The sequence below is a fragment of the Daeguia caeni genome (assembly GCF_042653845.1).
GTDB lineage: Bacteria > Pseudomonadota > Alphaproteobacteria > Rhizobiales > Rhizobiaceae > Brucella > Brucella caeni.
Map to the genome: position 1 here is coordinate 1 of NZ_JBHSEL010000121.1, position 55,776 is coordinate 55,776.

Here is a 55,776-nt window from a genome sequence, read left to right on the forward strand (position 1 = left end):
ATCTGATCCTCCGTAGTTTTTGCAAACATAGAGAATCATAAACTACTGAAATCGCTCAACTTAATTTTCGGTCGGGCTCTTAAATACATCATTTCTGGCAGAACAATACATTGTTCTATGCTCGCAATTAATATTCCTGTATGTGCAGAATATATTTTGACTCATGTGGTGATTTTATATGTACGCATGTCCTGTGCATGTTGAGGTGCAACATGATGAATGAAACATAAAATATGATTTTTTTTATCATGTTTATTGGCCGCAGATATGGAAAGCAAAACTTCTTGGATAATGTTTCATTTCGGCCGCGAGGTGATTGCCGTGGGTCCTCACAACGGACAAAATCTGAAGGGCTTTATTCAGGAAGGTTTTTGATCTTGCCCATACGCCGCGCATTGAGACTGGTTTGACATATGAGTTTGAAGTACCCATGGCAAAGGCTGGCTTTTTTGCCGCGTTTTACCAAGCAGCTGATACTGGTTGTCAGTGACTGTATCCTCTTGGCCTTGAGCGCCTATTTTGCCTTTGTCGTACGTCTTGGCTTTGTCTTTACGCCAAACCGTGCGCAGTTGTTTCTCATACTTGTTGCGCCGCTTCTGGCGGTTCCGGTTTTCGTCCGTTTCGGGCTTTATCGCGCCATTATCCGCTATCTGGCCGAGCGCGCCATCTGGCCCATCTTTCAGGCGACGGCTATTGCTGCCCTGTTCTGGGTTGCCCTTGTCTTCCTGATGGAGCTTTATGGCGCATCCGGTCTGCCGCGATCCGTGCCGTTGATCTACTGGCTGTTCAGCACGGTGCTGGTTGCAGTCAGCCGTTTTGGCGCGAAATGGCTGCTCAGTACGTCCGAACGCGGCAAGACTTACACCAGCTCCGCCCTTATCATCGGCGTTGGCGATCCTGCGCGCCAACTGGCGGCAGCCCTGCGCAATCATAGCGAGACGCTGGTTGTCGGGCTGGTTGATCCAAGCGGCAAATTGTGCGGCATGGATATTGTTGGGCTGCGCGTCTATGCCATGACGCAGGTGCCGTCGCTCATTGAAAACTATGGCATCAATCAGATTGTTGTATCCGAGCAGAACCTTGACAAGGAGCAGCGGCAATATCTGGCCCGCGTACTTGGGCGTCTGCCGGTCAAGGTGCGCATTCTTCCGCCGATCACTGATCTGACGGCTGGGCGCTATCTGATCAGCGCCATTCGCAATATCGAGATTGATGACCTGCTTGGCCGCTCCCCCGTGCCGCCAGATACGGCCATGCTGCGTGAGGTCGTTGAAGGCCGGCGCATCATGGTGACGGGCGCCGGTGGCTCGATCGGCAGCCATCTGTGCCACACCATCGCGGCCTGGAACCCGGCCTGCATTGTCCTGTTTGAGGTGAGCGAATTTGCGCTCTACCAGATCGACAGGCAGCTGCGCACCTTTGCCTCCTGCCCGATCATTCCGGTTCTGGGTTCGGTGCAGGATCAGGCAAGCCTTGAAGCGGCCCTGCGCGCGCACAAGATTGATACGCTTTATCATTGTGCTGCCTATAAACATGTACCTTTGGTCGAGAAGAATGAACTTGTCGGCATCTGCAACAATGTCTTTGGCACGCTCAATGTCGCAAGAGCTGCACTTGAAAGTGATGTGCAGCGTCTGGTGCTGATTTCTTCCGACAAGGCGGTGCGTCCGGCAAATGTCATGGGCGCGACCAAGCGCTGGGCCGAGCTGATCGTGGCCTATTATGGCCAGCTTGCGGAGGAAGCAGGGCAGGACAAGCTGTTTTATGCCGTGCGTTTCGGCAATGTGCTGGGCTCGAATGGCTCGGTGGTGCCGCTGTTCCGTGAACAGATTGCCAATGGCGGCCCGATCACGCTGACGCATGAAAACATGACGCGCTATTTCATGTCGATCAAGGAAGCGGCCGAGCTGATCGTGCAATCAGGCGCCATTGCCGAGACAGGTGACACGGTTCTGCTGGAAATGGGCGAGCCGGTAAAGATTCGCGATCTGGCGGAAAACATGGTTTTGCTTGCCGGCCTCACCCTGCGCACGCCAGAAAACCCCAATGGCGATATTGCCATTGAAGTGACAGGCATCCGCGACGGTGAGAAAATGTATGAGGAACTGTTTTACGATCCTTCGCTTGCCCAGTCGACGAGCCATCCGAAAATCCTGCGTGCGCCCCGCCGCAGGGTTTCAGACCATGAACTTCCCGTGAAACTCCAGGAACTTGCAGATGCCGTCGCGGCGGGTGATGTTCAGGTGGCAAGAGCCATTCTGTTTGGTTTCATAGCTTCCGGATCCGACCACGGAAATCGAGAAGGAGAAGCAGTGTAGCGACTGTGCCAATCAGCAGGAAGGCTGCCAGCGACATTGGATGATTGAACAGGAGTGCGGCAACCACGCAGGCAACGAGCATGAGGTTGAGGACGGCCACATGCAGCACAACCTTCATCACGCTCCAGCCTGCACGCTTTGCCACCTGATAGGCATGTTTGGAATGCGCTTTCAGAATGTTTTCGCCCTCGAACAGGCGTAACAGGACCGTCGTTCCGGCATCCAGTATGTAATAAAGCGGGATGAGAAGCGCGATGATGATCGAGGTCTCTCGCGCAAGCACAAGCAGGGCTGTGCCGGCGACAAGGCCAAGTGGCAGGCTGCCGGAATCGCCCAGAAAGACGCGGGCAGGCGGGCGGTTGTGGAAGGCGAAGCCTGTGAGAGCGCCTGCTGCCGCAGCCCCCATGCCGCCGCTCGCAAGGCCGGCAAGGCCAAGTGCGCAAACAAGGGCAATACCGGCCAGCGGAATGCCAGTGCCCACCACGGTCATGAGATCAAGCCCGTCCATGAAATTGGTGACATTGATGGCAACCATCAGCACCACGACGACCAGCACCGGTTCAAGCGGGGCTGGCAGCAGATCGGGCAGAAGCCGGAAATTCCCCCCAAGCCCATAGGCGACAAGACAGGCAGCAACCAGTTGCACGGCAAGGCGAATGGTTTCAGAGAGTTCATATCTGTCATCAAGCCAGCCAATGATCCACAGACCGATCATGGCCGTGACAAGACAGAACAGGAATGGCGTATCAAGCCCCAGATCGTCCGAGAAAACCAGCAATGTCGTGATGATGACCGGCACCACGATCAGACCGCCAATCTGCCGGGCTGCAATGCTGTGATTGGAGCGCGCGGTCATCTGTGCGGCGAGAAAATCAGGTGGCAGGATCCGGGTCAGCACGACAAGACCCACCCCGCATGAAACAGCAGCAAACAGAAATGCGGCAAGGATTATCAACATAAGATTCCATCATATGCGAGCTGTTTTCGCTGCGCCTTCCGATTCTGGCGCGTGCATGATCCTGGTGAGTATAGAGCAGTTCCAGGAAAAGTGGGAACCGGTTTTCCGCCCGGGAACTGCGGGAAAACAGAGCAGTTCCAGGAAAAGTGGGAACCGGTTTGCGGCCTGGGAACCGCGAAGGAACAATATGTCAGGGCAACTCAGGGTTTTCGTGGAAATCTGGATTGCCCTGGCTGAAGGATTGTCAGTATGGGGCCTCGAACCTGCCGTTCTCCACATAGACTGTCTTGATCTGGCTATAGTGCGTGAGTGCCGCCAGACCGTTCTCGCGGCCGATACCGGATTGCTTGTAGCCGCCAAACGGCACTTCCACCGGGGTGAGATTATAGGCATTGATCCAGCATGTTCCGGCCTTGATCTGCGCGATCACACGATGGCCGCGGGCAAGATCGGCGGTAAAGACACCGGCTGCCAGTCCCATTTCCGTGTCATTGGCGCGTGCGATCACCTCGTTCTCATCGGTAAAGTCGAGAATGCTCATGACCGGCCCGAAGATTTCCTCGCGCGCAATGGTCATCGTGTCGGTGACATCGGTGAAAATGGTCGGCTCGATGAAAAAGCCCTTTTCAAAGCCCTGCAGCCTGGGTACGGAGCCGCCATAGGCCAGCGTTGCGCCTTCCCGTTTGCCCTTTTCGATATAGGCGAGCACCTTTTCGCGCTGTGCGGCATTGATCAGCGGGCCCATCTGCGTTTTTTCATCCAGCGGGTCGCCAAGGCGGATGGCACGCGTGCGCTCGATCAGCCGTTCGACAAAGCGTGCGCGAATGTTTTTGTGCACGAAGACGCGCGTGCCATTGGAACAGACCTGTCCGGTCGAATAGAAATTGCCGAGCATGGCGCCGCTGATGGCGCTTTCCAGATCCGCATCGTCAAACACGATCAGCGGCGACTTGCCGCCAAGCTCCATGGTGACATGTTTGAGATGTTCGCCTGCCTGACTCATCAGCCGTTTTCCGGTCGCTACAGAGCCGGTAAGCGAGATCTTGGCGGTCAGGCGGTGGTTGACGAGTGCCGCCCCCACATCGCCAAAGCCCTGCACGACATTGAACAGACCGTCGGGCAGACCTGCTTCCTTATAGGCCTCGGCCAAGGCAAGGGCTGAAAGCGGCGTATTTTCCGATGGCTTGAAAATGAAGGCATTGCCCATGGCAAGCGCTGGCGCCGATTTCCAGGCGGCAATCTGGATCGGATAGTTCCATGCGCCAATGCCGACACAAATGCCAAGCGGCTCCCGGCGCGTATAGGCAAAAGGCCCGCCGAGATCGACATATTCGCCGTTGAAGCCTGCAATCACACCACCGAAAAATTCCAGCGCATCGGCGGCGGATGCCGCGTCGGCAACCAGGGTTTCCTGCAGTGCCTTGCCGGTATCCATGGTCTCAAGCTTGGAAAGCTTGCGGTTTTTCGCGCGCAGGATTTCGGCCGTGCGGCGCAGGATGCGGCCGCGCTCGACCGGTTTCAGGGCTGCCCATTCGGCCTGTGCGCGTTTGGCGGCGGCAAAGGCACGCTCGATAATGTCAGGTGTTGCGGTATAAAGCCGTGCAATGACCTCGCCCGTTGCCGGATAGATCACCGGCAGGCGGTTGCCCGCCTTGTCTTCCATGAACTGGCCATCGACAAAATGCGATGCTTTGGGTTGCGCTTTCATTCCGGTATCCTTGTCGTGCGACCGTGCGCCGCAATCTTCATGTCTGTTGTGCCCACAGTCAGGCGCAATGGTCAATGTTCGGCGCTCAGCGATCCGATGTTTCCCAGCGTGGATTGATCCATGGCTGCTGGTTGGAAGGTGGCAGTGGCGTGCGGCCGAGAATATGGTCTGCGGCCTTCTCGCCGGTCATGATCGACGGCCCGTTGAGATTGCCATTGGTAATGCGCGGGAAAATCGAGGAGTCGGCCACGCGCAGCCCTTCCACGCCAATCACCCGGCATTCAGGGTCAACCACGGCCATGGGATCGTTCTCATCGCCCATCTTGCAGGTGCCGCAAGGATGGAAGGCGCTTTCGGCATGATCGCGTATGAAGGCGTCGATTTCCTCATCCGTCTGAATGTGTGGGCCGGGCTGGATTTCCCGGCCGCGATAGGGGTCAAAGGCCGCCTGCCCGAAGATCTGCCGCGTCAGGCGCACGCAATGGCGGAAATCGGCCCAGTCATCCTCATGCGACATGTAATTGAAGCGGATGACCGGCTTTTCACGCGGATTGGCCGAGCGCAGCGTCACGCTGCCGCGCGATTTTGACCGCATCGGGCCGACATGGACCTGGAAACCATGTGAATTTGCCGCTGCCTTGCCGTCATAGCGAATGGCGACCGGCAGGAAATGATATTGAATGTCGGGATATTCCACGCCGGCCCTGGATCGCACGAAGGCTGCGGATTCAAAATGGTTTGTCGCGCCATCGCCCGACTTGAACAACAGCCATTCAAGGCCGATGCGCGCCTTCGACCACAGGTTCAGCTTGGAATAGAGCGTGATGGGCTGGGTGCATTCCTGCTGGATATAGACTTCCAGGTGATCCTGCAGGTTCTGCCCGACACCCGGCCGGTCAACCACGACATCAATGCCATGTTGTCTGAGATGCTCGGCAGGGCCAATGCCGGACAGCATCAGAAGCTTTGGCGAATTGATGGAGGAGGCAGCAATAATCACCTCGCGCCTTGCGCGGATGGTGGTAAAGCCGCGGCCCGCCTCGATCTCGACGCCAACGGCGCGGCGGCCTTCCAGCACGATCTTGCGCGCCAGCCCCCGGACAAGTTTGACATTGGTGCGTTTCAGGGCGGGCTTCAGATAGGCATTGGCGGCAGACCAGCGGCGGCCATTGTGGATGGTCTGTTCCATCGGGCCAAAGCCTTCCTGCTTTTCACCATTATAATCGATGGTCGTCTCAAAGCCCGCCTGACGTCCGGCCTGAATGAAGGCATGATAGAGCGGATTGTCCATGCGTCCGCGCTGGACATGCAACGGCCCGTCGGTGCCGCGCCAGCCCTCTTCGCCGCCATGGGCATTTTCCATGCGCTTGAAATAGGGCAGCACATCGGCAAAGGACCAGCCGCGCGCGCCACTTTCCGCCCAATGGTCAAAGTCGCGGGCATGCCCGCGCACATAGACCATGCCATTGATGGAGGAGGAGCCGCCAATCACCTTGCCACGCGGCGTCACCAGCCGCCTGCCGCCAAGATGCGGCTCCGGCTCGGTGGAAAAGCCCCAGTCATAGGTCTCCATATTCATGGGAAAGGAGAGGGCGGCAGGCATCTGAATGAAGGGGCCAATATCAGGGCCGCCATATTCGATGACAATGACCGAGTGCCGGCCGTCTTCCGACAGGCGGTAGGCCATGGCAGAGCCCGCCGAGCCTGATCCGATGATTACAAAATCTGCTTCCATGCCTGGCTCCTCATTGCAAGCTGCACGTCAACATAGTTCTGCACCAGCTGGATGGCCGTAGCTGTCTCGCGCCCTTCGCTGCCCAGTGCATGGCGGATATAAAGCCCGTCAATCAGCGCCGCAGCCCCCTCGGCAATCAGATTGGCATGGTCGCGATCGGTCAGCTGCCGGAGCGCGAAGACCAGGTTGGAATGCAGCCGTTTTGCATAGACACGCAACAGGCGCCTTGTGTCTTCCGACTGCTGGGCATGGACATAGAAGGTAAGCCATGCCGACACCGTTTCCGGCGCAAATTGCGCCGTGGCAAAATTGACTGCGATAATGGCCGCAATCCGCGCGCGCGGCGTTGCGGCACGGCGCATTGCCGCACGCGAATCCTTTTCCAGTTCGCGCAGCAAATGGCGCATGGTGGCAAGAATGAGCTTGTCCTTGCCGCCGAAATAATGATGCGCCAAGGCCGGAGAAACGCCGGCCTCATGGGCAATCTGCGCAACCGTAACATCCAGCGAGCCACGCTGGCCGATCGTGCGTATGGCAGCGTCAATCAATTCACGCCGCCGTACTGGCTCCATACCAATTTTGGGCATCCGGCAAATTGCTCCCCTGTTGTTTGCGCCAGTATAATTTTGATTGACTCATCAATCAATAAAAACCGGCAAGCCTTGTCCATGCTGCAGACCATGTGGCAATGGCCGGCCTGGCGAGGATGATTGTGCGGCTGAAAGGGCTCAGGGCTGACCGCAGGTGCAAGGCTGCCACGATGGACGGAAGGCAGCTTGCAGGCCTTTCAAAGCCAGCCCTTGCGCCGGAAATACATGATCGGCAACAGGGCCGAGACCACCATCAGCACCAGTGCCATTGGATAACCCCATTTGGCATGGAGTTCCGGCATGATGGCAAAGTTCATGCCGTAAATGGAGGCGACAAGCGTTGGTGGCATGAAACCGACAGCAGCAACCGAGAAGATCTTGATAATGGCGTTCTGCTCCACCGAGATCAGCCCGACGATGGTATCCAGCAGGAAGGTCACCTTGTTGGACAGGAAATCCACATAGGCGGTCAGCGATTGCATGTCGCGTTCGATCGACTTGATCCAGATGCGCGTTTCCTTTTTGGCCGAGCCGGGATTGTTCATGGCGGAAAGATAGACATTCATCCGGCTCAGCCCTGCCAGACTTTCACGCACGCGCGACAGGAAGGTACCCTGCGCACCAATAACGGTCAGCACCTCGCGGAAATCCTGTGTCGTCATTGGCCGGGCCTTTTCTTCGCGCCGGTAGATGGCATGCGAGGCCTTGTCGATCTTTCCGGCCACACCTTCCAGAATATCGGCAAGACGGTTGGTGGTTGCTTCAATCAGCCCAAGCATGATCGACAGGCCGCTGCATTTTGCCGGTATCAGGCCATTGCCCGGCTTGATTGCTCGCAGCTGATAGGTGAGGAATGAGCGCGGCGTGGCATAGCGCACGGTGATAAGCCGCGTCCCGTGCAGGATGAACGTCACCGGCGACAATTCACGATGGTCGAGATCAACCGCATGCAGGATTGGCGCAGTCAGATATTGCGCGCCATTTTCGCTGTAAAACCGGCTCGATTCTTCAATTTCTGTCATGTCTTCATGGGTGGGGATGGCGATCCCTGTCCATGCCTCGACGATCTTGTCCTCGTTCATGGCCGGTTCCAGCAGGTCAATCCAGACAATATTGGCTGGCAGTTCCTGTCCGGGTTCAATGTCTATCTTTTCGAGGTGGTCAGCAACGAGGCCGTAAAGCGTGATCATCCGGTTATCCGATAGCAATTGGAGAATCTTGAGCCACAAAATGCCCGAACAGTGTTAACGCAATCGGACAGACACGTCGCCTATCAATTGACGGAAAAGTGCGGGCACTATATTCATCAGGTCATCTGATGAATTTTGGACACTCATGAAAATCTTGTCAAAGAAAACACTGGCTGAAACCGCCATGCAGGCCATCCGTGCGGAAATTGCCGCCGGACGTTGGCCGGTCGGCTCACGCCTTCCCAATGAAACAGTGCTTTCAGGCGAACTGGGTGTCAGCCGCAGCACATTGCGCGAGGCGGTGCGCGCGCTGGTGGCGCAGGGCATTCTGGAGACAAGGCAGGGGGCGGGAACCTTTGTCAGGGCACTGAGTGATGATCGCGCACAGCTTGACCGGCTCAGACATGCCAGCCTGCGTGACCGGTTTGAAATCCGCGCCCTGCTTGAGGCAGAAGCCGCCCGGCTTGCCGCCTTGCGTGCAGGCCCTGATGCCGTCATGGAAATGCGCCGTCTGTTGCATGAACGCGGTGAACGCATGGGGGCAAAGGACGGGGATTTCCTTGCGCGTGATTTTGCCTTTCATCAATGTGTTGTCGCTGCATCCGGCAACAAGGTGCTGATGGAAATCTATAATTTCTTTTCCACCTCTGTTCGCGAAGCGATCGAGGCAACCTTCGACAGTGACCTGCCGGAACCGGATCTTGCTGCCCATACGGCAATAGTCGATGCCATTGCCGCGCACGATGCGGAAGGGGCAGCACGCGCAACGCGGCAGTTCATGCTGCCCATTCTTGAACGACTGAAAGACCTGCTGGACGAATGAACATGGAACACAGAGCGCCTCTGGCGGCTGGAACACCGGATGAAGCAAAGGCAATGACGGCCGAAGGCCCACACAAGGGCAGTGCGCCTGCCAGAAGCCGTTTCATGCATGTGCTTGCCGGCATCAGCCTTGTGCTGATTGCCGCCAATCTGCGTCCGGTCTTTTCAAGCCTTTCGGTTCTGTTGCCGGATATTCGTCAGGCAACCGGCATGACGGCCTTTGCCGCCGGCATTCTCACCACGCTGCCTGTCGTCTGTCTCGGCATTTTTGCCCCGCTTGCCCCGCGCCTTGCCCAGCGCATTGGGGCAGAGCGCGTGCTGCTGCTGGTGCTGATCGTTCTGGCGGTGGGTACGGCCATACGTGGAACTGGCAGTTTCTATTTGCTTTATCTGGGGGCAGCCCTTGCCGGTGGCGCCATTGCCGTTGGCAATGTGCTGTTGCCAAGCGTTGTCAAACGCGATTTTCCAACCGTCGCGCCGATGATGACCGGGCTTTATACCATGGCGCTGTGTGGTGGGGCGGCGGCGGCTGTTGGTTTCACCGTGCCCATCAAGGACTGGCTTGATGGTTCATGGAATCTGGCGCTGGCCTTCTGGGTCATCCCGGTTCTGCTGGTACTGGTCTTGTGGCTGCCGCAGGCCCTGCAGGCAAAACATGATCGCGCGCTTTCCCATGTCAGGGTCAATGGCCTGCTGAAAGACCGGCTGGCCTGGAATGTGACCCTGTTCATGGGGCTGCAATCGGCAACGGCCTATATCGTCTTTGGCTGGCTTGGCTCGATCATCCGCGACCGTGGCCTGAGCGCCAATGCCGCCGGTGTGCTGATTTCCTTTTCCATCATGGTGCAGGTGATCACCTGCCTTGCCGTGCCTTCCATTGCGGCAAGACAGAAAAGCCAGAGCCTGATCAATGTCATCTTGTGCCTGTGTGCGGCTGTGCCGCTGATCGGCTTTCTTTATCTGCCGTATTGGACATTCTGGCCACTGGCAGTCGTGCAGGGCATCGGGCAGGGCGGGCTCATTGCCGCCGCCATGATGATGATCGTGCTGCGTTCACCCGATGCGCAGGTGGCGGCGCATCTGTCAGGCATGGCGCAGGGCGTGGGTTATTGCCTGGCGGCCTTTGGCCCGCTTCTGGTCGGCGTCATCCAGAGCATGACCGGCAGCTTTGCCGCCTGCGGGCTGCTCTTTGCCGCCATTGGCATATTGTCATCCATCTGTGGCTGGGGTGCAGGCCGGCCGCGGCATGTCAATGTCACGGTTGAACGAAGGCATTCATGACGTGCCCCCTCATGGCGTCTTGAGATGAAAAAGCCCGGCATTGCCGGGCCTTTGTCCAAAGCAGTTCCAGAAAAAGATTTCCGTCCGGAACTGCGCAATAACATTATGCCAGAGCAATTCAGCGTTTCTGTGAAATCTGGATTGCTCTGTTGATGGGGCAGCTCAAACGAACTGACCAAGCCCCGGAATGGCGCCGACAATGGCGTCAACCGGCTCATCGCCCGCCTTTTCCTTGGCAAAGCGAATGGTTTCCTTGGCAACACCGGCAATTTCGCCCATGCCAAGACCGGCCGACATGAGCTGCGAGCCGAGACCCATCACACCGCCAACGAGATTGGCAAGAAAGCCGCCGCCCTTGACCTGTGAAACGGCTTCTTCTGCGCCAGGAATGGCGGCAAGCAGTTCTTTGACCTTGTCAGCCGGACCTTCCTTCTGCAGGAAAGCGAGGATCAGGCCGACCGATTTTTCAGCGGTTGCGGCATCAATACCGACATTCGACGTGATGCGCGTGATGAGTTCTTCCATTTGAGTCTCCCATAGAACTTACGTTTACGTAATATGCATCCAACCAGGCCATTTGCAAGAGGGCCTTGTTCGTTGAAAAGTAAAATTGCGCCAGTTTTTGACAGACGGCAAGCGCGGGCCATGCCTTTTGGGTAGCCGAGGGCTTGTCGCTTTGTGCAAATGATGCCTGGCTTGCGCTGCCTGACCGGCCTTGGCCGTACTTTCCAGGCTTGGGCATTGTCGAGGCCCAGACAGGCTATTATATCTTTTGCCTGTTGCTGCATTATTCGCTCGATTCATAACGCCAGGGGAGCAAACACGCTGATGAATGCTGATGACGCCATTTTTCTCGGTGCGAGCCGCAAGCCTGATAATTCTTACCAGCAGCCGGAATATCTGGCGCTGAAATATGGCAATCGTCATGGCCTCATCACGGGTGCCACCGGCACCGGCAAGACGGTGACCCTGCAGGTCCTGGCCGAAAGTTTCTCGGCGGCCGGCGTTCCGGTCTTCTGTGCCGATATCAAGGGCGATCTGTCCGGCATTGCGGCTGCGGGCGTGCCCAATGACGGGCTTGCAAAACGCGCGGAGGAGATCAAACTCTCGCCCTATGAGCAAAAGGCCTCGCCGGTCATTTTCTGGGACATTTTTGGCGAACAGGGCCATCCTGTGCGCGCCACCATTTCCGAAATGGGGCCGCTGCTCCTGTCGCGGCTGCTGAATCTCACCGAAGCACAGGAAGGTGTGCTCAATATTGCTTTCCGCCTTGCCGATCAGGAAGGGTTGTTGCTGATTGATCTGAAGGATCTGCAGGCCATTCTTGCCGATATGGCAGGGCGTACGGAAGAACTGTCGGCCAGATATGGCAATGTAAACAAGGCTTCCGTGGGCGCGATCCAGCGTTCGCTTCTGGTGCTGGAACAGCAGGGCGGCGACAGGTTCTTTGGCGAGCCGGCCCTGCGCATTGCTGACCTGATGCGCACCACGGTTGATGGTCGCGGCGTGGTCAGCGTTCTGGCGGCGGACAGGCTGATGATGAGTCCCCGGCTTTATTCCACCTTCCTGCTCTGGCTGATGTCGGAACTGTTTGAAACCTTGCCGGAAGTGGGTGATCCGGACAAGCCAAGGCTGGTCTTCTTCTTTGATGAAGCCCATCTTCTGTTCGATGAAGCGCCAAAGGCGCTGATCGACCGGGTGGAACAGGTAGTGCGCCTGATCCGCTCAAAGGGTGTGGGCATCTATTTTGTCACGCAGAATCCGCTGGATGTGCCGGAAAGCGTGCTGGCGCAGCTTGGCAATCGTGTTCAACATGCGCTGCGCGCCTATACGCCGCGCGAAACCAATGCGGTCAAGACTGCGGCCGATACATTCCGGCCAAATCCGGATTTCAATACGTTCGAGGCTATCACCAATCTGGCTACAGGCGAGGCGCTGGTCTCAACCCTGCAGGCCAAGGGCGTGCCATCTGTCGTTCAGCGTACCCTGATCCGACCTCCAGCGTCACGCATCGGGCCGCTTACGCCGGAAGAACGTCAGAAGATCATCGCGGCAAGTCCCATCGCGGGGCAGTATGAACAGGCAATCGATCGTGATTCTGCCTTTGAAATGCTTGCCCGCAAGGCAGAGGCAGCAGCCCAGTCGCAGGCAAAGCCGCAGGGCCAGACAGCACAGCAACCAGACGGGCAGGAAGGCATTCTGGGCGATCTTCTGGGGGCAGCCCTTGGCACGGGCAAGCGTTCCGGCCGCCAGACGATTGCCGAAGCGGCGATGAAATCGGTTGTCCGCTCGGTCGGCAGTTCCCTGGGCCGCGCCTTGGTGCGCGGTATTCTGGGGAGTTTCAAGCGCTAGAATTTTATGCATGAACAAGAAAAGCCCCGGAAACCGGGGCTTTTCTGGGATCAGATCACGACGATTGGCGTTTTGGGCGGAACGCGGTTGTAGAGATCGATAATATCCTGGTTGAGGAACCGCACGCAGCCCGACGAAACCGCCTTGCCGATCGACCACCATTCGGGGTTGCCGTGCAGGCGATAAAGCGTGTCCTTGCCATCCTTGAAGATATAGAGCGCACGCGCGCCAAGCGGATTGTTGAGACCTGGCGCCATGCCGCCATTGGCGGCGCTATATCGTGCCAGTTCCGGCTGGCGAGCGATCATTTCGTCTGGCGGCGTCCAGCGTGGCCATGCGCGCTTGTACTGGATGGTGGCGCGGCCAGACCAGGCAAAGCCAGCGCGGCCAATGCCAACGCCATAGCGGATGGCCTGACCATTATCGAGCACCAGATAGGCAAAGCGGTTGGCCGTATCGATCACGATCGTGCCCGGCAATTCGCCGGTTGGATCCGGAACCACCTGACGTAGATAGCGCTTGTCCATCTTGTGGATCGGAATGGCCGGGAGCATGTAACCATTGTCCTCAACGGCTGCATACATCTGTTCCCAGCCACCAAATGATGGGTCGACGTAGCCACTTGGTGTCCGATTGAGCGGAACGCCATTGTCATCCACATCGATGATCGGGATGTTCTGTCCGAGCTGCGCACAGCCGGCAAGGCCGGTTGCGGCAGTTGCAGTCAGTGCCGTCAGGAATGAGCGGCGGGAAAGTTTTGTGTGCATATGAAATCCAGACTATTGACGGGTGGAGACTCTATACAGGTGTCAAGGTTAACGGATTGCAACCAGATTTAAGGTTGCAAGAGCGTCAGGAAGCTGCATGGAAAGCCTATCCAGAATTTGATATTGGCTGAATTCGCTTCATAAATGTGGCAATGAGCGGATTGTTTTGCGACAATATGGTGGCAGGACGCATGCAGGCGCGGCCTGTTGCAGCAGGGGCACAATTTTAGCTGGCAGTAATGTAAATCAGTCGAGCATCTGCAGGCTGGGCAGGATCAGTGCTGGCTGAAACTGCCTGTATTCATCGGGCTGATTCGTACGGTTGATCCAGACGCCGCGCATGCCGAAGCTGACTGCCCCGGCCACATCCCAGCGATTGGACGACTGGAACGAGATGGCGTCCGGATAGACCCGCCAATGCATGGTCACCATTTCATAGACGTCATGGGCAGTCTTGTATTTGCGTACGCTGTCGGCAGAGAACAGATCATCCACCAGCATGTCCAGCGCGGATGATTTGAGGGCTGCCTCCAGCATGCTAATCGAGCCATTGGACAGGATGGCAATGCGCGCGCCGCGCTCTTTCAGGTTCCTGAAGGCTGCCGGGACCTCCGGGTAGCAGTCAATATGCCAATAGGCATCGAGGAGATCCGCACGCAGGGATGGATCGACGGAAGGATAGCTGGCCAAGGCAAAATCAAGCGCCTGTTCGGTCAGCTGCCAGAAGTCGCTATAGGCGCCCATCAGGGTGCAGACCCAGGAATATTCAAGCTGTTTTGCACGCCAGAGCTGCGACATGGCCAGACCATCCGGCCCTGCCTTTGACGCATGGCGGCGTACGGCAGCATGAACGTCAAACACTGTACCATAGGCGTCGAAAACATAAGACTGATAGGACACTGGCTTCTCCGTCGGCTGAAACACACCGATTGGAAATTCATTGCCGCTTTCCGGTGCCATATTCAATAATATTTCATTGTTCCGAAATGGATTTTGTATTTCAGTGCATTGCCGCAAGCGCCAATGCGGCCTATGTAGAGACTGTATGAAAGTTTCAGGGGCCGCGGTGACGGCACCGGTCTTGCTGAACGCAAGCAAAAAAGAAGAGGAGAGTTTCCAATGGCATTCGAACTTCCCCCACTGCCTTATGACTATGATGCCCTTGCGCCATACATGTCGCGTGAAACGCTTGAGTATCACCACGACAAGCACCATCAGGCTTATGTAACCAACGGCAACAAGCTCCTTGAAGGTTCCGGTCTTGAAGGCAAGAGCCTCGAAGAAATCGTCAAGGGAAGCTATGGCAAGAATCAGGCTCTCTTCAACAATGCCGGCCAGCACTACAATCATTTGCATTTCTGGAACTGGATGAAGAAGAATGGCGGCGGCCGCAAGCTGCCGGGCAAGCTGGAAAAGGCAATCGAAACCGATCTTGGCGGCTACGACAAGTTCCGTGAAGACTTCATCGCCGCCGGTGCGGCACAGTTCGGTTCGGGCTGGGCATGGCTTTCGGTCAAGGACGGCAAGCTTGAAATCTCCAAGACCCCGAACGGTGAAAACCCGCTCGTCCATGGCGCAACGCCGATCCTCGGCGTCGACGTATGGGAACATTCCTACTACATCGACTATCGCAATGCGCGTCCAAAATATCTGGAAGCCTTTGTCGATAACCTGATCAACTGGGAATATGTCGAAGCGCTTTATGAAAAGGCATAAGACCTGATCGAAAAGTCCAAAGTGAAAAGCCGCGTTATTGCGGCTTTTCTTTTTTATAATGTATCATCAATGGGCAACATATTGTAATTTGACTGCCATATTCTTTCTGAAAGACTCAAGGGGCAATTTTTTTAAGGAGTTGCTTATGTTTAATAAGTCAAAATTCATTGCTTCCGTCTTTATTGCTTTGATGCTTTCCAATGTCGCATCCCAAGCCTGTATCCTGAAGGGTATCGGTGGTGATGGCGGCAATTGTGCCAAGGATTGTGAAAAATACGGCCACCCATACTGGCTGTGCATGCTGGGTTCTTCGCATGCGCCTCAGCCGGGTGGCGACAGGAACCGCTAAACGGAACAGGTTGAGCGGAATGACTGTGAGCGGCTCTGCCCCTGCGGCAGGGCCGTTTTCTTGTAAAACATCAGCAATGATTGGTTTTTCATCGCTTTCCATTGCAATTGAGGCTGTATTCCCCATAATTGGCAAACCCGAAAAAACGGGCAATAGTGCATTGTGGAGGGAATTTATGCGCGCATCGTTTTTTGCTGTTGTTTCAGCGGCGGTTCTTATGTCCGGCATGGCGCATGCCGATGCGATTGCTGACCGTCAGGCATTGATGAAGGATATAGGCCGTTCTGTCGGAGCGATCGTGCCGATGATCAAGGGAGAAAAACCGTTTGATGCGGCCGCGGCGCTGGCGGCTCTGGAACAGATCGACGCTGATGCAAAGAAGATCGATGTCGCAACCATGTTCCCGGCTGGCTCGGACAAGGGTGATACCGAGGCTTCGCCAAAAATCTGGGAAGACATGGATGGCTTCACCAAGGCCGTCGACAAGTTCAAGGCAGATGCAGCCGCAGCAGCTGCTGCCAAGCCGGATTCGCTTGATGGGCTGAAGCTGGCTTTCCAGCAGGTCAGCGCCAATTGTGGTTCCTGCCATCAGTCCTATCGCCTGAAGAAGAACTAGGCGGTTGCCATGCTACGCAAGCTCGCTCTTGTCGCAGGCGGCATAGTCATCATTGCGCTGGCGGCCTTCTGGATTGTCACAATGCCGCAGACAATCGATGCGGCAACCATGGCCGCAATGAAGGAAGGCGACGCCAATCGTGGCGAGCGGATTTTCTGGGCAGGGGGGTGTGCCTCCTGCCATGCCGCACCGGGCGCGCAGGATGAGGCGCGCAAGGTGCTGTCCGGCGGGCTGGAACTGGTCTCCGATTTCGGCACATTCGTTGCGCCGAATATTTCGCCGTCACCGCAGGGCATAGGCGACTGGTCGTTGCAGGATTTTGCCAATGCCCTGCTGAAGGGGGTCGGCAAGAACGGCCATCATCTTTATCCGAGCTTTCCCTATACATCCTATACCCGCATGCAGCCGCAGGACGTGGCCGATCTTTATGCCTTCATCATGACCTTGCCGCCCTCGGACAAGCCCTCCGAGCCGAACAGGCTTGCATTTCCGTTCAATGTGCGTCGTGGGCTGGGCTTATGGAAACTCCTGTTCCTCGATAATGGCCCGGCCGTTGATCTTGAAAATCCATCCGATCAGGTCAAACGCGGCCAGTATCTGGTTGAGGCACTTGGCCATTGTGGCGAATGCCATACGCCGCGCAATCTGATTGGCGGGCTGGACAAGTCAAAATGGTTGGCAGGTGCGCTTTCGCCTGAAACGGGCAGTGATGGCAAAAAGGGCATTGTGCCCAATATTACCACCGGACCGGGCGGTATTGGCGACTGGAGCGCCCAGGATATAGCCTATGCGCTGCAAAGCGGTTTCACGCCGGATTTTGATTCGCTTGGCGGTTCAATGACCGATGTGGTGGCGAATATGGCAAAGCTCCCGGATGAGGACAGGCAGGCGATAGCGGCCTATCTGAAAGTCATACCGCCGCATCCGGATGGTTTTGAAAGGCATTGAAAAGGTTGGCACTGGCAGAATGCCGTCTCGGCCAGTGCTATCGCACCGTGCAGCGGGCAATGGTTGCCGGGCCGGCATTGGTATATTTGCTTTGCATCGTATAAAGCCAGCCGCGGCACTCATTCATCGTGCTGAAGCAGCGCATGCGATCAACCGGAATGCGGCCATCATTATTGCTGAGAATAGGTGAATCATCCACGCCGCTGAAAACGCCGACAATGATGCCGCTGCCGCGCGGCGGCGTGCTGCAGCGCGCGCCGGCATATTCGCTCACACCCTTGGGGATGGGGCCGGACATGGTGGCCGGCGACGGGCCGCTGCCGGATTGATCCACCTGCGGAGCGGCCACACAGGCAGCAAGTGCAAGCGTCAGGCTCACAGGAATCAGCTTCAATCCGGCTTTCATGCTTGTCTCCCATTCACCACCGGCTGGACCAGGTGATCACCAGATGGGAGCAATTCAGATTTTCATGGAAATGCTGATTGCTCCAACATATTGATTTTCTTGCAGTTCCAGACAGAAAACCGGTTCCCACTTTTCCTGGAACTGCGTTATCGTAATCACCATATTATAATGGTGTGTGGCTTGCGCCAATCGGCCTATTCCTCAAAATGGCTGTCTGTTGCACGCGAACGTGGATAAATATGGCGCACGGGAAAGGCTGGCAGCCATGTTTCGCGCCGGACGGCCCAGCTTTCATAGGCCGGGACAAATTGGTCGATAGCATCAAGCGTACCGAGATGAACCTCGATCTCGTCATCCGTGCAGGCAAAGACGGATGAACCGCAATGCGGGCAGAAATGCCGGCCGGCATAATCGCGTGTTTCACCTGTAATGGTTACGGCCTGTCTGGGAAAGATCGCGGCAGCATAAAACAGCGCGCCGTGGTGCTTGCGGCAGTCAAGACAATGACAGATGCCGACCCGATAGGGGTTGCCCCTTGCCACCAGACGGATATTGCCGCACAGGCAGCCGCCTTCATGCTGTTGCATCAATGCCTCCCGCATCAAGTGAAACGGCCAGAATGTGATCATTCTGGCCGTCTGTGCATCAGTTGTTGAGTCTGCCTGCGATCTTCAGGGCGAAGGCATAGCTGTAGGCTACCTCCTCCAGCCGCGAGAACCGGCCGGATGCGCCGGCATGGCCGGCATCCATATTGATCTTGAACAGAACCGGACGATCGTCTGTTTTGAGTTCACGCAGTTTTGCCACCCATTTTGCCGGTTCCCAATAGGTGACACGCGGATCTGTCAGGCCCGCAATGGCAAGAATGACCGGATAGGCCTGTGCCTTCACATTGTCATAGGGCGAATAGCTGGCAATGGTGCGATAGTCTTCTTCCGATGTGATCGGATTGCCCCATTCCGGCCATTCAGGCGGGGTGAGCGGCAATGTGTCATCAAGCATCGTGTTGAGCACGTCGACGAATGGCACTTCGGCAATGATGCCGCCGAAGGCTTCCGGGGCCATATTGGCAATGGCTCCCATCAGCATGCCGCCGGCCGAACCGCCATGGGCAATGATGCGGTCATGGCTGGTAAAACCTTCGCGCACCAGATGGCGCGCTGCGGCAATGAAGTCCTTGAATGTGTTGACCTTCTTTTCGCGCTTGCCGTTTTCATACCAGGCAAAGCCCTTGTCCTTGCCGCCGCGGACATGGGCAATGGCATAGACAAAGCCGCGATCAACCAGTGACAGGCGTGACGTGCTGAAGCTTGCCGGAATGGTGATGCCATAAGAGCCATAGCCATAAAGCAGGCATGGCGCGGAACCATCGAGCTTCGTGTCCTTATGATAAAGCAGCGAGATCGGGACCAGTTCGCCATCCTCGGCCGGGGCGAAAATGCGCCGCGTGACATAAGCTTGCGGATTATGCCCCGATGGCACTTCCTGCGTCTTGAGCAGGGTGCGTTCGCGCGTGCGCATGTTATAGTCGTAAAGCTGCTCCGGCGTGGTCATGGAGGAATAGGAAAAGCGGATGATGTCCGTGTCATATTCCGCACTGCCATGCAGCCCCAGCGAATAGGCCTCTTCATCAAAGGCGATCGCATGTTCCTCGCCTGTGTCGCGGTCACGGATCACAATGCGCGGCAGGCCATTGTCCCGCTCCATCCAGACCAGATGATGCTTGTAGGCGGCATGCGACAGAATGAGTCGGCCCGGCTTTTCCGGCACGACATCCTGCCAGTTTTCAGGTTCTGGCGCATGGGCAGGCGTGACAACGATCTTGAAGTCCTTGGCGCCGCCTGCATTGGTGAGGATATAGAAGACATCACCGCCCGGCGCGATGCTGTATTCAATGCCGGTCTGGCGCGGCGCAATCAGCCGCGGGCTTGCGGCAGGATTGTCCGCCGGCAGCATCCAGCATTCGGACGTTTCATGGTCGTGAATGTCGATGAAAATGTAATCATCGAGCGGCGAGCCATCGACGCTGACAAAAAAGCCCGGATCCTTCTCCTTGAAGATCAATGGGTCCTGTGACTGATCGGTTCCGATCCTGTGATAATAGACTTCCAGTGCGCGATGGTTTTCATCAAGACGCGTATAGAAAAAGCCTTCGCTTTTTGCGTCCCAGCTTGCCGATCCGCCAGTATTGGTCACAAGATCGGCAAGATCCTGCATGGTGGCAAGGTCGCGCACCTTGAGGGTGAAGAATTCCGAGCCCTTGTCATCAAAGCCCCAGATCAGGCGCTGATGATCGGGTGAATGGTCAGAGGTGGAGATCGAAAAATAGGCCTTGCCTTCGGCTTCCCTGTCGCCGTCAAGCAGAATGGTTTCTACGCCGCCATCGCGTGGCATGCGCACAAAACGCGGATGCTGTCCGCCGGTGACATAGGAAACGCCATAGGCATAGGGGCCATCCTTGATCGGAACGGATGAGTCGTCTTCCTTGATGCGCCCGCGCATTTCCGAAAACAGCTCTTTTTGCAGTGCTTCCGTGTCCTGCATCAAGGCAGCCTGATAGGCATTTTCCGCTTCAAGGTGCTTGCGGATTTCTGGCGCCAGCAGGGATGGATCCTGGAAAACCTCCTGCCAATTGTCGGCACGTAGCCAGGCATAGTCGTCCATACGGGTAATTCCATGCCGTGTGTCGCTGGTTGGATGCTTGGGGGCGTGCGGTGGCTGTGGATGAAGAGTGGAATTTGGCATAAACAGTCCGTGAGTGGGGATGAGGCAGGAATCAATCTTCCGTGAAGATCAGGGCATGGCCATTCATGCAATAACGCAATCCGGTTGGCGGTGGGCCATCGGGAAAGACGTGGCCAAGATGCGCATCGCAATCGGCACAGCGAATCTCCGTGCGCACCATGCCATAGGATCGATCCTCGAAGGCTGCAACGGCATCGTCGCTGATTGGCTGATAGAAGCTTGGCCAACCTGTTCCGGATTCATATTTGGTTTCAGAGCGATAGAGCGGACGGCCACAACATACGCAGCCATAGGTGCCTTTCAGCGAGCTGTCGAAATTGGGGCTTGAAAAGGCGCGCTCCGTGCCGTGCTGGCGCGTGATCTGATACTGGATTGGCGTAAGCTGCTCACGCCATTCCTCATCCGTCTTGATGACTTTCAGCTTGCGAACCGGGTGTTTGATGTGGGGCATGGCAGCTTCCTTCGTTTCGCAGATTGGTGTTTTTGCGCATTGTTTCAAATTTTATTGCATTGTAGACGCAACAAATTATCTACAATTGAACAAACTGAATATAGGTGCATGTCTACACATTACCAATAGTCGTTGATTCACTCGGGAATCCATCATGGTCATTATACGCCATGTGGTGTCGCTTTTTGGTATGAAAAATCAGGTAGCCTCTGCATCTTATTTTCTCGTAACCTGATGTTTCTGGAACAGGTCTGTTAAATTTGTGACCAAAATGATCAAATGTAGTCCTAATTTTATGGGGACGATTTTATCATGCTGCAAGAAATTACATTTGTAGCGCAGTTGCGAATTTTTTTCAGGTTGTAGATTCAACTTGGCTCACACTGTAGGATTGTTTTGTTGTATTTTATCTGCAAGTTGAAAATGTCGTGATCATGTATTGTTGAATGATAATTATATTGCAAATGCCACCATCAACTGATATTTGAAAAATTGACGGGATGAGTGTTAGATCATGCGCAGCGCGTCCTGTAAATCCAGACAACTGGCGATGCTGTGCGACAGCAAAAATTAAAGGAAGTATGATGGAGCATCTCGATTCTAACGACGAAAGCATAGAACTATTGCTAAGCCTGACTGCTGACGTTGTTGCTGCTTACGTAGGGAATAATTCGATCCGTGCAGGCGAACTGCCGACGCTGATTGCCGAAGTTCATGCTGCGTTCAAGCGCCATGTCGAGCGTGAAGAAGCTCCGGTTGTCGTTGAGAAGCCGAAGCCAGCTGTAAATCCGAAGCGTTCTGTTCATGACGACTACATCATTTGCCTTGAAGACGGCAAAAAGTTCAAGTCGCTCAAGCGCCATCTGATGACGCACTACAACATGACGCCGGAACAGTATCGCGAAAAGTGGGATCTGGATCCCAACTATCCGATGGTTGCGCCGAACTACGCTGCAGCACGCTCGAGGCTGGCCAAGAAGATGGGCCTCGGCCGTAAGCCAAAGAGCGACTGATCATCGCGCCGGTTCAGGATCGGCAACGATTTGGCGGTCTTGATGTGAAATGGCCGGGAGCGCTGTCGTACATTCAATGGCGCCCCGGCATGATCGGGCTTCAGTGGAAAGCTGGCACTGTTTGGCGGCAATGTACCGCCACAGCGGCAGTCGTGCCCATGTGCAAGACCATCATATGTGCAAGACCAGCCTATGCAAATCAGAAACGTGAAACACAGAGCTGACTGTCAGAACAGATATGGCTGTCAGCCATGAATGCAATTCACGCGACCAAGCTGATCTGGCCTGCGCCAATCTGATCAGACCCCTCGATTTTTGACAGCGGTCAAGGCGAGGGGTTTTTGATTCCGCCCTGTTCATTGCCTGGCTGGAATGTTGCGTGGAATCCGGGGGGGAAGGGGTTGTCTGTGCCTGCGCCGCGCATGTGGCTTGGCACCTTGGTCTGCCCGTTGCGGTCGTCTTCAATTGCAGGGCAGGGCTTGAATGCCAGACGCAGGACTTGGTTCATGTGGTGAAAATGGCACCCATAGCCCGATATGCGCGGCAAGCCGCGAAAGGAAGGCAGAGCCTGACGCATGATCCTCATCATTTCGGTGAGTTCGCAGCTCCAGGAAAAGCTGCCCGGCTTTCCATCCGGAACAGCGCCATACAAGCCATACAATGTGTCAGAGCAATTCAGCCTTTTCCTAGGCATCTGGATTGCTCCAGGATGAGGCTTACCCATTCACTGCCCATTCCGTTGGCTGATTTGCTGACAATGCACGAAAATGCCCTGCCATTTCTTCGCCTTTCCGCTCACCCATGCAGATGGCTGTTTCACGTCCATGAAAGGATTCTGCGCCTGTCTGGAGCAGCATTGAGTACCGTCTGATCCCTTGCCTTTATCCGCAGCAACAGACAGGCATTTCCCTGCCGTACCGGCTGTTGCCACTTGCCTGTATCTCCTGACAAGAACAGGTTTTTCTGGCCGTTCCATCCGGCTTTGACGCCTTTCGCATATGGCCCTTTGCATGAGCAATGCCCCAGGCTTTTGTTTTGATGCAGCCAAAACCGGCGTCTGTTCTGGAAAGGCCTGTTTCTGGATTTGCCACATTGCCGGTCATGGCGCGCAGGCGGTCAAGCACCTGTTTCAGGGCAATATGCCGGTTGAGATCATAGCCCCAGTGCCCATTCACGCCTTTCAGCCTTTCCCGTTCGATCAGCCGTGTCAGTCTCTTGATCGCCGCTTGCTGCGCCTCGGCCGAGGAAGCCATGAGTGCGCTGAAATCGATGCCGGCAATGAGCTGAAGCGCCACGCGCTGCATGGCGTCCATGCGCGCCTGCTCCCGGGTGGCAAGAAAATTTTCCTTTTGTTTGCGTAATTCCTGCTCGTTCATGGTGTCCCTCACGTTGATTTGCTGGGACACAGCATGCAGTGATGCGGGTATATGGGGATAATATTCCCAACAAAATTCTGACTTCGCTGCAGAAGTGCCATTTTTACACAAGAATCAGCTAGCATGAAACTTATCCACGCTTGCAATTTCTTCCGTACAAGAATATATTCCTATTTTGACGGGGAATAATGGATGTCTTTGCAACGAACGGATGCCATTCATAACAAGGCCGAAGCCCTGGATGCCTTAAGGCAGCTGGCGGCAAGGCATGGGCGGAAACTGTCGCCGGATTGCGATGACAAGCCCACTGTCAACGAGACACGTCAACGCAACATTGCGATCTGTGACGCGTTGATTGATCTGCTTGGCTCAACCTTCGGGGTGAGCAGCAAGGAGTTGAGATCGCCAAGGCGATGTGTGCGTTCCATCGCACGTGTTCGTCAGATTGGCATGTATGTCGCGCATACCTATTTCGGCATGGCGATGAGTGAGGTGGCCATCGGTTTCGCACGCGACCGCACCACGGTGATGTATGCCTGCCATCTGGTCGAGGATCTGCGCGATGATGTCGATTTTGATGCGGTCGTGACGGCGTTTGAACGCAAGGTCGGAGCGGTGTTTACGGAATGGAGGCAAGCGGCATGAGCGAATCCGAGAAGCGTATACTTCGTTTTCTGAGGAGCGGCGCATGTGAAATGCAGGATTCTGTTCGCGAATCGCATGTGCTGCTGGTGGGAGAACAGGGCAGCATTGCAGCCACGCGCGCCGAGATTGATGCCTTGCGCAGGAAGGGCCTTTTACGCCTTGTCGGGCAAACCGTTTCGCTGGCACAAGGCAGTGCTGCCAAACCGGCAACTGGCAGGAAACGACTGGCTTCTGATGCACAGAACCGGGCAAGGGTGCAAATGGACAATGGCGAAACTGTCGTCGTCAACCTCTCCGAATCACCGCTTGCCCGGCTTTATCGGATGAAAAATCCCGATGGCAGCACCTTTCTGTCGGAAGGCGAATTTCGTGCTGGTGAAAGGCTGCGGGCGGATTTTACACGCGGGGCCATGATGCCATCCGTGACCTCGCGCTGGGGCATGGAGGTGCATGGAACAGGTTGCAGCCATCGTGGTGCAGGCGGCTTTGCGGAAATGTCGGACATTGCCCTTGCCAGCCGTCAGCGCGTGGAACGCGCCCTGCAGGCAGTCGACCCGGAACTGAGTGGCGCGCTTGTGGATGTGTGCTGTTTTCTGAAAGGGCTGGAAACGGTGGAACGGGAGCGGCAATGGCCGGTTCGTTCCGCAAAGATCCTGATCAAGACAGCGCTGGCCATGCTGGAGCGCCATTATAATCCGCCGGCAAGACGGGCTGCGGGCAATACCATTCTGCATTGGGGCACAGAGGATTATCGTCCGGCCATCATGCCCGGACAGGGCCAGGCGTGAACAACGGATGCGTGGTTCTTTTCATGTCCGACGGCATGTGGCGGCTGAAAGAGGGGGCTGCCGGCAGCAGCGCTTTGCCGCCTCAGGCTGCGGCAAGGGCTGCCTCTGCCTCACGGCGAATACGCGCCACCATTGAACGCAGGCCGTTGGAGCGCTGTGGCGTGAGGTGCTCGTCAAGGCCGAGTTTTTTCAGGATTGCTTCCGGATCAATGGCGAGAATTTCCGAAGCCCGGCGGCCGGAATAAAGCGCCAGCACGATCGCGACCAGACCACGCACAATATGCGCGTCCGAATCACCCAGAAATTCCATGACCGGGTCGGGGCCGTCATGTGGCAGGGTTTTCAGCCACACCTGGCTGACACAGCCCTGTACCTTATGTTCGGCATCGCGTGCATCGTCAGGATAGGGCTTCAGCTCATTGCCAAGCTCGATCACATAGCGATAGCGATCCTCCCAGTCATCGAGAAACGCGAAATCGGAAATAATGCTGTCGATCGTGGCGGTCATGCTCATTACCTGGCTGGATGTCTGGAAAGAATGCCTGCGTCTATATAGGCCCGAACTGCGGCGAGGTCACGAAAAAGCTTTCGTGGCAACAGTTGTTCGCAATGGATTGATCAATCTGCGCAAAATCAGCCTGCCGTGGCAGCCTGCCGGTGCAGGAGCAGGCTCAATGACCGCTCTTCTCCCGCGGCAGGGGGAGCGGGTGCGACTTGTCCCGGTTTGTTATGACATGTTCATTTGTTGGAATATTTTCCGCCTTTGGTGCTGGTTGCTGCCTGTCGGTAAAATAGGAACTCAGAAATTCAAGCATTCTGCCGCTTGCCTCCATGAGCCCATTTCCGGCCGAAGCCAGCAGCGATGTGCCCGTTTCGCAGGCTGTCTGATTGTTCTGGCATAGTTTGCCAACTTCCAGCGCTGTCTTGCCATAGCCTATCAGGTCGGCAATGGCGTCTGTTCTGGCCGGATTTTCAGCTGCCGTCTGCCTGTGCGCTGATGGTGGCCTTGTATCCGTTTCCGGGAAAAGACGGGGCATGATGAGAAAGGCCAGCATCAGCCAGAACGCGGATTTGAGAATGAAACGAATCATGACCTTGGCTTTAGCTTGTTGCAGCTTGGGACTGGTTGCTACATTCACCCGAAATCGAAAAGATTCGGTAACCGCCAGCATGCCTTCCATGATCAGGCCGCAGGATTGCGGCAAATGCGGGTCGCGCGCCTGACTTTTTGCCGCTGGGCGGATGGCCGGAGGAAAATGCGCCGTGCGTGGGACGGCAACAGGCCTTGGCAAAGGCACGGCAAGGGCAGAGCCTGGGCACAGATTGCACAAATAATTGTAAAACATGACTTTTCTGTACGCCGGCTATCCGGCAGCCAAGGCTGGCAAAAGATAGTTTCTGTTTACCATAGATTCAAAAGGCCTGCTCTGGCGGCAGAAAACGGGCCAATCGGCCTGCGTTTTATCCATTCCTTAAAGCCTCGCGCGCAATCTGGTCCTGTCGGGGCGGTATGCGTTTTCGACAGAATGCAAAATGAGCAAATGGGTGAGGCCGTTGAACGCCATTGTCAGAATTGCAGCAGGATTGATGGGGAGCTGGGGCGCAAGACTGTCTGGCGCTTATATGCACGTCTGTCAGCGTCTGGCTGGTTCGGGTGAACCATGCGCCATGCGCATGGCGGGCTCCTGTTTGCTGCTGCCTGTCCTGCTTCTGGCAACCGCCCTGGCCTGTGGTGTGGCGACGTCACTGAACGAGCTGGCCGTGCTTGTCATCAGCCTTGCAGGCCTTGCCATGATTATGTGTGCCTTGGCGCTGTTCGGCCTGCCGGCACACATTGCCGCAATGGCCAATTTCATCATCTATGGATTCGGTCTGGCGACCATCGGCATGATTGCGGATGGTGATAGCCTGTCCCTGCTCATGACAGCGCTTCTGCCGATCGAAATCTGGCTTGTGACCCGCAAGGCCTGGCCGGCTGTCACTGGCCTTGCTGCGGCAGTGCTGATCGACAGTCTTCTGATCCTTTGGACAGAACAGGCTGCCCTTACCCTCTCGGCTGCGGCCATTGTCGTGTTTGTGGCCTATGCAGCTCTCATTGGCATGCGGATTGCCCGTGCAACCGGCAAGGGCGCGGAGCAGACGGTTGCAGAACCGGTCATCATGCATCAGGGCGGGGATGTACGCTTCAGTCTTGATCTGGAAGGCCGCATCATGTCGGCTGATGTGCAGACCGCCAGGCGTCTTGGTGCAAAGGCTGATGGGCTCAAGGATGCCATGCTGCTTGATCATGTTCATGTGACGGACAGGGTACATTATCTGTCCATGCTGGCTGATCTGCGTGAAGGCAAGGCTGTGCATGCGGTCGATCTCAGGTTGCGCGCCCGCAACAAAGATCGCGTGGTCTTTGAGCCTTATCGTATTGAAGCCTTTGTCCATGCTGACAGGATTGCGCTCACCGGCCGTTCGCTGCAGCGAGAGCAGGAATTACAGGACGAGATTGCCGCGCTCAAGGCTGAACTGGCCAGGGAGCGTGTCAATAAAAGCCATCAGCTTGCCGCCATCAGCCATGAGCTGCGCACGCCGCTTAATGCCATCATCGGCTTTTCCGACATGCTGGCCAATGGCATTGGCTCTGACAATGCCGATGACAGGCAGCGCGAATATGCCGGCATCATTCATCGCTCCGGCCATTACATGCTGGAACTGGTCAATGCTGTTCTTGACAGTTCGCGGCTCGAGACCGGCACCTATCGCATTCATCCAAAATCTTTTGCCTTCAGGCAGGCGGTGGATCTGTGCAGCAATGTCATGCTGCCGCAGGCTGAAGCCAAGGGAGTTGTCTTCTGTCATCGTGTACGCGCCGATATTGGCGAACTGGTTGCCGACCAGCGTGCGGTGCAGCAAATATTGATCAATCTGGCTGCCAATGCGGTGAAGTTCACCAAAAAGGGCGGTTGTGTTACCATTGATGCAGCCCGCATTGCCACCGACAGCCGCCCGATGCTGGAAATCAGCATTACGGATACTGGCATCGGCATGAGCGAGGACGATCTGGCAAGGATCGGCACGCCATTCATGCGCGCCGATAACAGCTATACCCGTGCACAGGAAGGCAGCGGCCTTGGGCTTTGCGTGGTGAAAGGTCTGGTTGCGTTGCATGAAGGCAGCATCAAGTTCAAAAGCAGGCTGGGCGAGGGAACCGTGGTCACGGTTCGTCTACCGCTTGCCGGCCCGCTCAATCACACTGGAGGCACGGACAATCACGTTGCATGCAATGAGCAGCTTGCAACCGGCATGGTGATCGACATGCATCGACACCAAGGAGAAAGGCATAATGACTGGCAGAAAGACGGTAACCAGGACCAAGTCGGTGCGCAGACCCGTAAAACGGCCTAGCATCACGATCCGGGTTCTCAAATTCTTCCTGAATTCGGCCTCCGCGCTGGCCTTTGCGGCAGGTGAATTCATTGTGCGCAATCCGGTTTTCACCGGCGGTGCGACTGCCTTTGCCGTGGTGTTCGGTTTTGTTGCCGCCAATGCACTCTGGTATCAGCCGGAAGCACATAATGCAGTGTTTTTCAGCACGCGCCCGGAACTGGTCTTCAAGCCTACGCCGCGCAATGCCCTGTTTGGTGCAGGTGCGAAAGGCGGGCAGGCCCCCAGCCAGCCTGTGGCCAACACTGCGCCTGTGCCAGATCAGACGGCAGGGCAATTGTCATTGCCTGAAATCATCTCGGACGACATGCTGCCTGCATTGGCGCCCAATGCCGATGCCGATATTGCGCGGCTGCAATTGCGACTGTCGGCACTGGGCATCTACAAGGGCCCGATCGATGGTTTTGGCGGGCCGCAGACCCGTGCGGCAGTTGAACGCTGGCGCGCGCTGGAAGGCAAGCTGAACCTGCCGCAGACACAGAACAATCAGGCTGCGATTCGCTCGGGCGCGCCAGCCGCCGAAAGCGCCGGACGCATGGACAATATTGCCAGCGTGATTGCGCGCGCCAGCCCGGTGCCGGATGAAAAGCCGGTTCCCGCCAGGGCTGAAACCGCTCTGCGCCCCAGGGCGGCGACAGTGTCGCTGCGCCCGGCAGAGAACAAGACAAGGTCGAGCGCCGAGAAAGGGCCGGCCGGCGAGCAGGCCCCGCCCGTCCCGATCACCGTGCAGGATATCATCCGCGTCCAGGCTGGTCTCAAGGCCTTTGGCAATGATGCCGTTCCAGTCACAGGGCAGGTGGACAAGGCAACCAGCGATGCAGTGCGCGAATTCCAGAAATTGTTCCGCCTGCCGGTTACGGGCAGGATCGATGCCACGCTGATCGGCAAGATGCGTGAAATCGGCCTGATCGGGTGACGGATGACTGCGCGCGTAAAGTCGGATTTCTGGGTATCAGTCCTGATCCGCAGAGTGCAGATCGAAGGTGGCTTTGCCTATCTTGCCCGGCGTGGTGCGCCGGAAGCGGGCGCCATTTTCATCAAGGTCAGCGCCCGCTTTGGCACATGTGACCTTTATGCGCCCGCACCACAGACCGCCTATGATGAGGAAAGCGACGGCGAGCGCCGTTTCCTGCGCATCCTGCATGATGTCAATGATGAGGCTGTCTCGGAAAGAATGGCGCGCGAGATCCGTTTTGACCCGGATCTATGGTTGGTGGAACTGGAAGATGTGGCCGATGTTGCGGCGCTTTTTCCCATTGCGCCAGAAGATGATGCCTGAAAGCAGATGATGCCTGAAACGGATGCAGCCTGAAAATCTGCATCCGGCAAGCAGCGGAAATGAACAGGTTTATTGACCGATGCCGCTTCGGAGCGGATGGTCGGAATTGGCGACCTGCGTCACCGGCGCAGACAATGCCGATGTCGCCATTTCACGCAGCTTGTCACGCAGCATGGCCGACATGTCCTCCGCACGCCAGCGACGGATGAGGGCGGTTGCCTTCTGGCGGTCGATCGAGCGGTAAAGCTTGACGAAATTGCGCAGGCCCTCGCGGTCAGTCTCCACCGAGCCAAGCACGGCAGTCAGCGTCAGGAAACATTCCGCTGCCGTGAAGCCAAGTGCCTTGAGTGCGATCGGCAAATGGGTCTGCGGCCATTTGCCGATGATCATTTCAACGCGCTCCAGCGTCAGATCCAGCGCATCGGCCAGCACCTTGCGGAGTGGTGCATCGCTGCCAAGCAGGGCGGCATCGACAATCAGATCGCTTTCTGTCGGAAAATCCATCTCGGAAAAGACCGGCAGGCTTGCAGGCGTGCTTTCCTGTTCGGCAATTGCCGCCGGCATGTCATCCGATTTGTCTGCCAGCTCATCCTGCATGGCCAGAGTGCGTTCAATCGCCGGGTCGGCAAAACTCGTCAGAACCTGTCTGAGCAGGGGATCTCGCGACGGACGGCGGGCAATGACGCGGGCATGGCCAAGCCCCTTGCGGCCGATGAGGTCAATCAGATCGGATGATTGCAGCAGGGGCGAGCGCAAGAGAAGGGGCGCGGAAATTTCGGTCGGTTCGCTGGCAAGCGTCAGCAGCAGGCGGCGCGGCGCATCGTCAAGCAGTGCCAGCGCATTGGCGACATGGCGTTTGCCATGCGGAGTCGCACTGCGCAACATCGGCAGGGCCAGATCCTCAAGCTGCTGTGTGTCCTGGCGTCCGGGGCGTGTGATTGCGGCATAAGCGGAAATGGCGGCCGCAAGCAGGTCGTCCGCCTTGATGTTTCCAGCAGTTGTACGCGACAGATCCCGGCTGCCTGAAATCTCCTCCAGGGCGCGGAACTGATCATTGGACACGCAAATACTCCGGTAGTTGGGATGCATGTCTCCCGGAAGCGGAATGGCTTGGGAAACATGCGTCAGACAAAGTCTTTTTGCCGATCATAACGGCCAAGTCTTAGCAAGCCATTAACCGTAATGCGGCTTGAGGCGGCCAGATTGCTGCAGCTTCATTCCGGGTCATAAGGCCGGCATGCAGCGCTTTCAAAAAAGTGCGCGATCGTTTTCGACCAGCTCTGATCGGGCAGGAGGGTGCGCAATATGACCATGCCCTCGCCAAGATCCTTTTCGATCATGACGGGGCGGTTTTCGCCCTGCTGTTCGCTGACGCGCAGCCTTGCCATGCCAATGGGATCGGCAATGATGAGATCGAGCTTTCCCTGAACAAAAACATCATCATTGATGCTGTAGAGATTGTCGCCATTGGGGGCATAGACCGACAGCGACCAGAACGGTACGGTAACGGATGTGGTAATGCGCACCGGGCCACCGGCAAGATCAAAGCGGCAGGCCGCAGCGCGAAGCAGCGGGTCCTTGTCACTGCCAAGTCCATCCTTTCTGTCGATGGGCTGAAACACATAAGGTTCGCCCCGGGTTTCAAGGCGCGACCAGGCATTCTGATCCGAATAGAGGGGCACCAGAAAGATCACCGCCAGATGCACGATGGCTGCTCCGACAAGCCCCAGCAACAGGATCTGGAACCAGTTTGACAGCAGGCGCTGGGATCCTGTCCTGTCAGCCATGGCACATCCTGTCATGCTGGAATGGGGCGGGCTCAACTTTTGGCATGACAAGCTCAACCAGACCGGCAGAGCTTGCGGCGGGCGTATCATAAAGGGTCAGGACCAGTACCAGATCGCCCTGGCCTTCCAGCGGCAGCCAGTTGCCGGAACGGGCGTCGGCGCCGATATCTACCATGATGGAACCATCCTGTTCATAAAGGACATCGCGTGAGTGAAGGGCAATGGGCAGGCCCTGTCTTGGTATGATCGGGGAGAGGTCGGGGCTTGCAGCATAAAGCGTCCAGAAGCGGGCTGATGGCGTGAAGCCGCTGAGCCTGTAGCGGCAATTGCGCCGCAATGGACGGCCGTTATCATCTGTTCTGGCCTGAAAGATCAGGCCTTCTGCAGCACCTGGCGGCAATATGGCCTTTTGTGCCGCGCGCGCTTTGGCATAGGGGTCGGCTTCTTCTGTCCCGGCCAATGGATAGGCACGCCATGCGCCGACCCGTAATTCGCCAAAGCCGTCAAAGCGGTTGAGAACGGCATTGGCGCTCCATATGCCGCCGCCAAGCGCAATCAGCAGCAAAACGGTAACATGCAGGATTGATTTCACCATGATGCACTCAAAGTAGCGATGCCTTGACCTGATTGGCACTGACGGGGGTTGCAGAGCGGAACAGATCATGCAGTTTCCGGATTACCCTGGTCGTCATGGGTGACAGCACACGCGGCGGCATCGTGGCCATTTCCGGCTGGTTTTCGCTGGTATTGGCGGCGGCGATTGGGGTGGCCGGGAAAGGCGGATTGACGCCCGGAATGGGCTTCAGCTCGATATTCTGATGCGCATAGCTCATCATGCGCTGCCATGCCATGGCCGGCAGAATGCCGCCGGTCAGCTCATTGGTCGGGCTGAAATTGTCATTACCGAACCAGACTGCGGCGGTATAATTGCCGGTAAATCCGACAAACCAGGCATCGCGGTAATTCTGCGTCGTGCCGGTCTTGCCGCCGACACGGGTCATGGGAAGTGCTGCGCGCCGGCCCGTGCCGCGCTCTGGCACCTGCACCAGCATCGAGTTCATTGCATGGGCCGCTTCTTCCGACAGGGCCCGGTATGGTTTCGGGCCGTCGCGGCTGAAATCCCACAATACCTTGCCATCCGTGGAAAGAATCTGGGTGAAGGCATGGCGGTTTCCCGCCATGCCGCCGGTGGCAAAGACATTGTAGCCGGTGGCCTGATCCAGCACCGTCATTTCCGATGTGCCGAGCACCATGGTCTTGTGCGAGGAAATGGGGGATTCCACGCCCATTCTTTTGGCAAGCGCCACGATCGGCGCAGTGGTGAGATAATCACGTGCAAGACGCACCGGCACGCTGTTGAGCGAGCGCACCAGCGCGGTCGTCAGGTCAACCCGGCCGGCAAAGCTGCGGCCATAATTGCGCGGCGACCAGTTGCCCCAGCTGATCGGTCCATCAGAGACAATGGTGGAGGGCTTCAGCCCCTTTTCCATGGCGGCCGCATAGACATAGGGCTTGAAGGAGGAGCCCGCCTGACGCAGCGCCCTGGTGGCACGGTTGAACTGGCTTTCGCCATAATCGCGCCCGCCAACCATCGCCCGCACCGCGCCGTCGGTTGACATCACCACGGTTGCCGCCTCCCTGACATTATATTGCTTGCCATATTGGCGCAGGTGAAATTCCAGCGCTTCCTCGGTCGCCTTCTGCAGATTGCGGTCAAGCGTGGTGCGCACGATCAGTGTGCGCTGGCCAAGCGGCTCGGCAATGCGTTTGACTTCCTCAAAGGCCCAGTCGAGGAAATAGTCCGGACTGTCATTCTTGCCGCGGTCAATGACGCTGGCCGGATTGTGCCGGGCGGCCGCGACCTGTCCTTCGCTCAAGAAGCCGCTTTCCACCATGTTGGACAGGACAACATTGGCGCGGGCGCGCGCCGCAGGCAGGTTGACATGCGGCGCATATTTGGCTGGCGCCTTGAACAGGCCAGCCAGCATCGCCGCTTCGGCAATCGATACATCCTTGATGTTCTTGCCGAAATAAAACTCCGATGCCGCTGCGATGCCAAATGTGCCACCGCCCATATAGGCACGGTCGAGATAAAGCTGCAGGATTTCCTTCTTGCTCAGGTTCGCTTCCAGCCAGAGCGCCAGGAAGGCTTCCTTGATCTTGCGCTCGATCGTGCGCTCATTGGACAGAAACAGGTTTTTTGCCAGTTGCTGGCTGATGGTCGAACCACCCTGCACCACGCCATTGGCGCGCATGTTCTGGCTCATGGCGCGGATGAGCCCCATGAAATCAATGCCGAAATGATCAAAAAAACGGCGGTCTTCCGTGCCGAGTACGGCCTTGATCACATGGTTGGGCAATTCGTCGATCGGCACGGCCTGCCGATGCAGGATGCCGCGCTGGCCGATTTCATTGCCGTAACGATCAAGGAAGGTGACGGCATAATCATCCTGCGTGCGCCAGTCGCGCTTGGTTTCCTCGAATGCGGGCAGGGCCAGAAACAGCATGACGATGGAGCCGAGCACCCCGAGCGTGAAGCCTTCGTCCAGCACCTCCACCACGAAACGGCGAAAGCCGCGCACGCGAAAGCGGCGCGAGAAAATGGTGGCATATTCCCACCCTTCACTTAAACGAAAGCGCAAGTTGTAAAGCGAGGAATCAATCCAGGCATCAAGACCGATCAGGCGTGAAACCCGGAACGGTTTGCGCTTGTCTTCTTTATCACCTGTCCCCTTACGCATCACACGACTCACGATTGGGACTGAAACCCGAAGCGCAACGTAACACGCGCCGTGTCACAACGCAGTTTGATCAATCAGTCGAGACATTGTCCAGCACGGACGATGCTATGCGATTAGCTATTGTATCTGTATAGCAGATTTCTTCGACTACAAGCGGTAAAATAGCGGCACTGTGTGAATTGCCGGTTAAAGGAAAAAAATCATAAATAGGAAAATAGTCGTTGACACCGTCACGCTGTTTTGATAGCTGTGTGCTACAGTCGAAGAATTGTGACTGGACGGCATGCAGCTTCCAAAGGAGCATGTGCGATCATTTTAAGCGGGCCTATCCGCCGGGCAGCGGGCAGGATGGTGCAGGAAACGGGTCGATTGAATTCAATGACATATGGAAAAGCAGATGGCGAACGCTTTCAGGCCGACGCGCGGTGCCGCACGCATATTGCTTGCCTATCGGCTGCAGCGGCAACATGGCATTGCGCTTGAGGATATGGCCAGCTTGCTTGCGCTTTCGCCGGAAAAATATCTGGCCGCGATCAGACGTCTTGGGCCCGATGATGGCGATATCAGGGGACAATCGCCGACGGCTGTGGTGCTTGACCGGCTGCAGTTGGAACTGAAGCGGCTGATCGAGGGTGAGGAATTGCCCGACAAGGGCAAGGCCGAAGCCCTGATGGCGCTGGCACGGGCAGTCAAGACGGTCGGCGAGCTTGCAAGCGAAGTGGTCCGGCCGCCAGAACGCGACAACAGGACAGCAAGTGTTACGGAAATCCGGCAGGTTCTAAGCCGCATAGACAGGAGAATTGACGAACTTGCAAACAGGCGCGCGCAGGCGATGCTGGGCGGCGGGTTTGACGCAGGAACAACTGATGGCAGCAGAGGAGGAATGGCTGCTCAGGGCCCGTGATGCGCAATTGCCGCCGCCGGGCGATTGGCGCATCTGGCTGATTTTGGGTGGGCGCGGTTCAGGCAAGACAAGGGCAGGGGCCGAATGGGTCAATGGCATGGCTTTGGGGCTTCCCCTTTCACCAAGAAGCCTTGCGGCCACATTGCGCTGGTTGGCGAAACCCTTGCCGATGCGCGCGAGGTGATGGTCGATGGGCCTTCGGGCATATTGTCCGTCTCGCGCATTTCGCGCCCGCGTTATGAGGCAACGCGCAGGCGCCTGCTGTGGGACAATGGCGCGGTGGCGTCGCTTTATTCATCGGAAGATCCTGACAGTTTGCGCGGGCCGCAGTTTGATGCGGCCTGGTGCGATGAGCTGGCAAAATGGAAACACCCGCAGGAGACCTGGGACATGCTGCAATTTGGTCTCCGGCTGGGTGAGCGCCCGCGTCAGGTCGTGACGACAACGCCACGTTCCGTACCTTTGCTGAAGGCGCTCTTGGCGGATCGCTTGCTTGCCATGACGCATATGCGCACGGCAGAAAACGCTGCCAATCTGGCGGCAGGTTTTCTTGAGTCGATCAATCGGCGTTATGCCGGAACACGGCTTGGCCGGCAGGAGCTCGACGGCGAACTGATCGAGGAACGCAGCGGCGCCCTGTGGTCGCGTGAACTGATTGAAAGCTGTTTTGAGGCGCAGGTCCCGGAGCTGGAGCGCATTGTCGTGGCAGTTGATCCGCCCGCCAGTGCAAACAGGGCGTCTGATGCTTGCGGCATTGTGGTGGCGGGCCGGGATGCCAATGGTTTTGCCCATGTTCTGGCTGATGCAAGCATGGAGCAGGCCAAACCGCACCAATGGGCGCGCCGCGCCATTGCGCTTTATAACACATACCGGGCGGATGCGATCATTGCCGAAGTCAATCAGGGCGGCGAAATGGTTGCGGCCGTTCTGGCGGCAGAAGATCCATCCGTGCCGGTTGTGATGCGCCGGGCGACACGCGGCAAATGGCTGCGCGCCGAGCCGATCGCAGCGCTTTATGAACAGGGGCGTGTGCGCCATGCCGGACGTTTCCCGGCGCTTGAGGATGAAATGTGCGACTTTGCGCCGGATGGGCTTTCCAACGGTCGTTCACCCGACCGGCTTGACGCGCTGGTCTGGGCCTTGGGCGAGCTTCTGCTTGCTGCGGAAAGAAAGCCGCGCATCCGCCGCTTTAGTTGAATTCATGAATGTGGAGAGGCCTTGATATGGCTTGGAAATGGCCGTGGCGTGGGCGTGCCGCGACGCGCACTGCGCGTGGGGAAGCCCCGTGTCAGACCAAGATGGCGACCGGCCTTGTCGCCCTGCATGTCGATCAACGGGCATCGTGGATCGCGCGCGATTATTCGACATTGGCGCGTGAAGGTTTCATGCGCAATCCGGTGGCGCATCGCTTTGTCCGCCTGATTTCGGAAGCGGCAAGCACGGTGCCCTTGCTGCTTTATGAAGGCAAGACGGAACATGAAACCCATCCGCTGCTCGACCTTCTCACGGAGCCACAGGCAGGTCTTGATGGCACGGCATTCTTCGAGCGGCTTTATGGCAATCTGCTGATTTCGGGCAATGCCTATATTGAGCGTCTTGACCTGCCAAGCGGTCGCAGCGAGCTGCATCTTCTGCGCCCCGAGCGTGTTACGGTCGAGACCGATGCCGATGGCTGGCCGGTCGGTCTTACCTATCGCTCTGGCGCTTCGGCCCGTTTCATTGCGACCACGGGGCCGGCCGCACCGGGGCTGCATCTCAAGCTGTTTCACCCGCTGGATGACCATTATGGTTTTCCGCCGCTTGAGGCAGCCCTCATGGCGCTCGACATTCACAATGCGGCAGGGGCCTGGAACAAGGCGCTGCTGGATAATTCGGCACGCCCATCTGGTGCGCTGGTCTATGCGCCAAAGGATGGCGGCAATCTGACCGATGAACAGTTCGAGCGGCTGAAGGCAGAACTGGAGGAAGGCTATACGGGGGCAGCAGGTGCAGGCCGTCCATTGCTGCTGGAAGGTGGTCTTGACTGGAAAGCTATGGGCTATAGCCCGCAGGATATGGATTTCATAGAGGCCAAGAATGGCGCTGCGCGCGATATTGCGCTGGCTTTTGGCGTGCCGCCCATGCTGCTCGGCATTCCGGGTGACAATACCTATGCCAATTATGCCGAGGCAAACCGCGCCTTCTACCGGCTGACGGTGCTGCCGCTGATGGCGCGCACCGCCCGGGCATTCAGCCTGTGGCTGGGGCCGCTTTATGGCGGCGATCTGCGGCTTGAGCATGATCTGGACAGGCTAGAGGGATTGTCCATCGAGCGCGAGGCGTTGTGGCGGCGCATTTCGCAGGCACAGTTCCTCACCGATGACGAAAAGCGTGAGGCTGTCGGTTATCAGCCGCTGCATGAAAGGAGATTGCCGTGAGCAATGTCAATGAAGCGGTAATGACCAATGACGCGCTGTCGATCTGGGTCGCCAAGGCCGCAGGCGCCGTTGCCGGCTCGGCTGTCTCGCTGGCCTATATGCTGCCCAATGGCAAGCGCGAGGCGGCAGCACGCTTTGCCGTGGGCGTGATCTGCGGGGCAATCTTTGGCGGGGCGGCAGGTGTGAAGATCGCCGAGGTGATGGCGCTGGGTGAGGCACTCGGGCGAAGCGAACTGATGCTGATGGGCTCGGCTGCTGCAAGCCTTGCAGCCTGGACGGCACTTGGCGTGTTCAACCGCTTTGCCGAACGGCTGAAACAGGCCTCCCTGCCGGGCATTCTTCCACAGGAGCGGAGCGACAGGAACAATGGCTGAGGTGCACCTGGAGAAAAAACACGCGGCTATTGCCCTTGATGAGGTTGAAATCGATGGCAGCTTTTCCGGCTATGCCAGTGTCTTCGGCATTGCCGATCTGGGCCATGATGTCATCGAGCGTGGTGCCTTTGCCCGTTCGCTGCAACAGCGCGGTGTGTCGGGCGTGCGCATGCTCTGGCAGCATGATGCCGCCGAACCCATCGGCGTGTGGACGACCATCCGTGAGGATGTGCGCGGACTTTATGTCGAGGGGCGCCTGGCCAAGGGGGTGGCGCGGGCGCGCGAGGCGCTGGAACTGATGCGGTCAGGCGGGCTGGATGGTCTGTCCATCGGCTTTCGCGCCATCAAGGCGCGCAAGGATGCCCGCACCGGATTGCGCCACATCACCGAGGCCGATCTGTGGGAAATATCGGTTGTCACTTTCCCCATGTTGCCCGTGGCGCGGGTCAACATGATCAAGTCGGCACCGCCGACAATCAGACAGTTTGAACGCTGGCTCACGCGGGATGCGGGGCTCAGCCGAAATGCAGCGCGGATTGTCATCACCAGAGGCTATGCCGCGCTGCTGGAAGACCGGAATGCGCGGGATGCCATGCCGGATAATGCTGATGGGCTTGCCGAGCGGATACGCCGGGCCGCCCGCATGATGATCTGAACCCAACATCACAGGAAAAGTCATGGAAAATGATACAGGTATCCCGCTCGAAACCAGGAGCGTGGAAACGAAGTCCCTTGCCGTCAGGAATCTGTCGGATAGCGATATTGGCAGCGCCTTTGACGAGTTCATGTCGGCTTTTGCGGCTTTCCGCGAGGCCAATGACGAGCGTCTGCGCCGGATTGAAAAACATGCGGATGCCGATGTGCTGCTGCGTGAAAAGGTTGACCGCATCAACCAGGCGCTGGATGAGCAGAAGGCCGTACTGGACCAGTATGTGCTGAAGAATGCACGCCCGCCGCTGGGTCAGGCATCACCGCGCGTCAATGTCGAACACAAGCAGGCCTTCAGCGGCTATATTCGCCGCGGCGACGAACAGGCACTGCGCAATCTGGAAATGAAGGCCCATTCCTATGGTTCAGGCCCTGATGGCGGTTATCTGGTGCCGGCTGAGCTTGAAACCGAGATTGGCCGTCGTCTGGCAGCCCTGTCGCCCATCCGCGCCATTTCCACCGTGCGTCAGGTATCGGGTGCCGTGCTGAAAAAGCCGTTCTCGGTCAGCGGCCCGGCAACGGGCTGGGTCGGCGAGACCGCATCGCGCACCCAGACCAGTTCGGCCACGCTGGCGGAGTTGCAGTTCCCGACCACGGAAATCTATGCCATGCCGGCTGCAACCTCGACGCTGCTCGATGATGCGGCAATTGATGTGGAACAGTGGATTGCCGGGGAGGTCGAGGCCGCCTTTGCCGAACAGGAAGGCCAGGCCTTCGTGACCGGCGACGGCACCAACAAGCCGCGCGGCTTCACCAGTTATGAAACGGTGGACAATGCAAGCTGGGTCTGGGGCAAGCTTGGCCATATCAAGACCGGCGTGGATGGCGCCCTGCCGACCACGGCCCCATCCGACAAGCTGATCGAGCTCGTCTATGCGCTCAAGGCCGGTTATCGCCAGAATGCCCATTTCGTCATGAACCGCAAGACGCAAGCCCTGCTGCGCATGCTCAAGGATGATAATGGCAATTATCTCTGGCAACTACCGACGCGCATCGGCGATAAGGCCTCACTCATGGGCTTTGGCCTGGTCGAGGCCGAGCACATGCCGGATATCGCTGAAGACTCGCTGTCGATCGCCTTTGGCGATTTTGCCCGCGGCTATCTCGTCGTTGACCGCATCGGTGTGCGCGTGCTGCGCGATCCCTATTCCGCCAAGCCTTATGTCCTCTTCTACGTCACCAAGCGCGTGGGCGGTGGCGTACAGGACTTTGATGCAATCAAGCTGCTGAAATTCTCAGCCTGATCCTGCGCATCCGGCCTGTCAGGACTGACAGGCCGGTTTCGAGTCTCCTGCCGGTTTTGGCAGCTAGCTTCACAGACACAAGGTAATGAATCCTGTTGTGGGGCTCCAGCAATAACTGACTGATTTGAAAGTTATATTTTAGGAGGAACTAATGACAATGTTTCTTGTCACGCCGCCGGCGCTGGAGCCGGTGACGATCGCTGAGGCGCGTGCCTTCTTACGCCTTTCCACCGACAGTGAGGACGAAATCCTTGGCCGCCTGATCGCAACCGCCCGTGAACTTGTGGAAGCCGAAACCGGGTTGGCACTGATCAATCAGACCTGGCGGCTGCGGGTGGATCGTTGGCCGCGTTCGGCGCGTCTGGCCATCTACAAGTATCCGGTGAAATCCGTTGTGTCTGTGGTTGCCTATCGTCCAGACGGCACGGCAATCAGCTTTGCCCCGGAAGAATTCGTTCTGCACCATGAAAGAAGGCCGCAGCGCGTCTACATGACGCAATATCCCGATGCGGCAAGCTTCACGGGACTGGAAGTTGATTTCGTCGCAGGTTTTGGCGATACGGGCGTGGATGTGCCGGATGCCATGAAACAGGCCATTCTGGCCCTGACCGCCCATCTTTATGAAAGCCGTGCGGGTATTGATGGGCAAGGCTTTTCGCGCACGATCCCGCCAATCGTGGGCCAGCTTGTCGATAGCTGGCGGCGTATTTCGCTATGAACAATGTCCTGTTTATTGACCCAGGCCAGCTCAGGAGCGAGCTGGTGCTGGAGGCAATGCAGCCTGTGCCGGATGGTATGGGAGGCTATGCGGAAGGCTGGGTCGAGATCGCCATGATCTGGGGGCGGATCGAGCCGGTATCGGTGACAAACAGGGATTTCGGTACCCGCCCGCAACCTGAGGCGACGCATCGCATATTGCTGCGTTTCAGGCCGGACATTACCAGCGACAAGCGCCTGCGCAAGGGCGAGCGGGTCTTTTCGCTGCGTGCGGTGCATGATCCGGATGAAACCGGCCGTTATCTCATCTGTCTGGCTGCGGAGGAGGGGCGATGAACATCACCATGCAACTGACATTCGAAGGGCTGGTGCGTGCCCTGCGCTGGCAATCCGTGAGGATGCGTCGCTCGGCCTTCTGCCCGACCGGCAGGACAAGACCAACCCGTCAACCGAAAACGGGGGCAGACATGAACAGTGGCGCCGCCGCCTTGCAGAAGGCGCTGTTTGTGCACCTTTCAACGGATAGTGAATTGATCGATCTTCTTGGTGACGAACGGGTGTTCGATCACGTTCCGCCCAAAACGCCATTTCCCTGTGTGACGCTTGGTGAAACAGCCTGCCGTGACTGGAGCACGGACAGCGATACGGGCAGCGAGCATTTTCTCAACATTCAGATCTGGGCGCGGGAAAACGGGCGCAAGCGCGTGCTGGAAATCGCAGAGCGCATTGCCAGCCGGCTTGGCGATGGCGGGCTGACCCTGGACGGCCACAGGCTCGTCAATCTGACTCTGACCGAGCTCTTTGCCCGCAACACCGATGGGCTTGGCAGCTATCTGGGCACGATGCGCTATCGCGCGGTAACCGAACCGACAGCATGATTGGAGACAGACATGGCAGCACAGCGGGGCAAGGATATTTTGCTCAAGATGGCGCGCGATGATGGTTCTTATGAAACCTGTGCCGGATTGCGCACCAAGCGCGTGGCATTCAATGCCGAGACGGTGGATGTGACAGACGCCGATGCAAGCGGGCGTTGGCGGCAATTGCTGGCGGGCAGTGGCGTGCAACGCGCCTCGATCAGCGGTTCCGGCATTTTCAAGGATGCCGCCTCCGACGCCTTGATGCGGCAGATTTTCTTTGCCGGTGACATCCGCAACTGGCAGATCGTCCTGCCGGATTTCGGTACCATTACCGGGCCGTTCCAGATTACTGCGCTGGAATATGCCGGCAATCACGATGCGGAAGTCACCTTTGAGGTCGCGCTGGAATCGGCAGGCGCAATCACCTTTGGAGCAGCAGTCTGATGGTCAATCCCTATCGCGGTGAGGTTGCAGCGCGGCTTGATGGACGTGAATGGACACTCTGTCTGACGCTGGGGGCACTGGCAGAACTTGAGACGGCCTTTGCAGCTGATAATCTGTCCGATCTGATTGCGCGCTTTTCAACAGGCCGGCTTTCGGCACGCGACATGCTGCGTATCATCCATGCCGGCCTTCGCGGCGGCGGTCATTGCCTGAGCGAGGAAGACGTTGCCGAAATGCGGGCCGATGGCGGGGCCGCCGGCTTTGCCCGTATTGTCTCGGAACTGCTGACGGCAACCTTTGGCATGCCGGACATGCGGGAAAAGCAGCCAAACCCTTGAAGGCCGCAGCAGTTCCGGTAAAGGCGGATGCGGCAGCCCCCGCACCCTTCCCCTGGGAAGAGCTGATGCGTGCGGGTTTCGGTCTGCTGCGGCTTTCTTCACACCAATTCTGGTCGATGACCCCGCGTGAGATCTGTTTTGCGCTTGGTCCCTTGATGGTCCGGCCAATGGATGCGCCGTCGCGCTCTACCCTTGAAGCGCTGATGCGGGCCTTTCCTGATCACTGAATATCGAGATCAATCCATTCCCGGCAGGTGATCCATGACAGAGCAAATTGTGACCGTATCGGTCGAGGCAGATACGAGCGCCTTTGATCGCGCCCTGATCGATCTTGAAAAGCGCTCATCGAGTTTTAGCAACAGCCTGACTGCGGCGCTCAAGGGCGCGATTGTCGCCGGCAAGGGCCTGGAGGATGTCTTGCGCGGACTGGCAGCGAGTCTGGCCAGCGATGCCTTGTCGGCCGGCCTGCAGCCGTTGCAGGGCATGACAGGCGCCATGGTGTCGGGACTGTTTTCCGGCATTCGTGGCATCATCCCCTTTGCCAAGGGCGGGGTAGTTGCAAGCCCGACCTATTTCGGCATGGGCAATGGCTCGCTTGGACTGACTGGCGAGGCGGGCGCAGAGGCGATACTGCCGCTTGCCCGCGGTGCCGATGGCAGGCTTGGCGTGGCAACGGGTGGTGGCAGCAGCAAGCCGGTGCAGGTCGTGTTCAACATGTCCTCGCCGGATGCCACCTCATTCAGAAAATCCGAAGCGCAATTGTCGGCAATGCTGGCAGGTGTGGTGCGTCGCGGCGCAAGGAGGCTCTAGACCATGACGGACGGTTTTCATGATGTCAGCTTTCCGCTTGGCGTTTCCTTTGGTGCGACCGTCGGGCCGGAATGGCAGAACGAGATTGTGACGCTCACCTCCGGCATGGAAAAGCGCAATGCGCGCTGGGCGCATTCGCGTCGTCATTTCGATGCGGGTACGGGCCTGCGTTCGATCGATGATCTGCGTCAGGTGCTTGCCTTTTTCGAGGCGCGGCGCGGCTCGCTTTATGCGTTTCGCTTCCGCGATCCCTTTGACTATTCCTCAGCAAATGGCGCTTCCGCCCCGTCGCCCACGGATCAGGAGATCGGCACGGGTGATGGCGTGACGGCCACGTTCCAGCTCGTCAAACATTATGAATCATACAGCCGTCCGATCACCCTTCCGGTGGCAGGATCGGTTGTCGTTGCCATTAATGAGGTGACGGTTGAGGAGGAAGAAGCCTTCACGGTCGACACCCTCAGCGGCACGGTGACCTTCACGGCGGAATATATCCCGGCAGTGGGGGCGAAAGTCACGGCCGGTTTTCTGTTTGATGTGCCAGCGCGTTTCGATACCGACCGGCTGACCGCAAGCATTGCGACCTTTCAGGCCGGCGAAATCCCCTCCATTCCACTGATTGAGGTGAAGCGATGATCCCGGTTCCGGTCGCACTGGAAGCCCATCTGGCGGGCGAGGTCACCAGCCATTGCTTCGTCTGGATCATTCAGCGCCCTGACAATGTGAAACTGGGCTTTACCGATCATGACTGCGTGCTGTCGATAGAAGGGGTCGATTGCGAGCCCATGACCGGCCTTTCCGGCAGCGAGGCTGCAACGCAGCTTGGTCTTTCGGTTGCAGGCGGCGAGGTTGAAGGTGTTCTCTCCTCCGCGCGGGTAAAAGACAGTGATATTGAACAGGGCCATTATGACGGGGCGCGTGTGGAGGTCTGGCTCGTCAACTGGCGGCTCCTGATCAGCGCATGTTGCTGCGCCGCTGGACAGTCGGCAAGATTACCCGTTCTGGCAGCCGGTTCATCATGGAGCTGAAGGGGGCGGCGGCGGTTTTTGATGCGATCTGCGGACGGCGTGTTTTGCGCCAATGCAATGCCGAGCTTGGCGATGCGCGTTGTGGGGTGAACGTGGAGAATACCACCTTTGCCGCAAGCGGCGACGTGGTTGCAGCCAATGGCAGTGAGCTTACGGTTTCAGGCCTTTCGGCCTATGCGAATGGCTGGTTTACCGAGGGCAGGCTGACCTGGACAAGCGGTGACAATCAGGGACGCACATTCCGTGTCATTGCCCATATTGGCACGACATTGCTGCTCAATGAGCCGCCGCTTCTTGCCGCTGCCACAGGTGACACATTCGACATCATTGCCGGTTGCGACAAGAGCTACGCCACCTGCAAGGCGAAATTCAACAATGGCATCAACTTCCGGGGCTTTCCACATCTGCCCGGCAATGATGCCGCCTACAGCTATGTCGACAGTTCCGGCGACTATGACGGGAGTGCGCTGGTTCCATGACCATTGCAGAACGGGTTCTGGCCGAAGCCGAGCGCTGGATCGGCACGCCTTACCGCCATGGCGCTTCCATGCGCGGGGTCAGTTGCGATTGTCTGGGGCTGGTGCGCGGCATCTGGCGCGCAATCTATGGCCGCGAGCCGGAAGTGCCGCCCGCCTATTCGCCCGATTGGGCGGAAACCTCCAGAGGCGAGCCCATGCTGGAGGCAGCCCATCGCCATCTAAACGCGCGCGAGGAGGGCGAGCCGCAACCGGGCGATCTCCTTGTCTTTCGCTGGCGCGAGACTGTGGCGGCCAAGCATCTTGGCATCATGGCGCAGCATAACCGCTTCATCCATGCCTATGCGGGGCATGGCGTTCTGGCCTCGGCGCTGGTTCCGCAATGGCGCCAGCGCATTGCCGGCATATTCATCTTTCCTGAACCGGAGGCATGACCCATGGCAACTGTCATATTGCAGATGGCTGGTGCCGCGGTTGGCAGTGTGTTTGGTCCGATCGGTACCGCCATTGGCTCGGCGGTCGGGTCCATGGCTGGCTATACGATCGATAGCGCGCTGATCAATTCCACCCGGCATATTGAGGGGGCGCGGCTCAACAGCGGACGCATTGTCACCGCTGAAGAAGGCAGTGCCTTGCCTTTCATCTATGGTACGGCGCGGGTCAGCGGTACGCTGATCTGGGCGACGCGCTTTGAGGAAGAGGCCACGACCGAGCGGCAGGGCGGCAAGGGCGGGCCAAAGGTTACGACCTACAGCTATTATGGCAATGCCGCCTATGCAATTGCCGAAGGCGAGATTGCCGGTATTCGTCGGGTCTGGGCCGATGGCAAGGAGCTTGATCTCACCGAAATCGAAATGCGGGTATACAGGGGCACGCAAACACAGGAACCTGATCCGCTGATCGAGGCAAAACAGGGAGCAGGCAATGCGCCCGCCTATCGCGGTACGGCCTATGTCGTATTTGAGCGTTTTCCGCTGGATGACTATGGCAACCGTCTGCCGCAATTCCAGTTTGAGGTGATGCGCCCGGTTGGCGCGACTGCGCGCAATATCCGTGCCGTGGCGCTCATTCCGGGTGCAACCGAATATGGGCTGATGCCGACACCCGTGACAGACGAGCCGCTGCGCGGGCAAAAGCGCAGCCTCAACCGCAATGTCAAACGCGCGCGCAGCGACTGGACGGCATCACTCGATGAATTGCAGATGCTGTGCCCATCGCTGCAACATGTCGCAATCATCGTGCCTTGGTTTGGCAATGATCTGCGCGCGGGGCATTGCGCCATCCGCCCCGGTGTTACGGCGTTGTCCTTGCGCAAGGTCAGTTCGGAATGGCAGGTCGATGGCGTGACACGTGCCGATGCGCATCTGATCTCGATCAGCGGACAGGGCGCTGCCTATGGCGGCACGCCATCGGATGCCAGCGTCATTGCCGCAATCCGGGATGCCAAGGCACGGAGGCTGAAAGTCACGCTCTATCCGTTTCTGATGATGGATGTGCCTGCCGGAAACAGCCTGCCTTCGCCCTATGGCGGAACGGGACAGCCGGCCTATCCATGGCGCGGCCGCATCACCTGTCATCCGGCGGCAGGGCAGCCTGGCTCGCCCGACAAGACGGCAGCCGCCGCAGAACAGGTTGAGGCCTTTGTTGAAGGCGAATGGGGGTATCGCCGTTTTCTCAACCATTGCGCCGATCTGGCTTTGGCGGCAGGCGGGGTTGATACATTTCTGATCGGTTCGGAACTGCGCGGCCTCACCCGCATACGTTCTGACCGCGAGACTTTCCCCTTTGTGGAAAGCCTGTGCACCTTGGCAGGCGAAATACGCGCCAAGCTGGGATCAGGCTGCCACATCACCTATGCCGCCGACTGGTCGGAATATTTTGGCTATCAGGCGGAAGATGGCACGGGCGATCTGTTCTTCAATCTCGATGCGCTCTGGTCGCATCCGGCAATCGATGCGGTGGGCATTGATAATTACATGCCGCTGTCAGACTGGCGTGACGGCGATTATGCTGCAGGTAATCCCGATGGTTTTGCAACACCTTATGATCTTGATGGGCTGACGGCGAATATTGGCGCGGGCGAGGGCTTTGACTGGTATTATGCCAGCGATGCGGACAGGGCAAACCGCATCAGGACGCCAATCACCGATGGTCTGGCTGGCAAGCCCTGGGTCTATCGCTACAAGGATATCCAGTCATGGTGGAGCAATCCGCATTATAACCGCATTGATGACGCGGAAGCGGCAGAACCAACCGCATGGGTGCCGCAATCCAAGCCGATCTGGTTTACCGAGCTTGGCTGTCCGGCGGTCGACAAGGGGCCAAACCAGCCAAATGTGTTTCCCGATCCAAAATCGTCGGAAAACGCCACGCCCTATTTTTCCAATGGCGCGCGCGCCGACATTGCCATGGATCGCTTCCTGCGTGCGCATGAGCGCTATTGGTCGCAGCATAATCCGCTCTCGCCGGTCTATGGCAAGCCGATGCTCGATCGCGAGCGCATCTATATCTGGGCATGGGATACGCGACCTTTCCCGGAATTTCCGCTGGGCGCGCATCTCTGGGGCGATACGCCCAACTGGCGGCTTGGCCACTGGCTGAACGGGCGCATCAGCGGGGTGGCGCTGGATGAGCTGATTGTCGCAATCCTCAAGGATTTCGGCCTGCCGGAAGCAGACTGTTCCGGTGTGGAGGGCTATCTTTCAGGCTTTGTCATCAGCGAACCGGCAACGGCGCGCAGCGTGCTAGAGCCGCTGATGTCGGTCTTTGGAATTGAGGGTTTTGAACAGGGCGGGCGTTTCATATTCACAAACAGCACCCGCGCTGTTTCTGCCGTTGGGGTTGATGATCTTCTGGTGCAGCCGGAACAAGGCGAAGCGCTCAGCATCACCCTGGACGATCAGGGCGATCTGCCATCGGCTGTGGAAATCTACTGCAATGATCCGCTGCGGGACTTTCAGGTCGGCGGCGCTTCGGTCCGGCGCAACACGGGGCAAGGCACGGAGAGCCTCAGCCTGTCCGGCTCCATGGAACCGGGGCAGGCTAAGGCTCTGGCGGAAGCCTGGATTGCGCGCCGCCATGCCGAACGGTGCACGGCAAGCCTTGCACTGCCATGGTCGGCCGCTGCCCTTCATGTCGGCGACCGGTTGCGCCTGGATGTGAGCGATGAGGGGACACGCGATTATGTCATAACGTCGATTGAAGACGGTGAAATGCGCAGGATTCAGGCGACTGCCGTCGCGCCAAACATTGTGTTTGGCGATTATGGAGAGACGCCGGTGCGCCCGGCAGACAGTCTGGTGCTGGATGCGAAGCCGCTCTTCCACCTGATCGATCTGCCTCTCTGGCCGGGTGCGGAAGAACCGGCCGGACAATTCCGTATTGCCTGCCATGCAAGGCCATGGCGTGGGGCGGCGGTTTTCGCTTCACCGGGCGATGATGGCTTTGCTGGACGTGGCCTTGTCAAAAGGCGGGCGGTGATGGGCGAGCTGGTGGCAGCCTTGCCCGGTGCGCCGAGCGGCCGCATTATTCATGGCCAGTCCATTCATGTTGCGCTTTATGCGGGCGAGTTGCAGTCGCGCTCCCTGACACAGGTGCTCAATGGTGCCAATGCCGGCTTGTTGCGTGCGCCCAATGGCGAATGGGAAGTGTTCCAGTTTCTCGATGCCGAGGAAGTCGGGCCGAATGAATGGCGTCTGAGCCGTCTGTTGCGGGGGCAATTGGGCACGGAACGGGCGGCGCTTGCGGAAAAAGCCGCCGATACGCCGTTCATCCTGCTGGATGAGGCCGTTGTCGCGGCAGGTCTCAGCCCATCCGAAATCGGTCTGGAACTGAACTGGCGAGTCGGGACGACCGGAAAGCCGTTCACGGATGAATATTACGATACGACCGCCATGATCGGGGGCTTGCGTGGTCTGCGGCCGCTCAGCCCGGTTCACCTGCGGTTCCAGTATCAATCCAATGGCGACACGATCTTCCGCTGGGTGCGCCGTGGCCGGATCGATGCCGACAATTGGCTTGGGGCAGATATTCCGCTGGGCGAGGAGAGCGAAGCTTATCGGGTGGAAATCTGGCAGGGCGGCAGTCTCATACGCAGCACGGATGTGACGGAACCATTGTGGCTTTATCCGGTCGTCACCCGGTCGGGCGATGTGGGAACAGCCCCCTATCAGATCCGCATAGCCCAGCTCAGCACACGTGTCGGCGCTGGCGATCAGGCCGTGCTGGACGTGCCGAATACATTGTAATCAGGGGAGAGACGATGGAAGGAAACAAGCAATGGTATCTCTCCCGCACGGTTTGGGCGGGCCTTGTCACGGTTGGGCTTTCCATTGCCGGTCTGCTTGGCTATGGAACCGAGCTGGTCGATCAGGGGGCGCTGGTGGAGGTGTTGTTGCAACTGGCAACTACAATTGCCGGAATTTTTTCACTTTTCTGACGACGTCAACAACTTCCAGGATTTTAAATCGTGGAAAAGCGTGATAGCTATCCAGAGATCACACATTGGTCAAAGGATGCATCTTAGCCAAAACTAACCTTTTGGATATTGGCGGCTGTTCGTTCATTGGGCGTTCAGCCACTATGTTCTATACAAGGCAGCATGATGAAGAAGAACCCTGCACTCAAAGTTTCCGTGCTTCTGGCTGGCGTGATCGGGCTGTTGCCTGTGAATGCCAGTTCAATGCCTGTCGCCAAGCCGCAGGTGTTTCGTCACGTCATTCACGTTGCCGCTGATTGTACGGCTGTGGGCGAAAGGGTTGCCGCGCAACAGGGTGGTCAGCTCGCCAAGTCCACGGAAACCGTCCAGAATGGGCGTGTCATGTGTGTGGTCGTCGTTCTCGTCCCCGGTCGGGATGGAGAACGTCCGCGTCGCGTGGAAGTGGCGGTTCCTGCCCAATAATACCCTCTGTCCTGAATTGCTGCATCTCAAGGGAGACGTGTTGTTTGCGAATCCTGATCGTTGAAGACGACAAGGACCTCAACCGCCAGCTTTCGGAAGCTTTGCTGGATGCCGGCTATGTGGTTGACAACGCTTTCGACGGCGAGGAGGGGCATTTTCTCGGTGATACCGAGCCTTACGATGCCGTGATTCTCGATATCGGCTTGCCGAAGCTGGACGGGATCAGTGTGGTCGAGCGCTGGCGCAGGAGTGGACGGCTGATGCCGGTTTTGATGCTGACGGCCCGTGATCGCTGGAGCGACAAGGTGGCCGGCATCGATGCAGGTGCCGATGATTATGTCACAAAGCCCTTTCACATCGAGGAAGTGCTGGCAAGGCTGCGTGCCCTGATCCGGCGTGCCGCCGGGCACGCTTCCTCGGAACTCGTCTGCGGCCCGCTGCATCTTGACACCAAGACCTCCAAGGCCAGCATTAATGGCGTTGTGCTGAAACTGACCTCGCATGAATATCGGCTTCTGTCCTATCTCATGCACCATGCCGATGAGGTGGTATCACGCACCGAGCTGGTCGAACATCTTTATGATCAGGATTTTGACCGCGATTCCAATACGATCGAGGTCTTTGTCGGCCGCCTGCGCAAGAAGATGGGCGTTGATCTGATCGAAACCGTGCGTGGCATGGGCTATCGCATGCGCACGGATGTGGCAGGAGAAGGGGCTGGCAACTGAAGCTCAAAAGCGTCTTTCCTCCCATACGCTCTTTGGCGGCTCGCGTCATAACCCTTTCGACGCTATGGGTGATTCTGGCGCTTGTGGTCGTTGCAACCCTGATCGGCTCCCTTTACAGCGATGCGGCGCGCAACAATTTTGAGCGCCTTTTGACAGCCCATCTCTTCAGTCTCATCGGCGCGGTCAGTGTTTCGCCCGATGGCGCGCTGCAGGGCAAGCCGGAACTGGGGGAGTTGCGTTATTCCGGGCCGCTTTCGGGCTGGTACTGGTCGGTCGAGCCGGTGTCGCAGAATCTGACCGGAGAGCTTGCCTCTCCCTCTCTGGCGGGCCATTCCGTACCGGAAATGCCGGTCTCTCAGGTACCTTATGATCCGTCATTCACCCGCAGCTATGTCACACAGGGGCTGAATGGCGAGGAATTATATGTCGTCGAAACGGAAGTGGTGCTCGACAACCACAATCGCGTGGCGCGTTTCCGCGTCATGGGCAATCTCAGCGAAGTGCAGGATGAGATCAACGATTTCCGCGCACAACTTGCCACCTATCTCGGCATTTTTGGCATCGGCAGCATCCTCATCAATGCGGCGGTGATCCTGTTCGGGTTGCGCCCGCTTGACAAGGTACGCCGCTCGCTGGCGGATATTCGTGAGGGGCGGTCATCGCGGCTTGATACCGCGCTGCCCATCGAAATTGCGCCGCTTGCCCGCGAGATGAATGCGCTGATCGACAATAACCGCCGTATCATTGAACGCTCGCGCACACAGGTTGGCAATTTGGCGCATTCACTGAAGACACCACTTTCGGTCCTGCTCAACGAGACGCGCACCATGAATGACAGCCATGGTCGCATTGTGCGCGAACAGGCGGACGCCATGCAGGTGCAGATCCAGCATTATCTGCAGCGCGCCCGCATTGCCGCCCAGCGTGACAGCGTGGTGTTTCGCACGCCGGTCACACCTGTGCTGAAGCGCATGCATCGCGTGGCACAAAAGCTCAATCCGGGGATGAAGGTGGAATTCCGCAACGGGTTCCAGGGCGCGGTTTTTGCCGGCGAGCAGGAGGATCTTGAGGAGATTGTTGGCAACCTGCTTGAAAATGCTGGCAAATGGGGCAAATCCCGCATTCTGATGCGCCTTGGCATGAAAAATGGCGCGCGCAAGCGATTCGAGATCCTGATCGAGGATGATGGACCGGGCATTGCCCCCGACAAGATTGAAGAAGCCCTTAAACGCGGCCGCCGTGTGGACGAGACAAAGCCGGGAACCGGTCTGGGACTGGCAATCGTTCAGGATACGGTGCGTGAATATGACGGTGAGCTGCATCTTGGTCGTGGTGCGCTTGGCGGGCTTGCTGTCAGCGTTGTCTTGCCGCTTGTTGAGGATTGATGGTTGTTTTTGTTGCAAAGCGGACTAGAAAATCCAATCTGTATACACGGACATTCGATCCAGTCAGTGTTGAAGGCCGATTCAATATGAAAACGTCCCAGATCGCCCGGTTCCTTCTCGTCGCAACCTTGCCGCTTGTGCTGGCTGCTTGTGGCACGTCCGGCCACAAGGGCCTGTTTGCAACGTCCCCGTCATCCACGACGCAGGACCGGCTGCTGCTTCAGCTTGGCAATGGGCTGCTGGGCAATGCCGCCAACAGTTTGAGTGCTGCCGACCGCCAGAAGGCGCTGGAGGCCGAATATCGCGCGCTGGAATATTCACCGGCCGGCAGGGTCGTTGAATGGACCGGCAGGGGCGGCTCGAATGGTGATGTCACGGCCGCACAACCCTATCAGGTCGGTTCGCAGAATTGTCGCCAATATACCCACAGTTTCAGCATTGCCGGTGGCGCGGTGCAGACCATGCGCGGCACCGCTTGCCGCAATCCTGATGGCAGCTGGACGCCGCTGACCTGATAGGCTTGACGCAAGCTGTTGCAAGAGCTTTTGCGGCGAATTGCCCTACCGGGCCTGCAGGTGAAGGTTAGGGTTGGTTTTTCCTGCGGCAAAGCTTAAGTCTTCGTCCATGGACTTCTGGCTTATTTCCGCACTGCTGACCTTTGCTGCAACACTGGCTGTCTTGCTGCCTTTGATGCGTCGCAATCGGATCCTTTCACCATCCATGCATAATGATCTCGCCGTCTACCGGGATCAGCTGCGCGAGGTGGAGGCCGATGCCGCGCGAGGCATGATCGACGCCGAGAGTGCGGAACAGGCGCGCATTGAAATTTCCCGCCGTATCCTGAATGCCGAAAAGGCTGCCATCGAGGCGCAGGAAAACGCTGCCCGCAAGGGCTCCAGCAGGCTTGTTGCCTTTGTTGCGGTTCTGAGTGTTCCCCTGATCGCATGGGGGCTTTATCCGCTCTATGGCCGGCCGGACATGCCTTCTCAGCCATTGCAGGACCGCCTTGCCGAAAGCCCGGATCGCAATTCTGTGGCCGAACTCATTGCGCGCGCCGAACGCCATCTGGCGCAAAACCCGGATGATGCGCGCGGCTGGGATGTGCTGGCGCCGATTTATCTCCGGCTTGGCCGCAATGGCGATGCCGTCAATGCCTATCGCACGGCGATTCGCCTTGCGGGTGAAAATGCCCAGCGTCTGCTCGGACTTGGCGAGGCGCTGACGGTTGTGGCCGGTGGTACGGTGACGGCAGAAGCCGAAGCAGCCTTTGAAAAAGCCGCGCAACTTGCTCCGGATGACCTTGTGGCGTCTTATTATCTTGCCCAGCGTGATCTGCAGGATGGCAAGCCGGAGGCTGCGATTGCACGCCTGCAGGGCCTGCTGGACAAGATGCCTGCGGACGCGCGACAGCGCGTGCAGCTGCAGCAGGCTATTGAGCGTGTAAAACAGATGTCCGGCAGCGTTCCGGCCGCACCATCCGCCATGCCGGGGCCGACGGCAGAGGATGTCGAGGCTGTTTCCTCCATGTCGGCTGAGGATCGCCAGGCGATGGTTGAAGGCATGGTCCGGCGGCTTGACGCGAAATTGCGCGAAAATGGCAATGACATAGAAGGCTGGAAGCGCCTGATCCGCTCCTATATGATGCTGAATAAACCTAGCGAGGCAGAAGATGCGCTTGCGCGCGGCATTGCTGCGCTCAGCGACCATGACCGTGTGGCGCTCAAGGATTTTGCCGCAGGATTCGGTCTGACGTCAGGAAGTGAAGCAAGATGAGCACAACGGCAGAAACAAACCAGCCAGGCCGCAAGGCGGCAGGCAGTGTTGCCAGAACGGTGAGCCAACGCAAGCGCAAGCGCCTGTTTCTGATCCTGGGCGCATTGGCGGTTCTGGCTGTGGCCGTTGGGCTGATGCTGGTTGCCTTCAATCAGGACATCCGTTTTTTCCGCACGCCATCCGACCTCACCGAACAGGATATGACTTCTGGTGCGCGTTTCCGTCTGGGCGGTCTGGTGGAAGACGGCTCGGTTGTCCGGGAGGGCAGTATTTTGCGCTTCACCGTCACCGATACGATCAAGACCATTCCCGTCGTGTTTGACGGCATTCCGCCGGATCTTTTCCGCGAAGGGCAGGGGGTTGTCGCAGAGGGGCGTTTTGGCCCGGATGGTGTCTTCAGGGCCGATAGTGTTCTGGCCAAGCATGACGAAAATTATGTACCGCGGGATCTGGAAAAGAGCCTGAAGGAAAAAGGCGTTTGGGAAGGCAAATGACAGTTCGCTTCGCCGTCAATGAAGATTGCCTTGTGAGTAGCGCGTCATGACTGTCGAAATCGGACATTTCGCGCTTGTTCTGGCGCTTGCCCTGACCCTTGTTCAGTCCGTGGTGCCGCTGATTGGCGCAAGACGTCGCGATGCGCAATTGATGAGCGTTGCGGTGCCGACGGCCATTGCTTCCTTCGCGCTGATTTTCCTTGCCAGCCTGATGCTGGTGCATGCCTATGTCGTATCGGATTTTTCCGTTCTGAACGTTGTTGAGAATTCCCATTCGCAAAAGCCGCTCATTTACAAGATCACCGGCGTGTGGGGCAATCACGAAGGCTCCATGCTGCTCTGGGTCTTTATCCTAAGCCTTTTCAGCATGCTGGTTGCGGCCTTTTCCGGCAATCTGCCTGAAACCTTGCGCGCCAATGTTCTGGCGGTTCAGGGCTGGATTGCCAGCGCATTTCTCGCCTTCATCATTTTCACCTCCAATCCTTTCATCCGCATCGTGCCAGCCCCGCTGGAAGGCGGCGATCTCAATCCGGTTCTGCAGGATATTGGCCTCGCCATTCATCCGCCGCTTTTGTATCTCGGCTATGTCGGCTTTTCGGTCTGTTTTTCCTTTGCTGTTGCCGCCCTCATTGAAGGCAGGCTTGATGCTGCCTGGGCGCGCTGGGTGCGCCCATGGGCGCTGGTGGCATGGATTTTTCTCACCGGCGGCATCGCGGTCGGCTCCTACTGGGCCTATTATGAACTGGGCTGGGGCGGCTGGTGGTTCTGGGACCCGGTCGAAAATGCCTCCTTCATGCCTTGGCTGGTCGGATCCGCGCTGCTGCATTCGGCACTCGTGATGGAGAAGCGCTCGGCACTGAAAATCTGGACCGTCCTTCTTTCCATTCTGACCTTCTCCCTATCGCTTCTGGGCACATTCCTCGTGCGTTCCGGCGTTCTGACCTCGGTACACAGTTTTGCAACCGATCCCGGGCGCGGCCTTTTCATCCTGTCCATCCTTGCGATTTTTATTGGCGGTTCGCTGTCGCTGTTTGCGCTCAGGGTACAAAGCCTGACGGCAGGCGGTCTGTTTCATCCGATTTCGCGTGAAGGCGCGCTGGTCTTCAACAATCTGTTCCTGACGACGGCAGCGGCGACCGTACTGGTCGGCACGCTTTATCCGCTTTTGCTGGAAGTGCTGACCGGCGACAAAATTTCCGTTGGCGCGCCGTTCTTCAACATGACCTTTGGCCCGCTGATGGTGCCGCTGCTTTTCGCTGTCCCCTTCGGTCCCCTGCTTGCCTGGAAGCGCGGTGATCTCTATGCGGTCTCCCAGCGTCTGATGGTGGCTTTTGCCCTGTCACTTGCCGCAGCCGCCATCGTGATCTGGCAGACATCTGCTTCGGCGCTGCTGGCAGCTTTTGGTGTTGGCCTTGGCGCATGGCTGATTTTCGGCAGCCTCACCGATATCTGGGTCAAGACGGGCATTGGCAAGGTTCCGGCGACAACGGCTTTTGCACGTTTTCGCGGTCTGCCACGTTCGATCTTTGGTACGGCGCTTGCCCATATTGGTCTTGGCGTGACATTGCTTGGCATTGTGAGCGTGACGGCCTTTGGCACGGAAAATGTTCTGGTCATGCGTCCGGGCGATACGGCCAAGGTTGCACATTATACGGTTCGCTTTGACGGCCTGCGGCCGGTCACAGGTGCAAATTACACCGAAACCCGGGCAAGCTTTACCCTGAACGACAGCAAGGGGCGCAATCTTGGCCTGATTGAACCGGCAAAGCGCTTCTTCCCTTCGCGGCAGATGCCGACCAGCGAATCCGGCATCAAAACACTGTTTTTCAGCCAGATCTATATTGCGCTGGGTGATGAGCAGGGCGATGGCATTGTCGTTCGCCTGTGGTGGAAGCCGCAGGTGACATTGATCTGGCTTGGCGCGCTGGCCATGATGCTGGGCGGTACCTTGTCGCTGGCTGACCGACGTTTGCGCGTTGGCGCCCCCTCCAGGGCGCGCCGTTCTGTACCGTCGTCCAGATCGGGAGCAACAGCATGATGGCTCTGGTGCATCGGTTGTTTCATCTTCTGTGCCTTGGCCTCGTGGTTCTGTCGCTCACCACACCTGTTTTTGCGGTCAATCCGGATGAGATGCTGTCTGATCCGGCGCTTGAACAGCGC

Annotated in this window: 56 protein-coding genes and 4 pseudogenes (1 of these 60 only partly in view); 40 read left to right on the plus strand and 20 right to left on the minus strand. The window is 57.7% G+C overall.

The annotated features are described in order from the left end of the window. The first annotated feature begins 413 nt into the window (after positions 1–413). Positions 414–2,318 (plus strand): polysaccharide biosynthesis protein, encoded by a 1,905-nt coding sequence (locus ACFO1V_RS12710; RefSeq protein WP_374832720.1) that lies wholly within the window; start codon positions 414–416, stop codon positions 2,316–2,318. Here the strand turns inward: ACFO1V_RS12710 and ACFO1V_RS12715 are convergent. The 5 genes from ACFO1V_RS12715 to ACFO1V_RS12735 all read right to left on the minus strand — a co-directional run bounded on the left by ACFO1V_RS12715 (position 2,269) and on the right by ACFO1V_RS12735 (position 8,499). Then, positions 2,269–3,276, minus strand: coding sequence for an MraY family glycosyltransferase (locus ACFO1V_RS12715; RefSeq protein ID WP_374832722.1), 1,008 nt, complete (start codon positions 3,274–3,276; stop codon positions 2,269–2,271). The genes ACFO1V_RS12710 and ACFO1V_RS12715 overlap by 50 nt on opposite strands. A gap of 244 nt (positions 3,277–3,520) precedes the next feature. After that, on the minus strand, positions 3,521–4,984 hold the full coding sequence (betB, locus tag ACFO1V_RS12720) for a betaine-aldehyde dehydrogenase (protein WP_374832724.1): 1,464 nt from the start codon (positions 4,982–4,984) through the stop codon (positions 3,521–3,523). An 85-nt stretch (positions 4,985–5,069) separates the two neighbouring features. Further along, the gene (betA, locus tag ACFO1V_RS12725) at positions 5,070–6,719 is read right to left on the minus strand and encodes a choline dehydrogenase (RefSeq protein ID WP_374832726.1); all 1,650 of its coding nucleotides are present in this window, start codon (positions 6,717–6,719) and stop codon (positions 5,070–5,072) included. Beyond that, entirely contained in the window at positions 6,701–7,306 is a 606-nt protein-coding gene (gene betI / locus ACFO1V_RS12730) for a transcriptional regulator BetI (protein WP_374832728.1), read from the minus strand. The genes betA and betI overlap by 19 nt, the downstream gene beginning before the upstream one ends. Before the next feature lie 200 nt (positions 7,307–7,506). Further along, positions 7,507–8,499 (minus strand): magnesium transporter CorA family protein, encoded by a 993-nt coding sequence (locus ACFO1V_RS12735; protein ID WP_374832730.1) that lies wholly within the window; start codon positions 8,497–8,499, stop codon positions 7,507–7,509. Positions 8,500–8,644: 145 nt separating this feature from the next. Here ACFO1V_RS12735 and ACFO1V_RS12740 point away from each other — a divergent pair, with 145 nt between their 5' ends. The 3 genes from ACFO1V_RS12740 to ACFO1V_RS12750 are packed head-to-tail and all read left to right on the plus strand — an operon-like array spanning position 8,645 to position 10,755. After that, complete coding sequence (locus tag ACFO1V_RS12740; protein ID WP_374832732.1) at positions 8,645–9,322, plus strand: FadR/GntR family transcriptional regulator; 678 nt, start codon at positions 8,645–8,647, stop codon at positions 9,320–9,322. A gap of 53 nt (positions 9,323–9,375) precedes the next feature. Beyond that, on the plus strand, positions 9,376–10,602 hold the full coding sequence (locus ACFO1V_RS12745) for a CynX/NimT family MFS transporter (protein ID WP_374832823.1): 1,227 nt from the start codon (positions 9,376–9,378) through the stop codon (positions 10,600–10,602). Positions 10,603–10,626: 24 nt separating this feature from the next. Further along, positions 10,627–10,755: a hypothetical protein gene (locus ACFO1V_RS12750; RefSeq protein WP_374832734.1), complete on the plus strand. Its 129-nt coding sequence runs from the start codon at positions 10,627–10,629 to the stop codon at positions 10,753–10,755. A 9-nt stretch (positions 10,756–10,764) separates the two neighbouring features. Here ACFO1V_RS12750 and ACFO1V_RS12755 read toward each other — a convergent pair whose 3' ends face one another. Next, positions 10,765–11,127 (minus strand): DUF2267 domain-containing protein, encoded by a 363-nt coding sequence (locus ACFO1V_RS12755; RefSeq protein ID WP_374832736.1) that lies wholly within the window; start codon positions 11,125–11,127, stop codon positions 10,765–10,767. A 303-nt stretch (positions 11,128–11,430) separates the two neighbouring features. On the opposite strand from ACFO1V_RS12755, the gene ACFO1V_RS12760 reads away from it, so the two are divergent. After that, on the plus strand, positions 11,431–12,954 hold the full coding sequence (locus tag ACFO1V_RS12760; RefSeq protein ID WP_374832737.1) for a helicase HerA-like C-terminal domain-containing protein: 1,524 nt from the start codon (positions 11,431–11,433) through the stop codon (positions 12,952–12,954). 50 nt (positions 12,955–13,004) lie between these two features. Here ACFO1V_RS12760 and ACFO1V_RS12765 read toward each other — a convergent pair whose 3' ends face one another. Then, positions 13,005–13,721 carry a L,D-transpeptidase gene (locus ACFO1V_RS12765; protein ID WP_374832739.1) on the minus strand — a complete coding sequence of 239 codons (717 nt, stop codon included), beginning with the start codon at positions 13,719–13,721 and terminating at the stop codon, positions 13,005–13,007. Positions 13,722–13,967: 246 nt separating this feature from the next. Further along, complete coding sequence (locus tag ACFO1V_RS12770) at positions 13,968–14,621, minus strand: haloacid dehalogenase type II (RefSeq protein ID WP_374832741.1); 654 nt, start codon at positions 14,619–14,621, stop codon at positions 13,968–13,970. Positions 14,622–14,840: 219 nt separating this feature from the next. On the opposite strand from ACFO1V_RS12770, the gene ACFO1V_RS12775 reads away from it, so the two are divergent. Beyond that, positions 14,841–15,437, plus strand: a complete 597-nt coding sequence (locus tag ACFO1V_RS12775) for a superoxide dismutase (protein WP_374832743.1) — start codon at positions 14,841–14,843, stop codon at positions 15,435–15,437. A 157-nt stretch (positions 15,438–15,594) separates the two neighbouring features. Here the strand turns inward: ACFO1V_RS12775 and ACFO1V_RS12780 are convergent, their stop codons facing one another. Then, positions 15,595–16,014 carry a hypothetical protein gene (locus ACFO1V_RS12780; RefSeq protein WP_374832745.1) on the minus strand — a complete coding sequence of 140 codons (420 nt, stop codon included), beginning with the start codon at positions 16,012–16,014 and terminating at the stop codon, positions 15,595–15,597. Between ACFO1V_RS12780 and ACFO1V_RS12785 the strand changes: the two genes are divergently transcribed. Both ACFO1V_RS12785 and ACFO1V_RS12790 read left to right on the plus strand, forming a co-directional pair. Beyond that, on the plus strand, positions 16,004–16,402 hold the full coding sequence (locus ACFO1V_RS12785) for a c-type cytochrome (protein ID WP_374832747.1): 399 nt from the start codon (positions 16,004–16,006) through the stop codon (positions 16,400–16,402). The genes ACFO1V_RS12780 and ACFO1V_RS12785 overlap by 11 nt on opposite strands. A gap of 9 nt (positions 16,403–16,411) precedes the next feature. Next, positions 16,412–17,350, plus strand: coding sequence for a cytochrome c (locus ACFO1V_RS12790; protein ID WP_374832749.1), 939 nt, complete (start codon positions 16,412–16,414; stop codon positions 17,348–17,350). A gap of 37 nt (positions 17,351–17,387) precedes the next feature. Here ACFO1V_RS12790 and ACFO1V_RS12795 read toward each other — a convergent pair whose 3' ends face one another. The 4 genes from ACFO1V_RS12795 to msrB form a co-directional block, all read right to left on the minus strand. Then, positions 17,388–17,756, minus strand: coding sequence for a hypothetical protein (locus ACFO1V_RS12795; protein ID WP_374832751.1), 369 nt, complete (start codon positions 17,754–17,756; stop codon positions 17,388–17,390). A gap of 194 nt (positions 17,757–17,950) precedes the next feature. Then, positions 17,951–18,343, minus strand: a complete 393-nt coding sequence (locus tag ACFO1V_RS12800) for a GFA family protein (protein ID WP_374832753.1) — start codon at positions 18,341–18,343, stop codon at positions 17,951–17,953. Positions 18,344–18,401: 58 nt separating this feature from the next. Then, on the minus strand, positions 18,402–20,501 hold the full coding sequence (locus ACFO1V_RS12805; RefSeq protein ID WP_374832755.1) for a S9 family peptidase: 2,100 nt from the start codon (positions 20,499–20,501) through the stop codon (positions 18,402–18,404). Positions 20,502–20,532: 31 nt separating this feature from the next. Continuing rightward, the gene (gene msrB / locus ACFO1V_RS12810) at positions 20,533–20,952 is read right to left on the minus strand and encodes a peptide-methionine (R)-S-oxide reductase MsrB (RefSeq protein ID WP_374832757.1); all 420 of its coding nucleotides are present in this window, start codon (positions 20,950–20,952) and stop codon (positions 20,533–20,535) included. A 584-nt stretch (positions 20,953–21,536) separates the two neighbouring features. On the opposite strand from msrB, the gene ACFO1V_RS12815 reads away from it, so the two are divergent. Beyond that, the gene (locus tag ACFO1V_RS12815) at positions 21,537–21,965 is read left to right on the plus strand and encodes a Ros/MucR family transcriptional regulator (RefSeq protein WP_374832759.1); all 429 of its coding nucleotides are present in this window, start codon (positions 21,537–21,539) and stop codon (positions 21,963–21,965) included. Positions 21,966–23,062: 1,097 nt separating this feature from the next. Here ACFO1V_RS12815 and ACFO1V_RS12820 read toward each other — a convergent pair. Further along, positions 23,063–23,341: pseudogene (locus ACFO1V_RS12820) on the minus strand (cytoplasmic protein); the annotation flags it as partial. Positions 23,342–23,539: 198 nt separating this feature from the next. On the opposite strand from ACFO1V_RS12820, the gene ACFO1V_RS12825 reads away from it, so the two are divergent. After that, positions 23,540–23,986: a helix-turn-helix domain-containing protein gene (locus ACFO1V_RS12825; RefSeq protein WP_374832825.1), complete on the plus strand. Its 447-nt coding sequence runs from the start codon at positions 23,540–23,542 to the stop codon at positions 23,984–23,986. After that, positions 23,968–24,774 carry a DUF6456 domain-containing protein gene (locus tag ACFO1V_RS12830; protein WP_374832761.1) on the plus strand — a complete coding sequence of 269 codons (807 nt, stop codon included), beginning with the start codon at positions 23,968–23,970 and terminating at the stop codon, positions 24,772–24,774. The genes ACFO1V_RS12825 and ACFO1V_RS12830 overlap by 19 nt, the downstream gene beginning before the upstream one ends. Before the next feature lie 82 nt (positions 24,775–24,856). Here ACFO1V_RS12830 and ACFO1V_RS12835 read toward each other — a convergent pair whose 3' ends face one another. After that, positions 24,857–25,282, minus strand: coding sequence for a SufE family protein (locus ACFO1V_RS12835; protein ID WP_374832763.1), 426 nt, complete (start codon positions 25,280–25,282; stop codon positions 24,857–24,859). Between the two features lie 163 nt (positions 25,283–25,445). Next, entirely contained in the window at positions 25,446–26,120 is a 675-nt protein-coding gene (locus ACFO1V_RS12840) for a hypothetical protein (RefSeq protein ID WP_374832765.1), read from the minus strand. 208 nt (positions 26,121–26,328) lie between these two features. Between ACFO1V_RS12840 and ACFO1V_RS12845 the strand changes: the two genes are divergently transcribed. The 3 genes from ACFO1V_RS12845 to ACFO1V_RS12855 are packed head-to-tail and all read left to right on the plus strand — an operon-like array spanning position 26,329 to position 29,488. Next, on the plus strand, positions 26,329–28,170 hold the full coding sequence (locus ACFO1V_RS12845; RefSeq protein WP_374832827.1) for a sensor histidine kinase: 1,842 nt from the start codon (positions 26,329–26,331) through the stop codon (positions 28,168–28,170). Beyond that, positions 28,145–29,125 (plus strand): peptidoglycan-binding domain-containing protein, encoded by a 981-nt coding sequence (locus tag ACFO1V_RS12850; RefSeq protein ID WP_374832829.1) that lies wholly within the window; start codon positions 28,145–28,147, stop codon positions 29,123–29,125. Before ACFO1V_RS12845 ends, ACFO1V_RS12850 begins: the two co-directional genes overlap by 26 nt. Before the next feature lie 3 nt (positions 29,126–29,128). Further along, positions 29,129–29,488: a DUF1491 family protein gene (locus ACFO1V_RS12855; RefSeq protein WP_374832767.1), complete on the plus strand. Its 360-nt coding sequence runs from the start codon at positions 29,129–29,131 to the stop codon at positions 29,486–29,488. A 69-nt stretch (positions 29,489–29,557) separates the two neighbouring features. On the opposite strand, the gene ACFO1V_RS12860 is transcribed toward ACFO1V_RS12855, so the two are convergent. From ACFO1V_RS12860 to ACFO1V_RS12875, 4 genes are all read right to left on the minus strand, one after another. Next, positions 29,558–30,577 (minus strand): DUF2336 domain-containing protein, encoded by a 1,020-nt coding sequence (locus tag ACFO1V_RS12860; protein ID WP_374832769.1) that lies wholly within the window; start codon positions 30,575–30,577, stop codon positions 29,558–29,560. A 125-nt stretch (positions 30,578–30,702) separates the two neighbouring features. After that, a complete protein-coding gene (locus ACFO1V_RS12865; RefSeq protein WP_374832831.1) occupies positions 30,703–31,245 on the minus strand; it encodes a DUF1254 domain-containing protein in 543 nt (180 codons plus the stop codon). A 22-nt stretch (positions 31,246–31,267) separates the two neighbouring features. Then, a complete protein-coding gene (locus ACFO1V_RS12870; protein ID WP_374832771.1) occupies positions 31,268–31,870 on the minus strand; it encodes a DUF1214 domain-containing protein in 603 nt (200 codons plus the stop codon). A 7-nt stretch (positions 31,871–31,877) separates the two neighbouring features. After that, positions 31,878–34,016, minus strand: a complete 2,139-nt coding sequence (locus ACFO1V_RS12875; protein WP_374832773.1) for a transglycosylase domain-containing protein — start codon at positions 34,014–34,016, stop codon at positions 31,878–31,880. Positions 34,017–34,413: 397 nt separating this feature from the next. Here ACFO1V_RS12875 and ACFO1V_RS12880 point away from each other — a divergent pair, with 397 nt between their 5' ends. From ACFO1V_RS12880 to ACFO1V_RS13005, 26 genes and pseudogenes are all read left to right on the plus strand, one after another. After that, the gene (locus ACFO1V_RS12880) at positions 34,414–34,920 is read left to right on the plus strand and encodes a hypothetical protein (protein WP_374832775.1); all 507 of its coding nucleotides are present in this window, start codon (positions 34,414–34,416) and stop codon (positions 34,918–34,920) included. Next, positions 34,883–36,117: pseudogene (locus tag ACFO1V_RS12885) on the plus strand (DNA-packaging protein). The gene ACFO1V_RS12880 and the pseudogene ACFO1V_RS12885 overlap by 38 nt, the downstream one beginning before the upstream one ends. A gap of 26 nt (positions 36,118–36,143) precedes the next feature. Beyond that, entirely contained in the window at positions 36,144–37,337 is a 1,194-nt protein-coding gene (locus ACFO1V_RS12890; RefSeq protein WP_374832777.1) for a phage portal protein, read from the plus strand. Beyond that, a complete protein-coding gene (locus ACFO1V_RS12895; protein ID WP_374832779.1) occupies positions 37,334–37,711 on the plus strand; it encodes a DUF6107 family protein in 378 nt (125 codons plus the stop codon). Before ACFO1V_RS12890 ends, ACFO1V_RS12895 begins: the two co-directional genes overlap by 4 nt. After that, a complete protein-coding gene (locus ACFO1V_RS12900; protein WP_374832781.1) occupies positions 37,704–38,366 on the plus strand; it encodes an HK97 family phage prohead protease in 663 nt (220 codons plus the stop codon). The genes ACFO1V_RS12895 and ACFO1V_RS12900 overlap by 8 nt, the downstream gene beginning before the upstream one ends. Positions 38,367–38,388: 22 nt before the next feature. Next, positions 38,389–39,663 (plus strand): phage major capsid protein, encoded by a 1,275-nt coding sequence (locus tag ACFO1V_RS12905; protein ID WP_374832783.1) that lies wholly within the window; start codon positions 38,389–38,391, stop codon positions 39,661–39,663. A 151-nt stretch (positions 39,664–39,814) separates the two neighbouring features. Further along, positions 39,815–40,381: a head-tail connector protein gene (locus ACFO1V_RS12910; protein WP_374832785.1), complete on the plus strand. Its 567-nt coding sequence runs from the start codon at positions 39,815–39,817 to the stop codon at positions 40,379–40,381. Continuing rightward, on the plus strand, positions 40,378–40,716 hold the full coding sequence (locus ACFO1V_RS12915) for a phage head closure protein (RefSeq protein ID WP_374832787.1): 339 nt from the start codon (positions 40,378–40,380) through the stop codon (positions 40,714–40,716). The genes ACFO1V_RS12910 and ACFO1V_RS12915 overlap by 4 nt, the downstream gene beginning before the upstream one ends. Before the next feature lie 131 nt (positions 40,717–40,847). After that, entirely contained in the window at positions 40,848–41,258 is a 411-nt protein-coding gene (locus tag ACFO1V_RS12920; protein ID WP_374832833.1) for a DUF3168 domain-containing protein, read from the plus strand. Between the two features lie 12 nt (positions 41,259–41,270). Then, positions 41,271–41,684, plus strand: coding sequence for a phage major tail protein, TP901-1 family (locus ACFO1V_RS12925; RefSeq protein ID WP_374832789.1), 414 nt, complete (start codon positions 41,271–41,273; stop codon positions 41,682–41,684). Next, positions 41,684–42,022 carry a gene transfer agent family protein gene (locus ACFO1V_RS12930; protein ID WP_374832791.1) on the plus strand — a complete coding sequence of 113 codons (339 nt, stop codon included), beginning with the start codon at positions 41,684–41,686 and terminating at the stop codon, positions 42,020–42,022. Before ACFO1V_RS12925 ends, ACFO1V_RS12930 begins: the two co-directional genes overlap by 1 nt. Further along, entirely contained in the window at positions 42,019–42,249 is a 231-nt protein-coding gene (locus ACFO1V_RS12935; protein ID WP_374832793.1) for a rcc01693 family protein, read from the plus strand. Before ACFO1V_RS12930 ends, ACFO1V_RS12935 begins: the two co-directional genes overlap by 4 nt. 34 nt (positions 42,250–42,283) lie before the next feature. After that, positions 42,284–42,832 carry a phage tail tape measure protein gene (locus tag ACFO1V_RS12940; protein ID WP_374832795.1) on the plus strand — a complete coding sequence of 183 codons (549 nt, stop codon included), beginning with the start codon at positions 42,284–42,286 and terminating at the stop codon, positions 42,830–42,832. Between the two features lie 3 nt (positions 42,833–42,835). Continuing rightward, on the plus strand, positions 42,836–43,468 hold the full coding sequence (locus ACFO1V_RS12945) for a phage distal tail protein, Rcc01695 family (protein ID WP_374832797.1): 633 nt from the start codon (positions 42,836–42,838) through the stop codon (positions 43,466–43,468). Next, positions 43,465–44,339, plus strand: a pseudogene (locus ACFO1V_RS12950) (DUF2163 domain-containing protein). Before ACFO1V_RS12945 ends, ACFO1V_RS12950 begins: the two are co-directional and overlap by 4 nt. Further along, complete coding sequence (locus ACFO1V_RS12955; RefSeq protein ID WP_374832799.1) at positions 44,336–44,770, plus strand: NlpC/P60 family protein; 435 nt, start codon at positions 44,336–44,338, stop codon at positions 44,768–44,770. The pseudogene ACFO1V_RS12950 and the gene ACFO1V_RS12955 overlap by 4 nt, the downstream one beginning before the upstream one ends. A gap of 3 nt (positions 44,771–44,773) precedes the next feature. Beyond that, on the plus strand, positions 44,774–48,583 hold the full coding sequence (locus tag ACFO1V_RS12960) for a baseplate multidomain protein megatron (protein WP_374832801.1): 3,810 nt from the start codon (positions 44,774–44,776) through the stop codon (positions 48,581–48,583). A 14-nt stretch (positions 48,584–48,597) separates the two neighbouring features. Next, positions 48,598–48,818 (plus strand): annotated as a pseudogene (locus tag ACFO1V_RS12965) (hypothetical protein). A 121-nt stretch (positions 48,819–48,939) separates the two neighbouring features. After that, positions 48,940–49,236, plus strand: a complete 297-nt coding sequence (locus ACFO1V_RS12970; protein WP_374832803.1) for a hypothetical protein — start codon at positions 48,940–48,942, stop codon at positions 49,234–49,236. 44 nt (positions 49,237–49,280) lie between these two features. Further along, positions 49,281–49,964, plus strand: a complete 684-nt coding sequence (locus ACFO1V_RS12975) for a response regulator transcription factor (protein ID WP_374832805.1) — start codon at positions 49,281–49,283, stop codon at positions 49,962–49,964. A gap of 74 nt (positions 49,965–50,038) precedes the next feature. Continuing rightward, positions 50,039–51,349, plus strand: coding sequence for an ATP-binding protein (locus ACFO1V_RS12980; RefSeq protein ID WP_374832835.1), 1,311 nt, complete (start codon positions 50,039–50,041; stop codon positions 51,347–51,349). Between the two features lie 86 nt (positions 51,350–51,435). Beyond that, positions 51,436–51,864, plus strand: a complete 429-nt coding sequence (locus ACFO1V_RS12985; protein ID WP_374832807.1) for a hypothetical protein — start codon at positions 51,436–51,438, stop codon at positions 51,862–51,864. Between the two features lie 109 nt (positions 51,865–51,973). Next, a complete protein-coding gene (gene ccmI / locus ACFO1V_RS12990; protein WP_374832809.1) occupies positions 51,974–53,122 on the plus strand; it encodes a c-type cytochrome biogenesis protein CcmI in 1,149 nt (382 codons plus the stop codon). After that, the gene (ccmE, locus tag ACFO1V_RS12995) at positions 53,119–53,616 is read left to right on the plus strand and encodes a cytochrome c maturation protein CcmE (protein ID WP_374832811.1); all 498 of its coding nucleotides are present in this window, start codon (positions 53,119–53,121) and stop codon (positions 53,614–53,616) included. The genes ccmI and ccmE overlap by 4 nt, the downstream gene beginning before the upstream one ends. 46 nt (positions 53,617–53,662) lie before the next feature. Next, a complete protein-coding gene (locus tag ACFO1V_RS13000) occupies positions 53,663–55,654 on the plus strand; it encodes a heme lyase CcmF/NrfE family subunit (protein WP_374832813.1) in 1,992 nt (663 codons plus the stop codon). Further along, a protein-coding gene (locus ACFO1V_RS13005) for a cytochrome c-type biogenesis protein (protein ID WP_374832837.1) crosses the window boundary here: on the plus strand, positions 55,654–55,776 show its beginning. The gene runs 357 nt beyond the window's last position; 123 of the gene's 480 nt are visible here — the first part of the coding sequence; its start codon is at positions 55,654–55,656; the stop codon falls past the right edge of the window. Before ACFO1V_RS13000 ends, ACFO1V_RS13005 begins: the two co-directional genes overlap by 1 nt.

Excerpts from the sequence above, each read along its gene's own strand:
- ACFO1V_RS12710 (WP_374832720.1), top strand. The coding sequence starts at position 414 with ATGAGTTTGAAGTACCCATGGCAAAGGCTGGCTTTTTTGCCGCGTTTT.
- ACFO1V_RS12715 (WP_374832722.1), bottom strand. The coding sequence starts at position 3,276 with ATGTTGATAATCCTTGCCGCATTTCTGTTTGCTGCTGTTTCATGCGGG.
- betB (WP_374832724.1), bottom strand. The coding sequence starts at position 4,984 with ATGAAAGCGCAACCCAAAGCATCGCATTTTGTCGATGGCCAGTTCATG.
- betA (WP_374832726.1), bottom strand. The coding sequence starts at position 6,719 with ATGGAAGCAGATTTTGTAATCATCGGATCAGGCTCGGCGGGCTCTGCC.
- betI (WP_374832728.1), bottom strand. The coding sequence starts at position 7,306 with ATGCCCAAAATTGGTATGGAGCCAGTACGGCGGCGTGAATTGATTGAC.
- ACFO1V_RS12735 (WP_374832730.1), bottom strand. The coding sequence starts at position 8,499 with ATGATCACGCTTTACGGCCTCGTTGCTGACCACCTCGAAAAGATAGAC.
- ACFO1V_RS12740 (WP_374832732.1), top strand. The coding sequence starts at position 8,645 with ATGAAAATCTTGTCAAAGAAAACACTGGCTGAAACCGCCATGCAGGCC.
- ACFO1V_RS12745 (WP_374832823.1), top strand. The coding sequence starts at position 9,376 with ATGACGGCCGAAGGCCCACACAAGGGCAGTGCGCCTGCCAGAAGCCGT.
- ACFO1V_RS12750 (WP_374832734.1), top strand. The coding sequence starts at position 10,627 with ATGAAAAAGCCCGGCATTGCCGGGCCTTTGTCCAAAGCAGTTCCAGAA.
- ACFO1V_RS12755 (WP_374832736.1), bottom strand. The coding sequence starts at position 11,127 with ATGGAAGAACTCATCACGCGCATCACGTCGAATGTCGGTATTGATGCC.
- ACFO1V_RS12760 (WP_374832737.1), top strand. The coding sequence starts at position 11,431 with ATGAATGCTGATGACGCCATTTTTCTCGGTGCGAGCCGCAAGCCTGAT.
- ACFO1V_RS12765 (WP_374832739.1), bottom strand. The coding sequence starts at position 13,721 with ATGCACACAAAACTTTCCCGCCGCTCATTCCTGACGGCACTGACTGCA.
- ACFO1V_RS12775 (WP_374832743.1), top strand. The coding sequence starts at position 14,841 with ATGGCATTCGAACTTCCCCCACTGCCTTATGACTATGATGCCCTTGCG.
- ACFO1V_RS12785 (WP_374832747.1), top strand. The coding sequence starts at position 16,004 with ATGTCCGGCATGGCGCATGCCGATGCGATTGCTGACCGTCAGGCATTG.
- ACFO1V_RS12780 (WP_374832745.1), bottom strand. The coding sequence starts at position 16,014 with ATGCCGGACATAAGAACCGCCGCTGAAACAACAGCAAAAAACGATGCG.
- ACFO1V_RS12790 (WP_374832749.1), top strand. The coding sequence starts at position 16,412 with ATGCTACGCAAGCTCGCTCTTGTCGCAGGCGGCATAGTCATCATTGCG.
- ACFO1V_RS12795 (WP_374832751.1), bottom strand. The coding sequence starts at position 17,756 with ATGAAAGCCGGATTGAAGCTGATTCCTGTGAGCCTGACGCTTGCACTT.
- ACFO1V_RS12800 (WP_374832753.1), bottom strand. The coding sequence starts at position 18,343 with ATGCAACAGCATGAAGGCGGCTGCCTGTGCGGCAATATCCGTCTGGTG.
- ACFO1V_RS12805 (WP_374832755.1), bottom strand. The coding sequence starts at position 20,501 with ATGCCAAATTCCACTCTTCATCCACAGCCACCGCACGCCCCCAAGCAT.
- msrB (WP_374832757.1), bottom strand. The coding sequence starts at position 20,952 with ATGCCCCACATCAAACACCCGGTTCGCAAGCTGAAAGTCATCAAGACG.
- ACFO1V_RS12815 (WP_374832759.1), top strand. The coding sequence starts at position 21,537 with ATGGAGCATCTCGATTCTAACGACGAAAGCATAGAACTATTGCTAAGC.
- ACFO1V_RS12830 (WP_374832761.1), top strand. The coding sequence starts at position 23,968 with ATGGAGGCAAGCGGCATGAGCGAATCCGAGAAGCGTATACTTCGTTTT.
- ACFO1V_RS12835 (WP_374832763.1), bottom strand. The coding sequence starts at position 25,282 with ATGACCGCCACGATCGACAGCATTATTTCCGATTTCGCGTTTCTCGAT.
- ACFO1V_RS12840 (WP_374832765.1), bottom strand. The coding sequence starts at position 26,120 with ATGTTTTACAATTATTTGTGCAATCTGTGCCCAGGCTCTGCCCTTGCC.
- ACFO1V_RS12855 (WP_374832767.1), top strand. The coding sequence starts at position 29,129 with ATGACTGCGCGCGTAAAGTCGGATTTCTGGGTATCAGTCCTGATCCGC.
- ACFO1V_RS12860 (WP_374832769.1), bottom strand. The coding sequence starts at position 30,577 with ATGCATCCCAACTACCGGAGTATTTGCGTGTCCAATGATCAGTTCCGC.
- ACFO1V_RS12870 (WP_374832771.1), bottom strand. The coding sequence starts at position 31,870 with ATGGTGAAATCAATCCTGCATGTTACCGTTTTGCTGCTGATTGCGCTT.
- ACFO1V_RS12875 (WP_374832773.1), bottom strand. The coding sequence starts at position 34,016 with ATGCGTAAGGGGACAGGTGATAAAGAAGACAAGCGCAAACCGTTCCGG.
- ACFO1V_RS12880 (WP_374832775.1), top strand. The coding sequence starts at position 34,414 with ATGGCGAACGCTTTCAGGCCGACGCGCGGTGCCGCACGCATATTGCTT.
- ACFO1V_RS12890 (WP_374832777.1), top strand. The coding sequence starts at position 36,144 with ATGGCTTGGAAATGGCCGTGGCGTGGGCGTGCCGCGACGCGCACTGCG.
- ACFO1V_RS12900 (WP_374832781.1), top strand. The coding sequence starts at position 37,704 with ATGGCTGAGGTGCACCTGGAGAAAAAACACGCGGCTATTGCCCTTGAT.
- ACFO1V_RS12905 (WP_374832783.1), top strand. The coding sequence starts at position 38,389 with ATGGAAAATGATACAGGTATCCCGCTCGAAACCAGGAGCGTGGAAACG.
- ACFO1V_RS12910 (WP_374832785.1), top strand. The coding sequence starts at position 39,815 with ATGACAATGTTTCTTGTCACGCCGCCGGCGCTGGAGCCGGTGACGATC.
- ACFO1V_RS12915 (WP_374832787.1), top strand. The coding sequence starts at position 40,378 with ATGAACAATGTCCTGTTTATTGACCCAGGCCAGCTCAGGAGCGAGCTG.
- ACFO1V_RS12920 (WP_374832833.1), top strand. The coding sequence starts at position 40,848 with ATGAACAGTGGCGCCGCCGCCTTGCAGAAGGCGCTGTTTGTGCACCTT.
- ACFO1V_RS12925 (WP_374832789.1), top strand. The coding sequence starts at position 41,271 with ATGGCAGCACAGCGGGGCAAGGATATTTTGCTCAAGATGGCGCGCGAT.
- ACFO1V_RS12930 (WP_374832791.1), top strand. The coding sequence starts at position 41,684 with ATGGTCAATCCCTATCGCGGTGAGGTTGCAGCGCGGCTTGATGGACGT.
- ACFO1V_RS12940 (WP_374832795.1), top strand. The coding sequence starts at position 42,284 with ATGACAGAGCAAATTGTGACCGTATCGGTCGAGGCAGATACGAGCGCC.
- ACFO1V_RS12945 (WP_374832797.1), top strand. The coding sequence starts at position 42,836 with ATGACGGACGGTTTTCATGATGTCAGCTTTCCGCTTGGCGTTTCCTTT.
- ACFO1V_RS12955 (WP_374832799.1), top strand. The coding sequence starts at position 44,336 with ATGACCATTGCAGAACGGGTTCTGGCCGAAGCCGAGCGCTGGATCGGC.
- ACFO1V_RS12960 (WP_374832801.1), top strand. The coding sequence starts at position 44,774 with ATGGCAACTGTCATATTGCAGATGGCTGGTGCCGCGGTTGGCAGTGTG.
- ACFO1V_RS12970 (WP_374832803.1), top strand. The coding sequence starts at position 48,940 with ATGAAGAAGAACCCTGCACTCAAAGTTTCCGTGCTTCTGGCTGGCGTG.
- ACFO1V_RS12985 (WP_374832807.1), top strand. The coding sequence starts at position 51,436 with ATGAAAACGTCCCAGATCGCCCGGTTCCTTCTCGTCGCAACCTTGCCG.
- ccmI (WP_374832809.1), top strand. The coding sequence starts at position 51,974 with ATGGACTTCTGGCTTATTTCCGCACTGCTGACCTTTGCTGCAACACTG.
- ccmE (WP_374832811.1), top strand. The coding sequence starts at position 53,119 with ATGAGCACAACGGCAGAAACAAACCAGCCAGGCCGCAAGGCGGCAGGC.
- ACFO1V_RS13000 (WP_374832813.1), top strand. The coding sequence starts at position 53,663 with ATGACTGTCGAAATCGGACATTTCGCGCTTGTTCTGGCGCTTGCCCTG.